At 72.5% G+C, this 55153-nt stretch carries 57 protein-coding genes and 1 riboswitch (2 of these 58 running past the window's edge); of the genes, 31 read left to right on the top strand and 26 right to left on the bottom strand.

What is annotated here, in order from left to right; translation table 11 throughout:
• Positions 1–289: the 3' portion of a DivIVA domain-containing protein gene (locus ACZ6N8_RS26690; protein ID WP_466013240.1), read on the top strand. It extends 413 nt beyond the left edge of the window; the window shows 289 of its 702 coding nt (coding positions 414–702); the start codon falls outside the window, past its left edge; its stop codon occupies positions 287–289.
• A gap of 68 nt (positions 290–357) precedes the next feature.
• Here ACZ6N8_RS26690 and ACZ6N8_RS26685 read toward each other — a convergent pair whose 3' ends face one another.
• A complete protein-coding gene (locus ACZ6N8_RS26685; protein ID WP_466013239.1) occupies positions 358–1224 on the bottom strand; it encodes a helix-turn-helix domain-containing protein in 867 nt (288 codons plus the stop codon).
• Between the two features lie 140 nt (positions 1225–1364).
• Between ACZ6N8_RS26685 and ACZ6N8_RS26680 the strand changes: the two genes are divergently transcribed.
• Positions 1365–2048 carry an SDR family NAD(P)-dependent oxidoreductase gene (locus ACZ6N8_RS26680; RefSeq protein ID WP_466013238.1) on the top strand — a complete coding sequence of 228 codons (684 nt, stop codon included), beginning with the start codon at positions 1365–1367 and terminating at the stop codon, positions 2046–2048.
• Positions 2049–2054: 6 nt separating this feature from the next.
• Here ACZ6N8_RS26680 and ACZ6N8_RS26675 read toward each other — a convergent pair whose 3' ends face one another.
• Positions 2055–2711, bottom strand: a complete 657-nt coding sequence (locus ACZ6N8_RS26675; RefSeq protein WP_466013237.1) for an NAD(P)H-binding protein — start codon at positions 2709–2711, stop codon at positions 2055–2057.
• A gap of 108 nt (positions 2712–2819) precedes the next feature.
• On the opposite strand from ACZ6N8_RS26675, the gene ACZ6N8_RS26670 reads away from it, so the two are divergent.
• The 3 genes from ACZ6N8_RS26670 to gcvP all read left to right on the top strand — a co-directional run bounded on the left by ACZ6N8_RS26670 (position 2820) and on the right by gcvP (position 7830).
• Positions 2820–3887, top strand: coding sequence for a MerR family transcriptional regulator (locus ACZ6N8_RS26670; RefSeq protein ID WP_466013236.1), 1068 nt, complete (start codon positions 2820–2822; stop codon positions 3885–3887).
• A 40-nt stretch (positions 3888–3927) separates the two neighbouring features.
• Positions 3928–4773 carry an NAD-dependent protein deacetylase gene (locus ACZ6N8_RS26665; RefSeq protein ID WP_466013235.1) on the top strand — a complete coding sequence of 282 codons (846 nt, stop codon included), beginning with the start codon at positions 3928–3930 and terminating at the stop codon, positions 4771–4773.
• Positions 4774–4836: 63 nt separating this feature from the next.
• A riboswitch (glycine riboswitch) is annotated at positions 4837–4935 on the top strand.
• Between the two features lie 72 nt (positions 4936–5007).
• Positions 5008–7830: an aminomethyl-transferring glycine dehydrogenase gene (gene gcvP, locus ACZ6N8_RS26660; RefSeq protein WP_466013234.1), complete on the top strand. Its 2823-nt coding sequence runs from the start codon at positions 5008–5010 to the stop codon at positions 7828–7830.
• Positions 7831–7935: 105 nt separating this feature from the next.
• Here gcvP and ACZ6N8_RS26655 read toward each other — a convergent pair whose 3' ends face one another.
• Complete coding sequence (locus ACZ6N8_RS26655; RefSeq protein WP_139582101.1) at positions 7936–8136, bottom strand: DUF5999 family protein; 201 nt, start codon at positions 8134–8136, stop codon at positions 7936–7938.
• Positions 8137–8259: 123 nt separating this feature from the next.
• Here ACZ6N8_RS26655 and ACZ6N8_RS26650 point away from each other — a divergent pair, with 123 nt between their 5' ends.
• Complete coding sequence (locus ACZ6N8_RS26650) at positions 8260–9447, top strand: chorismate-binding protein (protein WP_466013233.1); 1188 nt, start codon at positions 8260–8262, stop codon at positions 9445–9447.
• A 31-nt stretch (positions 9448–9478) separates the two neighbouring features.
• Positions 9479–9988: a peptide deformylase gene (gene def, locus ACZ6N8_RS26645; RefSeq protein WP_466013232.1), complete on the top strand. Its 510-nt coding sequence runs from the start codon at positions 9479–9481 to the stop codon at positions 9986–9988.
• A 4-nt stretch (positions 9989–9992) separates the two neighbouring features.
• On the opposite strand, the gene ACZ6N8_RS26640 is transcribed toward def, so the two are convergent.
• Together ACZ6N8_RS26640 and ACZ6N8_RS26635 are read right to left on the bottom strand one after the other, a co-directional pair.
• Positions 9993–10763 carry a GNAT family N-acetyltransferase gene (locus tag ACZ6N8_RS26640; protein ID WP_466013231.1) on the bottom strand — a complete coding sequence of 257 codons (771 nt, stop codon included), beginning with the start codon at positions 10761–10763 and terminating at the stop codon, positions 9993–9995.
• Complete coding sequence (locus tag ACZ6N8_RS26635) at positions 10763–11536, bottom strand: sulfite exporter TauE/SafE family protein (protein WP_466013230.1); 774 nt, start codon at positions 11534–11536, stop codon at positions 10763–10765. Before ACZ6N8_RS26635 ends, ACZ6N8_RS26640 begins: the two co-directional genes overlap by 1 nt.
• Positions 11537–11718: 182 nt before the next feature.
• Between ACZ6N8_RS26635 and ACZ6N8_RS26630 the strand changes: the two genes are divergently transcribed.
• The 3 genes from ACZ6N8_RS26630 to ACZ6N8_RS26620 all read left to right on the top strand — a co-directional run bounded on the left by ACZ6N8_RS26630 (position 11719) and on the right by ACZ6N8_RS26620 (position 15465).
• Positions 11719–12498 (top strand): endonuclease/exonuclease/phosphatase family protein, encoded by a 780-nt coding sequence (locus ACZ6N8_RS26630; protein ID WP_466013229.1) that lies wholly within the window; start codon positions 11719–11721, stop codon positions 12496–12498.
• Positions 12499–12607: 109 nt separating this feature from the next.
• The gene (locus ACZ6N8_RS26625; protein ID WP_466013228.1) at positions 12608–14716 is read left to right on the top strand and encodes a M14 family zinc carboxypeptidase; all 2109 of its coding nucleotides are present in this window, start codon (positions 12608–12610) and stop codon (positions 14714–14716) included.
• 92 nt (positions 14717–14808) lie between these two features.
• Positions 14809–15465: a fasciclin domain-containing protein gene (locus ACZ6N8_RS26620; protein ID WP_466013227.1), complete on the top strand. Its 657-nt coding sequence runs from the start codon at positions 14809–14811 to the stop codon at positions 15463–15465.
• A gap of 6 nt (positions 15466–15471) precedes the next feature.
• Here ACZ6N8_RS26620 and ACZ6N8_RS26615 read toward each other — a convergent pair whose 3' ends face one another.
• Positions 15472–16473, bottom strand: coding sequence for a tyrosine-type recombinase/integrase (locus tag ACZ6N8_RS26615; RefSeq protein ID WP_466013226.1), 1002 nt, complete (start codon positions 16471–16473; stop codon positions 15472–15474).
• A 399-nt stretch (positions 16474–16872) separates the two neighbouring features.
• On the opposite strand from ACZ6N8_RS26615, the gene ACZ6N8_RS26610 reads away from it, so the two are divergent.
• Complete coding sequence (locus ACZ6N8_RS26610) at positions 16873–17631, top strand: hypothetical protein (RefSeq protein ID WP_466013225.1); 759 nt, start codon at positions 16873–16875, stop codon at positions 17629–17631.
• A 157-nt stretch (positions 17632–17788) separates the two neighbouring features.
• Here the strand turns inward: ACZ6N8_RS26610 and ACZ6N8_RS26605 are convergent, their stop codons facing one another.
• Positions 17789–18109: a hypothetical protein gene (locus ACZ6N8_RS26605; RefSeq protein ID WP_466013224.1), complete on the bottom strand. Its 321-nt coding sequence runs from the start codon at positions 18107–18109 to the stop codon at positions 17789–17791.
• Positions 18110–18367: 258 nt separating this feature from the next.
• Between ACZ6N8_RS26605 and ACZ6N8_RS26600 the strand changes: the two genes are divergently transcribed.
• From ACZ6N8_RS26600 to ACZ6N8_RS26590, 3 genes are all read left to right on the top strand, one after another.
• A complete protein-coding gene (locus ACZ6N8_RS26600; RefSeq protein ID WP_466013223.1) occupies positions 18368–19018 on the top strand; it encodes a hypothetical protein in 651 nt (216 codons plus the stop codon).
• A 195-nt stretch (positions 19019–19213) separates the two neighbouring features.
• Positions 19214–19819 carry a response regulator transcription factor gene (locus tag ACZ6N8_RS26595; protein ID WP_364364987.1) on the top strand — a complete coding sequence of 202 codons (606 nt, stop codon included), beginning with the start codon at positions 19214–19216 and terminating at the stop codon, positions 19817–19819.
• A gap of 121 nt (positions 19820–19940) precedes the next feature.
• Positions 19941–20525 (top strand): response regulator transcription factor, encoded by a 585-nt coding sequence (locus tag ACZ6N8_RS26590; protein WP_364364989.1) that lies wholly within the window; start codon positions 19941–19943, stop codon positions 20523–20525.
• A 21-nt stretch (positions 20526–20546) separates the two neighbouring features.
• Here ACZ6N8_RS26590 and ACZ6N8_RS26585 read toward each other — a convergent pair whose 3' ends face one another.
• From ACZ6N8_RS26585 to ACZ6N8_RS26565, 5 genes are all read right to left on the bottom strand, one after another.
• Positions 20547–22298, bottom strand: a complete 1752-nt coding sequence (locus ACZ6N8_RS26585) for an ATP-binding cassette domain-containing protein (protein WP_466013222.1) — start codon at positions 22296–22298, stop codon at positions 20547–20549.
• Complete coding sequence (locus ACZ6N8_RS26580) at positions 22295–24022, bottom strand: ABC transporter ATP-binding protein (RefSeq protein WP_466013221.1); 1728 nt, start codon at positions 24020–24022, stop codon at positions 22295–22297. The genes ACZ6N8_RS26585 and ACZ6N8_RS26580 overlap by 4 nt, the downstream gene beginning before the upstream one ends.
• 73 nt (positions 24023–24095) lie before the next feature.
• Complete coding sequence (locus tag ACZ6N8_RS26575) at positions 24096–24215, bottom strand: SapB/AmfS family lanthipeptide (RefSeq protein ID WP_013734295.1); 120 nt, start codon at positions 24213–24215, stop codon at positions 24096–24098.
• A 5-nt stretch (positions 24216–24220) separates the two neighbouring features.
• Positions 24221–26818 carry a class III lanthionine synthetase LanKC gene (gene lanKC / locus ACZ6N8_RS26570; RefSeq protein ID WP_466013220.1) on the bottom strand — a complete coding sequence of 866 codons (2598 nt, stop codon included), beginning with the start codon at positions 26816–26818 and terminating at the stop codon, positions 24221–24223.
• A 136-nt stretch (positions 26819–26954) separates the two neighbouring features.
• Entirely contained in the window at positions 26955–27788 is an 834-nt protein-coding gene (locus ACZ6N8_RS26565; RefSeq protein ID WP_466013219.1) for an alpha/beta fold hydrolase, read from the bottom strand.
• A gap of 110 nt (positions 27789–27898) precedes the next feature.
• Here ACZ6N8_RS26565 and ACZ6N8_RS26560 point away from each other — a divergent pair, with 110 nt between their 5' ends.
• Positions 27899–28363 carry a hypothetical protein gene (locus tag ACZ6N8_RS26560; RefSeq protein WP_466013218.1) on the top strand — a complete coding sequence of 155 codons (465 nt, stop codon included), beginning with the start codon at positions 27899–27901 and terminating at the stop codon, positions 28361–28363.
• 48 nt (positions 28364–28411) lie between these two features.
• Here ACZ6N8_RS26560 and ACZ6N8_RS26555 read toward each other — a convergent pair whose 3' ends face one another.
• A complete protein-coding gene (locus tag ACZ6N8_RS26555) occupies positions 28412–30040 on the bottom strand; it encodes a beta-N-acetylhexosaminidase (protein ID WP_466013217.1) in 1629 nt (542 codons plus the stop codon).
• 180 nt (positions 30041–30220) lie between these two features.
• On the opposite strand from ACZ6N8_RS26555, the gene zwf reads away from it, so the two are divergent.
• From zwf to ACZ6N8_RS26535, 4 genes are all read left to right on the top strand, one after another.
• Positions 30221–31594, top strand: coding sequence for a glucose-6-phosphate dehydrogenase (gene zwf, locus ACZ6N8_RS26550; protein ID WP_466013216.1), 1374 nt, complete (start codon positions 30221–30223; stop codon positions 31592–31594).
• A gap of 66 nt (positions 31595–31660) precedes the next feature.
• Complete coding sequence (locus tag ACZ6N8_RS26545; RefSeq protein ID WP_466013215.1) at positions 31661–32500, top strand: hypothetical protein; 840 nt, start codon at positions 31661–31663, stop codon at positions 32498–32500.
• 160 nt (positions 32501–32660) lie between these two features.
• Positions 32661–34073 carry an OFA family MFS transporter gene (locus ACZ6N8_RS26540; RefSeq protein ID WP_466013214.1) on the top strand — a complete coding sequence of 471 codons (1413 nt, stop codon included), beginning with the start codon at positions 32661–32663 and terminating at the stop codon, positions 34071–34073.
• Positions 34070–34195, top strand: a complete 126-nt coding sequence (locus tag ACZ6N8_RS26535) for an MFS transporter small subunit (protein WP_466013213.1) — start codon at positions 34070–34072, stop codon at positions 34193–34195. The genes ACZ6N8_RS26540 and ACZ6N8_RS26535 overlap by 4 nt, the downstream gene beginning before the upstream one ends.
• Positions 34196–34226: 31 nt before the next feature.
• On the opposite strand, the gene ACZ6N8_RS26530 is transcribed toward ACZ6N8_RS26535, so the two are convergent.
• Entirely contained in the window at positions 34227–34955 is a 729-nt protein-coding gene (locus tag ACZ6N8_RS26530) for an SDR family NAD(P)-dependent oxidoreductase (protein ID WP_466013212.1), read from the bottom strand.
• 78 nt (positions 34956–35033) lie between these two features.
• Between ACZ6N8_RS26530 and ACZ6N8_RS26525 the strand changes: the two genes are divergently transcribed.
• From ACZ6N8_RS26525 to ACZ6N8_RS26515, 3 genes are all read left to right on the top strand, one after another.
• Complete coding sequence (locus tag ACZ6N8_RS26525) at positions 35034–35867, top strand: patatin-like phospholipase family protein (protein WP_466013211.1); 834 nt, start codon at positions 35034–35036, stop codon at positions 35865–35867.
• A 45-nt stretch (positions 35868–35912) separates the two neighbouring features.
• Positions 35913–36374 (top strand): peroxiredoxin, encoded by a 462-nt coding sequence (locus tag ACZ6N8_RS26520; RefSeq protein WP_357988882.1) that lies wholly within the window; start codon positions 35913–35915, stop codon positions 36372–36374.
• A 73-nt stretch (positions 36375–36447) separates the two neighbouring features.
• Positions 36448–37131 (top strand): hypothetical protein, encoded by a 684-nt coding sequence (locus ACZ6N8_RS26515; protein WP_466013210.1) that lies wholly within the window; start codon positions 36448–36450, stop codon positions 37129–37131.
• A gap of 6 nt (positions 37132–37137) precedes the next feature.
• Here the strand turns inward: ACZ6N8_RS26515 and ACZ6N8_RS26510 are convergent, their stop codons facing one another.
• Positions 37138–37590, bottom strand: a complete 453-nt coding sequence (locus ACZ6N8_RS26510) for a MarR family winged helix-turn-helix transcriptional regulator (protein WP_466013209.1) — start codon at positions 37588–37590, stop codon at positions 37138–37140.
• Positions 37591–37686: 96 nt separating this feature from the next.
• Between ACZ6N8_RS26510 and ACZ6N8_RS26505 the strand changes: the two genes are divergently transcribed.
• Positions 37687–38115: a hypothetical protein gene (locus ACZ6N8_RS26505; RefSeq protein ID WP_466013208.1), complete on the top strand. Its 429-nt coding sequence runs from the start codon at positions 37687–37689 to the stop codon at positions 38113–38115.
• Between the two features lie 154 nt (positions 38116–38269).
• On the opposite strand, the gene ACZ6N8_RS26500 is transcribed toward ACZ6N8_RS26505, so the two are convergent.
• The 3 genes from ACZ6N8_RS26500 to ACZ6N8_RS26490 all read right to left on the bottom strand — a co-directional run bounded on the left by ACZ6N8_RS26500 (position 38270) and on the right by ACZ6N8_RS26490 (position 41958).
• Positions 38270–39448: a GNAT family N-acetyltransferase gene (locus tag ACZ6N8_RS26500; RefSeq protein ID WP_466013207.1), complete on the bottom strand. Its 1179-nt coding sequence runs from the start codon at positions 39446–39448 to the stop codon at positions 38270–38272.
• A gap of 81 nt (positions 39449–39529) precedes the next feature.
• On the bottom strand, positions 39530–40528 hold the full coding sequence (gene cydB, locus ACZ6N8_RS26495; RefSeq protein WP_387119151.1) for a cytochrome d ubiquinol oxidase subunit II: 999 nt from the start codon (positions 40526–40528) through the stop codon (positions 39530–39532).
• A 14-nt stretch (positions 40529–40542) separates the two neighbouring features.
• Positions 40543–41958 (bottom strand): cytochrome ubiquinol oxidase subunit I, encoded by a 1416-nt coding sequence (locus tag ACZ6N8_RS26490; protein WP_466013206.1) that lies wholly within the window; start codon positions 41956–41958, stop codon positions 40543–40545.
• Between the two features lie 177 nt (positions 41959–42135).
• On the opposite strand from ACZ6N8_RS26490, the gene ACZ6N8_RS26485 reads away from it, so the two are divergent.
• The 5 genes from ACZ6N8_RS26485 (at position 42136) to ACZ6N8_RS26465 (ending at position 46613) form a co-directional block, all read left to right on the top strand.
• On the top strand, positions 42136–42909 hold the full coding sequence (locus ACZ6N8_RS26485; RefSeq protein WP_466013205.1) for a lysophospholipid acyltransferase family protein: 774 nt from the start codon (positions 42136–42138) through the stop codon (positions 42907–42909).
• 67 nt (positions 42910–42976) lie between these two features.
• A complete protein-coding gene (locus ACZ6N8_RS26480) occupies positions 42977–43561 on the top strand; it encodes a TetR/AcrR family transcriptional regulator (RefSeq protein WP_466013204.1) in 585 nt (194 codons plus the stop codon).
• Positions 43562–43663: 102 nt separating this feature from the next.
• Positions 43664–44431: a glycerophosphodiester phosphodiesterase gene (locus ACZ6N8_RS26475; RefSeq protein WP_466013203.1), complete on the top strand. Its 768-nt coding sequence runs from the start codon at positions 43664–43666 to the stop codon at positions 44429–44431.
• 17 nt (positions 44432–44448) lie between these two features.
• Positions 44449–45840: an MFS transporter gene (locus tag ACZ6N8_RS26470; RefSeq protein WP_364365068.1), complete on the top strand. Its 1392-nt coding sequence runs from the start codon at positions 44449–44451 to the stop codon at positions 45838–45840.
• A 56-nt stretch (positions 45841–45896) separates the two neighbouring features.
• Complete coding sequence (locus tag ACZ6N8_RS26465; protein ID WP_139587755.1) at positions 45897–46613, top strand: thymidine kinase; 717 nt, start codon at positions 45897–45899, stop codon at positions 46611–46613.
• On the opposite strand, the gene ACZ6N8_RS26460 is transcribed toward ACZ6N8_RS26465, so the two are convergent.
• A complete protein-coding gene (locus ACZ6N8_RS26460; protein WP_466013202.1) occupies positions 46580–47800 on the bottom strand; it encodes a low temperature requirement protein A in 1221 nt (406 codons plus the stop codon). The two genes, ACZ6N8_RS26465 and ACZ6N8_RS26460, sit on opposite strands and share 34 nt — an antisense overlap.
• Positions 47787–48245, bottom strand: a complete 459-nt coding sequence (locus ACZ6N8_RS26455; protein WP_466013201.1) for an Rv0361 family membrane protein — start codon at positions 48243–48245, stop codon at positions 47787–47789. Before ACZ6N8_RS26455 ends, ACZ6N8_RS26460 begins: the two co-directional genes overlap by 14 nt.
• 137 nt (positions 48246–48382) lie before the next feature.
• Here ACZ6N8_RS26455 and ACZ6N8_RS26450 point away from each other — a divergent pair, with 137 nt between their 5' ends.
• Both ACZ6N8_RS26450 and ACZ6N8_RS26445 read left to right on the top strand, forming a co-directional pair.
• Positions 48383–50086, top strand: a complete 1704-nt coding sequence (locus tag ACZ6N8_RS26450) for an acyl-CoA dehydrogenase family protein (RefSeq protein ID WP_466013200.1) — start codon at positions 48383–48385, stop codon at positions 50084–50086.
• A gap of 68 nt (positions 50087–50154) precedes the next feature.
• Complete coding sequence (locus tag ACZ6N8_RS26445) at positions 50155–50526, top strand: VOC family protein (RefSeq protein WP_364365077.1); 372 nt, start codon at positions 50155–50157, stop codon at positions 50524–50526.
• 17 nt (positions 50527–50543) lie between these two features.
• Here ACZ6N8_RS26445 and ACZ6N8_RS26440 read toward each other — a convergent pair whose 3' ends face one another.
• Positions 50544–51389: an LLM class flavin-dependent oxidoreductase gene (locus ACZ6N8_RS26440; protein ID WP_466013199.1), complete on the bottom strand. Its 846-nt coding sequence runs from the start codon at positions 51387–51389 to the stop codon at positions 50544–50546.
• A gap of 29 nt (positions 51390–51418) precedes the next feature.
• A complete protein-coding gene (locus ACZ6N8_RS26435; RefSeq protein ID WP_466013198.1) occupies positions 51419–52417 on the bottom strand; it encodes a tyrosine-type recombinase/integrase in 999 nt (332 codons plus the stop codon).
• A 94-nt stretch (positions 52418–52511) separates the two neighbouring features.
• Between ACZ6N8_RS26435 and ACZ6N8_RS26430 the strand changes: the two genes are divergently transcribed.
• Positions 52512–53531 carry a helix-turn-helix transcriptional regulator gene (locus ACZ6N8_RS26430; protein WP_466013197.1) on the top strand — a complete coding sequence of 340 codons (1020 nt, stop codon included), beginning with the start codon at positions 52512–52514 and terminating at the stop codon, positions 53529–53531.
• A 30-nt stretch (positions 53532–53561) separates the two neighbouring features.
• On the opposite strand, the gene ACZ6N8_RS26425 is transcribed toward ACZ6N8_RS26430, so the two are convergent.
• The 4 genes from ACZ6N8_RS26425 to ACZ6N8_RS26410 all read right to left on the bottom strand — a co-directional run.
• Entirely contained in the window at positions 53562–53987 is a 426-nt protein-coding gene (locus ACZ6N8_RS26425) for an Hsp20/alpha crystallin family protein (protein WP_139585868.1), read from the bottom strand.
• A gap of 68 nt (positions 53988–54055) precedes the next feature.
• Complete coding sequence (locus ACZ6N8_RS26420; protein WP_466013196.1) at positions 54056–54568, bottom strand: GNAT family N-acetyltransferase; 513 nt, start codon at positions 54566–54568, stop codon at positions 54056–54058.
• A gap of 44 nt (positions 54569–54612) precedes the next feature.
• Positions 54613–54741: a DUF6069 family protein gene (locus ACZ6N8_RS26415; protein ID WP_377602018.1), complete on the bottom strand. Its 129-nt coding sequence runs from the start codon at positions 54739–54741 to the stop codon at positions 54613–54615.
• A 189-nt stretch (positions 54742–54930) separates the two neighbouring features.
• Positions 54931–55153: the final stretch of a helix-turn-helix domain-containing protein gene (locus tag ACZ6N8_RS26410; protein WP_466013195.1), read on the bottom strand. Its footprint extends 728 nt past the window's final position; 223 of the gene's 951 nt are visible here — the last part of the coding sequence; its start codon lies off the right edge, out of view; the stop codon is at positions 54931–54933.

Genomic DNA, 55153 nt, shown 5'->3' with positions numbered 1-55153 from the left:
CATGCGCGCCGCGGCGGAGGAGGCGAAGCAGGAGGCCGAGCGGGCGGTGGCTGATTACCGCAGTTCGGCGGGTGCGAGCTTCGACGACACGGTGGCGACCCGGGAGGCGTTGCGGATCTTCGGGGAGATGATGGTGTCGCACATGCAGGCGGCGGCGCGGCATCTCGACGACGGCAGTGAGCAGTTGGCGCGCACGATGGATCGGATCGCGAAGGAGACGCCCGGTGCGCCGTTCGCCACGGGTGCGGCGGCGGGGCAGGCGGCGTTGCCGCGGCACCACCAGCGGTGACTGTCGGGGTGGGGTCCGCCGTCGGGCGGGTCCCACCCCGCTTCCGGTCGGCGGGAGGGTCGGCCTGGTCACCGGCGGGGCGTGCGGGCGGCCTCCTGGTCCTTGGTGTCTGAGGTGGGCAGCGCGGCGGAGGCGAGCAGGGCCAGCTTGTCCGCGTCGCTGGAGCCGGCGTCCGGGTGGTAGACGATCAGCATGAGGTCGTCGGCGCCGTTGATCGTCAGTCGCTCCCGGTTGAGGGTCATCTCGCCGACCTGCGGGTGATCGAACCGAAGTGGGGTCCCGCGCTGTCCGCGCACCTCGTGCCGGGCCCAGAGCTGTCGGAACCGCGGGCTCGCCAGCGACAACTCGCCTGTCAGTTCGATGAAGCGGGGGTCGTCGACGTCGGTTCCCACGGCCTGGCGCAGGTTCGCCACGAAGCACTCCGTCACGTTCTCCCATTCCGGGTGCAGCGCCTGCTCGGCCGGGTCCAGGAAGAGGTCACGCATCTGGTTACGGCCGACGGCGAGGCCGGGTGAGAGGGCCGTGGCCAGGCGGTTCACGGCCAGGATGTCGAAGTAGCGGTCCTCGATGAAGGCGGGCTGCGCGAGGCTGTGCAGGAGCTTCAACGCTCCTGCCGGTGGTGTCTGCCTGCGCGGTCGGCGCCTGCGCCGCCGGGGGGCCTGGGCGACGAGGGTCAGCAGGTGGGCGAAGTGGTCGTCGTCGAGGTGCAGCACGCGGGCGATCGACTCGAGCACCTGGACCGAGGGGTTGCGGTCGCGGCCGCGTTCGAGCCGCAGGTAGTAGTCGGCGCTGATGCCGGCGAGCATGGCGACCTCCTCGCGCCGCAGCCCCGGCACGCGTCGCACACCGACGTCGGGGATGCCCGCCTGCTGCGCGGTCACCAGCTCGCGGCGGGCCCGCAGGTAGGCCCCGAGGGCGTTCGTCGACTCGCTCATGCAAGCGACGGTAGCTCTGCGCGCGCCGGTTCGAGGGGGTCCTGTCGCACCCCAGGCTGAACAGGGCTCTGGGTGGGCCGGTGTGCCGCTCCTACCGTTCACGACGGCCCGTGCGGGCCACGCGTTCCGAAGGGGGAGCCATGACCGTCACACTGATCACCGGAGCCAACAAGGGCATCGGGTACGAGACCGCCCGGCAGCTGCTGCGGCTGGGGCACCAGGTCTACGTCGGCGCGCGGGACGCCGAACGCGGCAGGAAGGCCGCCGCCGAGCTCGGGGCCCGGTTCGTCCAGCTCGACGTGACCGACGACGCCTCGGTCAGCGGCGCACTGGCGACGATCGACGTCGACGAGGGTCGTCTCGACGTCCTGGTGCACAACGCCGGGGTCCTGGAGACGGCGCTGGACGGTCCCGCTGCGCTGCGGTCCTTCGACACGAACGCGGTGGGCATCGTGCGGGTCACGGAGGCGGCGCTGCCATTGCTGCGCAGGTCCGCGAACCCCACGGTCGTCACCGTCTCCAGCAGCGCCGGATCGTTCTGGGCGGTGACCAACCCCGAGCGGCCGGAGTTCCATCTGCCGCTCGCGTTGTACGCGGCGTCGAAGGCGGCGGCCACCATGTTGACGGTGCAGTACGCCAAGTCGCAGCCGGGCATCAGGTTCAACGCCGTCGAGCCGGGCCCCACCGCCACCGACATGACCGCCGCCTTCGGCATCGGCCGGCCGGTCGAGGAGAGCGCCCGGGTCGTCGTCCGTCTGGCCACCCTCGACGCGACAGGTCCGACCGGCACCCTGCAGGACGAGGCAGGACAGCTGCCCTGGTGAGAAGGGTCAGCCGGCGGCGGCGCGTACGGCGTCGGCGATCGGCGTGGGCCCGTTGACGAGTTCCAGTGTCGCGCCGGCGGTGCGTGGCTCGTCGAGCAGCGCGGCGAGGACGTGGGCGACGTCGGCGCGGGTGACCGCACCACGCCCGGCGTGGCGGGTGAGGGTGACGAGCCCGGTGGGCGCGTCGTCGGTGAGCCGCCCGGGTCGCAGGACCGTCCAGTCCAGGTCGCGGGCGCGCAGGTCGTCCTCGGCGGCCCGTTTGGCGAGCAGGTACGCCGCCCACACCTCGTCGGTGCCCGCGGCCGGCGGGTCGTCCACACCCATCGAGGAGACCAGCAGGTAGCGGCGGACACCGGCGTGGGTGGCGGCGTCGGCGAGCAGCGCGGCGGCGCCCCGGTCGACGGTGTCCTTGCGGGCGGCGCCGCTGCCGGGGCCCGCGCCGGCGGCGAAGATCACCGCGTCGGCGTCGGCGAGGTGCGCGGCGAGGTCGGTGACGTCGCTGTGTTCCAGGTCGCAGACGACTGGTGTGGCGCCGGCGGCGCGCAGCGCGTCGGCCTGGGCGGGGTTGCGGATCAGTCCGACGGCGGTGTCACCGCGCTCGGCGAGGTGGCGTTCCAGCAGCAGGGCGATCTTGCCGTGGCCTCCGGCGATGACGGTGCGCATGCGTCCCAACCTACCGGTGGTCGGGGTCGCCGGCTTGACCTTGACCTTTGGGCAACCCCCACTCTGGGTCGTGCCGGTCGCCGTAACCGGCACGAGGAGGATGCCGACATGGGGTTGTTGACCATCGGGGCGTTCGCCCGGGCGGCGGGGCTGACGCCCAAGGCGTTGCGCCTGTACGACCAGGTGGGGGTGCTGCGGCCGGCCGCTGTCGATCCGGAGTCCGGATACCGGCTCTACGACCGGGAGCAGGTGCCGCTGGCCCGTCTGGTGGCGCGGCTGCGTCGCATCGGGATGCCGCTGGCGACGGTCCGCACCGTGTGCGCGCTGGAGCCCGCGGCGGCCGCGGAGGTGATCACCGCGTACTGGCGGCAGGTCACCGTCGACACCGCGGCCCGGGCGCGGGTCGCCGCCTTCCTCGTGGATCACCTGTCCCAAGGGGGTACCACCGTGTCTGGTTCGAATCACACTCTCGTGGTGCGCTGCGCCGCCGGCTGCGACGTCGGCGTGGTGCGCGACAGCAACGAGGACGCCGCGTACGCCGGTGAGCGGTTGCTCGCCGTCGCCGACGGTGTGCGAGGGCCTGGTGGCGCTGCCGCCAGCGCCGCCGCCATCGACGCGCTGCGGGCGTTGGAGCTGACCGACGTGCCGGCGGCCGAGCTGCTGGCGATGCTGGCCGGGGCGGTGACCGACGCCGACGCCACAGTGCGCGCCCTGGCTACCGACGAGCATCAGCCGGCCACCACGCTGACCGCGCTGCTGCGCAGCGGTTCGCAGTTGGCGCTCGTGCACATCGGTGACACCCGGGCGTACCTGCTGCGCGGCGGTGAGCTGTCGCTGCTCACCCAGGACCACACCTGGGTGCAGGCCCAGGTCGATCAGGGCAGGCTCGGCCGGGACGAGGCGCAGGCGCATCCGCGGCGCGCGGTGCTGGTACGCGCTCTGGGCGGCGGCCCGCGCGTCGAGGCGGATCTCGCGCTGCGCACGGCACTGCCCGGTGACCGGTACCTGCTGTGCTCCGACGGGTTGTCCGCGGTCGTCGACCGGGCCGCCCTCGCCGGGACGCTTGGCGCGGCGACCGACCCGGCGCGCACGGTGCGGGAGCTGATCGCCCTGGCGACGCAGGCGGGGGCGCCTGACAACATCGCCTGCGTCGTCGCCGACGTCGCCGCGGTGTAGCAGTTCGCCGCCGCCGGGCGCGTTGAGGCAGCATGAAAGGGTGACGGAGAGTCTGGACGCGTTGATCTCGCTGGTGGCCGGCGGTGGAGTGGTGGTGCTCAGCGGGGCTGGCCTGTCCACCGAGTCGGGCATCCCTGACTACCGGGGGCCCAGTGGAGTGGCCCGCCGCCACACCCCCATGACGTTCCAGGCGTTCACCCGTGATCCTCTCGCCCGGCGGCGGTACTGGGCGCGCAGCCACCTGGGGTGGCGGTTGATCGCCCGGGCGGCGCCGAACGACGGGCACCGGGCGGTGGCGCGGCTGCAACAGGCCGGCCTGGTCGACGCGGTGATCACCCAGAACGTCGACGGGTTGCACGGCGCGGCCGGCAGCGGGTCGGTCGTCGAGTTGCACGGCCGCCTGGACGAGGTGACCTGCCTGGACTGCGGCAACCTGACCTCCCGCGAGGAGGTGGACCGGCGGCTGCGCGAGGCCAACCCGGACTTCGTGGCCCGCGTCGCGGCGGTCAACCCGGACGGTGACGTTGATCTCCCCGATGAACAGGTGGCGGCGTTCCGGCCGGTGGACTGCGGGATCTGCGGCACCGGCATGCTGAAACCCGACGTGGTGTTCTTCGGTGAGACGGTGCCGCCGCCGCGGGTGGCGCGGTGCTTCGCACTGGTGGAGCAGGCCCGCACGGTGCTGGTGCTCGGCTCGTCGTTGACGGTGATGTCGGGCCGCCGGTTCGTGATTCACGCGGCGAAACGCGACATTCCGGTGGCGATCGTCAACCAGGGGCCGACCCGTGGTGACGGGTACGCCACGGTATGCGTCGACGCGCCGCTGGGGTCGCTGCTGCCGGCTCTGGCCGAGCGGGTCACCGGCGGCGCGCCCGCGCCCGTGTGACAGCCACCCGGGGGTAGGACATCTGCCGGAAACACCGGCGCTGGTAGCGTTGACCATGCCGGTAGCACCCACGTGGGAGAGACCGCCCGACAGCACCCGGGGCGGCGCCGAAGGGGCAAATCCTCCCCGGAACCTCTCAGGCAAAAGGACCTCGTGGGCAGGCACTGTGGAGCACCCTGTGCGGTGCGACAGAGGGGGAGGCCGACACGTCGACCTCGCCCGGGAGTGCCGCCAATGAGCGTAGAGCAGTTCGCCACCCGTCACATCGGTCCCGGACCGGACGACGAGCGCCGCATGCTGGAGGTCGTCGGGCACGACTCGATCGACGAGCTGATGGACGCCGCGATCCCCGAGGTGATCCGCTGGCACGGCACCCTGGACCTGCCCGATCCGGCCACCGAGGCCGAGGCGATCGCCGAGCTGCGGGCCCTGGCGGCCCGCAACACCGTCGCCGTCTCCATGATCGGCCTGGGCTACCACGGCACGCACACCCCGGCGGTGATCCGCCGCAACGTGCTGGAGGACCCGGCCTGGTACACGGCGTACACGCCGTACCAGCCGGAGATCAGCCAGGGCCGCCTGGAGGCGCTGCTGAACTTCCAGACCATGGTCACCGACCTGACCGGCCTGGCCACCGCGAACGCCTCGATGCTCGACGAGGGCACCGCCGCGGCCGAGGCCATGACCCTGGCGCGGCGGGCCTCCAAGAGCAAGAGCCTGGTGTACGTCGTCGACGCCGACGCACTGCCGCAGACCATCGCGGTGATCACCAGCCGGGCCGAGCCGCTCGGCATCGACGTGCGCGTCGTCGACGTCGAGCGTGACGAGCTGCCGGCGGAGTTCTTCGGCCTGCACCTGCAGTACCCGGGGGCGTCCGGGGCGGTCCGCGACCACGCGCGCCTGGTCGAGGCGGCGCACGCCGTCGGCGCGCTGGTCACCGTCGCGGCGGACCTGCTGGCGTTGACGCTGCTGCGCGCACCGGGGGAGATCGGCGCGGACATCGCCGCCGGCACCACCCAGCGCTTCGGCGTACCCATGGGCTTCGGTGGGCCGCACGCCGGTTACCTGGCGGTGCGTTCGGGCCTGGAGCGGATGCTGCCCGGGCGCCTGGTCGGGGTGTCCCGCGACGCGGACGGCAACCCGGCGTACCGGCTGGCGTTGCAGACCCGCGAGCAGCACATCCGGCGGGAGAAGGCGACGAGCAACATCTGCACCGCGCAGGTGCTGCTCGCCGTGATGGCCGGCATGTACGCCGTCTACCACGGTCCGGACGGGCTGCGCGACATCGCGGCGCGTACCCATGACATGGCGGCGCGGCTCGCGGCCGGGTTGCGCGCCGGTGGCGTGGACGTCGCGGACGTCGCGTTCTTCGACACCGTCACCGCCCACGTGCCGGGCCGGGCCGCCGAGGTGGTCGCGGCGGCCGCGCAGCGGGGCGTGAACCTGCGGCTGGTCGACGCCGACCGGGTCGGGATGTCCTGCGACGAGACGACCACCGACGCGCACCTGCGCGAGGTGTGGGAGGCGTTCGGCGTGGACGCGTTCGACGGTGACGTCGACGCGGCCCTGCCGGTCGACCTGGCCCGGGCCTCGGACTTCCTGACCCACCCGGTGTTCCGCAGCCACCACTCGGAGACGGCGATGCTGCGCTACCTGCGGCGGCTGTCGGACTTCGACTACGCCCTGGACCGGGGCATGATCCCGCTCGGGTCGTGCACGATGAAGCTCAACGCCACCACCGAGATGGAGCCGATCAGCTGGGCGGAGTTCGCACACATCCACCCGTTCGCGCCGGACGCCCAGACCGTCGGGTACCGGGAGATGATCGGTCAGCTGGAGTCGTGGCTGGCCGAGGTGACCGGCTACGACGCGGTGAGCGTGCAGCCCAACGCCGGGTCGCAGGGCGAGCTGGCCGGGCTGCTGGCCATCCACTCGTACCACGCGTCGCGGGGTGAGTCGCACCGCGACGTGTGCCTGATCCCGTCGTCGGCGCACGGCACCAACGCGGCGTCGGCGGTGATGGCCGGCATGCGGGTCGTCGTGGTGGCCTGCGACGACGACGGCAACGTCGACCTCGTCGACCTCGACGCGAAGATCGACAAGCACCGCGACGCGCTCGCTGCGATCATGGTGACGTACCCGTCGACGCACGGCGTGTACGAGACGGGCATCGCGTCGCTGTGCGCGAAGGTCCACGACGCCGGCGGGCAGGTGTACGTCGACGGGGCGAACCTCAACGCCCTGGTCGGGTTCGCCAAGCCCGGCAAGTTCGGCGCGGACGTGTCGCACCTGAACCTGCACAAGACGTTCTGCATCCCGCACGGCGGCGGTGGCCCCGGCGTCGGGCCGGTAGCGGTCCGCGCGCACCTGGCGCCGTTCCTGCCCGGTGACCCGCTGGGCGCGCACGCCGACGCCACCCCGGCGATCTCGGCGGCGAAGTACGGGTCGGCGGGCATCCTGCCGATCCCGTGGGCGTACCTGCGGATGATGGGCGCCCAGGGGCTGACCCGGGCGACAGGGGTGGCCGTGCTCGCGGCGAACTACGTGGCGGCGCGCCTGCGGGGGCACTTCCCGGTGCTGTACGCCGGCAACAAGGGCCTGGTGGCGCACGAGTGCATCCTCGACCTGCGGCAGTTGACGAAGGCGACCGGCGTGAGTGTCGACGACGTGGCCAAGCGGCTGATCGACTACGGCTTCCACGCGCCGACGATGTCGTTCCCGGTGGCGGGGACGCTGATGGTGGAGCCGACCGAGAGTGAGGACCTGGCCGAGCTGGACCGGTTCTGCGACGCGATGATCGCCATCCGGGCGGAGATCGACAAGGTGGGAGCCGGGGAGTGGCCGGCGGGGGACAACCCCCTGGCGAACGCGCCGCACACCGCGGCGATGGTCAGCGGTGACGAGTGGCCGCACCCGTACCCGCGGTCGGTGGGCGCGTACCCGGGCGGGACCGATCGGGCGGGGAAGTACTGGCCGCCGGTGCGGCGCATCGACGGCGCGTACGGCGACCGGAACCTGATCTGCTCGTGCCCGTCGCCGGAGGCGTTCGAGGACTGAGAAGCGGCGGGCGTGCCGGGGCGGGCGGGATGGGCCGCCCCGGCAGCCGCTGCGACCTGGACGAGCCCTGTCGACGGCGGCTAGACGGTGACGCTCAGTGGTGGATCAGGCCACGAGGGCGTGACGGGCGGGACCGCGGTGCGGGGCGATGCTGCTGCCGTCGGGCAGAAGCTCACCTGTGTCCTCGAAGACGATGACACCGTTGCAGAGCAGGCTCCAGCCCTGTTCAGGAAAGCAGGCGAGGACGCGGGCGGCTTCGCGGTCGGTCGCTGCGGCGGAGGGGCAGGTCGGTTGGTGCTGGCACATCGGGTTCTCCGGACTGTGGGGGCACTGTGTCATGGTTCACATGACCAGTGACGCACAGTACCAAGCGAAAGCGTCCAGCATCGAGCAGGTGTCGGCTTGGCGTACGGGAAATCCACTGAACGGATGAGGAAGGTCGGGCCATACGGCGTGGAAACGCTCCCACAGGTGTTGGTCGATGTCCCCGCGGCACCAGCCGGTTGCCGCGACTCGCTCGTCGAGTCGGCGCGCCTGCACTGGCGCCGCGCCGACGGCGGTGACCCCGCCGCGCTCGCCGAGGAGTTCCTCGCCGCGCACGGCCTGGACCTGCACGACCTGGCCCGACCCGCGCCGCACGGCGTACGCGTCTGCGGCGCCGCCCTGTACCTCTCCGCCGCCGCCGGGGCGCACCTGGCCGGCGCACCCACCACGACGCCCGAACCCGCGCCGACCCTGCCCGACCTCGCCGTCGTCGTCTACCACCACGGCCCCACCCGCAGGACCCCGGCCCCCGTGGCGACGCCCTGGTGGCTCGGCCCGTGGACCGAGAGCTGGACCCCCGGGCAGCACGCCGCCGCCGTCGACGCCGTCCGCGCCGCCATCGGCCGTGGCGACGTCTACCAGAGCAACCTCGTCGGGCACGCCACCGCCCGCTACACCGGCGACCCGCTGCCCGCCCTGCGCCGCCTCGGCGCGCTGCCCGGCGCCCGCTACGGCGGCGTGCTCACCGGCGACGACTGGGCCATCGGCTGCGCCTCCCCGGAAACCCTCATCGAGGTCCGCGACGGCACCCTGACCACCCGCCCCATCAAGGGCACCCGCCCCGCCACCGCCGCCGGCCGCGCCGAACTGCTCGCCAGCGCCAAGGAACGCGCCGAACACATCATGATCGTCGACCTGGAACGCAACGACCTGGCCCGCATCGCCCGCACCGGCACCGTCACCGTCGACGAGCTGTTCGCCGTACGCCGCTGGTGCGACCTGTGGCAGGCCGAATCGACGGTCAGCGCCGCCGTCGCCGACGGCCTCGGCCTGGCCGACCTGCTGCGCGCCACCTGCCCCGGCGGATCCGTGACCGGCGCGCCGAAACTCGCCGCGCTGCGCCAGATCGCCGCCCTCGAACCCGTCGGCCGCGGCGCCAGCATGGGCGCGCTCGGCTGGGTCGCCCCCGACCACGTGGACCTCGGCCTGACCATCCGCACCGCCGCCGCCGACGGCGAGAAACTGCACACCTGGGCAGGCGGCGGCATCACCTGGGACAGCGACGCGCACGCCGAGGTCGCCGAAGCCGCCGCGAAAACCGCCCCCGTCCGCGCCACCCTGGCCGGACGCTGACCCCCGCGCCCCCGGCGATACGCTGACCCCCATGACCATGCGGCCCATCCGGATCATCGGCGACCCCGTCCTGCGCACCGAATGCGAGCCGGTCACCACCTTCGACGCCGAGCTGCGCGCCCTGGTCACCGACCTGATGGACACCCTGCTCGGCGAGCCCGGCCGCGCCGGCGTCGCCGCACCGCAGATCGGCGTCAGCGCCCAGGTGTTCGTCTACGACGCCGACGGGCACCGCGGCCACCTCATCAACCCCACCCTGGAGCTGTCCGACGACCTCCAGGACGACGAGGAGGGCTGCCTGTCCATCCCCGGGCTGTACTTCCCGACCACCCGCGCCCTGCACGCCACCGCCCACGGCGTCGACCAGAACGGCGAACCACTCAGCATCACCGGCAGCGGCTTCCTCGCCCGCGCCCTGCAACACGAGACCGACCACCTGCGCGGCACCCTCTACGTCGACACCCTGCACGGCGACACCCGCCGCCGGGCCCTGCGCGAGATCCGCGCCGGCCGCTTCGACTCACCCAGCCGCCGCCGCTGACCCGCTACCGCGCCGTCAACGTCCACTCGTCGTAGTCGGCGAACCTGGTGAACCCCACCCGCTCGTACAGCCGCACCGCCGCCGCGTTGTCCGCCTTCACGTTCAACGTCACGTGCGTGACGCTCTCGCGCAGACGCGCGCACAACGCCGCCACCACCCCCGCGCCCAGACCCCGACCCCGCCAGCGCGGGTGCGTCGTGACGTTGCCCAGAGCCGCCACCCGGTACGCCTGCGAGAACACGTGCACCCCGGCCACCGCAACCAGCTCACCGCCCTCGCGGACCCCCACGTACTGCCCGGTCTCCAGCATCCGCTCGTCGAACCAGTTCCCCGGGTACGCCCGCGCGTACAGGCGCCGCAGCCCCGGCAGGTCCGCCGCCCCGAGCACCACACCCTGCGGACGCACCGCCGACAACCGGGCCGGATCGGTCAACGCCATCCGGTGGTGCCGGCCACTGGACTCCAACCGGAACGACCCGCCCAGGACGTCGGACAGCCCGGGGGAGAGGTGCGCGTACAACCGGGCCGGCAGCACCGGCGCAAGGTCGGCCAGCAACGCCCCCAACGCCGCCGTGTCCGCCGGTGCCGCGAACGCAAGCAGCGTCGGCGGATCCACCCCGTGGTACAGCAACGCGACCTGCTCACCCCGACGAAACCACGAGGTGTACGGCCAGAAGAAATCGTCCAGGTCACCCAACTGGTAGGCGTGCAGCACCGGATCACGCCCCAGCAACCCCGCCAGGACCGCCCGGTCGTGCTCGGCGCGCACCGCCATCAGCGGGCCACCCACTGGTCGTGGCCGAGCTTCGCCACCAACGCCACGACCACCACCAGCAGCACCACCCGCACGAACCCCGACCCGCGCCGCAACGCCATCCGCGCCCCCAGCACCGCGCCCGCGATGTTGCACACCGCCATGCCCGCGCCCAGCAACCACCACACGTGCCCGGTCACCCCGAACACCACGAGCGCACCCAGGTTCGTGCCCGCGTTGACGACCTTCGCCATCGCCGAACCGTGCACGAAGTCCGCACCCACCAGCGCGGTGAACGCCAACACCAGGAACGTGCCGGTGCCCGGACCGATCAGCCCGTCGTACAGGGCGATACCCACCCCGGCCACCGCGACCACCGCCGCCACCCGCACCGGAGTCCGCCTCGCCGGCACCGCCACCACACCCAGCCGGGGACGCAGCAGCACGAACACCGCCACCGCCACCAGGACCACAAGCACCACCGGCCGGTACGCCGACGCCGGCACCGCCCCGGCCAGCGCCGCACCCACCCCCGCGCTGAGCACCGCCAACCCCGCCGCCGGCCCGGCCACCCGCCAGTCGACCTTCGTGCGCCGCGCGTACGTCACCGCCGCCGTCGACGTCCCGAAGATCGCCGCCAACTTGTTCGTACCCAACGCCGTGGCCACCGGCAACCCCGGCGCAGCCACCAGCAACGCCGGCAACAACAGCAGACCACCACCGCCGACCACGGCATCGACCCAACCCGCCATCGCGGCGGCGGCCAGCAGAGTACTAAGCGAAACGGCGTCCACGGGCGGCAATTCTCCCCACCCGACCCGCCCGAGCAGCCCGACAGTGGCAAGCCTCACCCCTCAGCGACCCCGCGTACGCCGCAACCACACCCCCAACGCGCCAACCGCCACGAACACCAGCACGGAACACAGCAACACTTTGACCACCCAGCAACCCTGCCACGGGGACGTAGGGTGCAGGAGTGCGCCTGGCCACCTTCAACATGCTGCACGGACGATCCCTCACCGACGGGCTCGTCAACTCCGACCGCCTCGCCGCCGCCGTCGGCGCCCTCGACGCCGACGTGCTCGCCCTTCAGGAGGTCGACCGCGACCAGCACCGCAGCGGCAAACTCGACCTCACCACCATCGCCGCTGCAGCCCTCGACGCACCCCACCACCGCTTCGCGGCCGCAGTCGTCGGCACCCCCGGCGAACAGTTCCGCCCTCTGCGCCACGACGACGACGGCCACGGCGAACCCTGCTACGGCATCGGCCTGATCAGCCGCTACCCGGTGCGCAGCTGGCAGGTCACCCGACTCAAACCGGCGCCCGTACGCTCCCCGGTCTACGTCCCCGGCCCCCGTGGCGGCCTCATCCTCCTGCACGACGAACCCCGCGTCGTCCTCGCCGCCGTCCTGGACACCCCCCACGGCCCGCTGACCGTCGCCGCGACGCACCTGTCGTTCGTCCCCGGCTGGAACGTTTGCCAACTCCGCCAGACCATCCGCGCCCTGCGCGCGCTTCCCGCACCCCGCGTCCTGCTCGGCGACCTCAACCTGCCCGCCGGCCCGGCCCGACTCATCTCCGGCTGGCACCCCCTGGGTCGCCGCCCCACCTACCCCGCCGGGCAACCCCGCGTCCAACTCGACCACGTCCTGGCCGACCGGCACGCCCTCACGCAACTCCCACCCGTACGGGCCGTCACCGCGCCGCTGTCGACCATCTCCGACCACCGCCCCCTGCTGGTCGACCTCGGCTGACCGACGCCTCCCGCGCCAAGCCGCAAGATTCCCTCAAGATCATTGCATCGACGAACTCCGACGATCATGCTGGTCGACACGCGCCACGATCGACCCCGTCGGAGGCCACATGAGACGCCAGCGAACCACCCTGCTCGCCGTGTCCACACTCCTCAGCGTCACCCTCACCGCCGCACCCACCCCCGCCAACGCCCAGAGCGCCGCAGCACCGAACCAGGTCACCAACCTCACCGTCCGCCAGGCCGACGGCTACGCCACCCTCGCCTGGACACCCGTCGACGGCGCCACCGACTACCAGATCGAACGCACAGCCGTCGACACCAACGGCACCCCCACCGGCGCACCCACAATCGTCGGCATCTGGCGCCCCAACCGCCAGATCAACCAGCAGGCCCCCACCTTCGCCGACGCAGGCTTCAACCCCGGCGACAGCTTCCAGTGGCGCGTACGCGCCCGCACCGACACCACCGAACAGCCCTACTCCGACCCCGTCACCGGCACCACCACCGCACCCTGGGGCAACCCCGACACCCCCGGCCAACAGCTGCGCACCCAGTGGGAGACCACCCACGCCGCGCAATACACGAGCGACACCGACGAGTACGCCTACACCGCCGCCATCGACGCCCTCAGCGACCGCGTACGCGTCGTCGAACTCGGCCGCACCGTCCAGAACCGACCCATCAACATGCTGGTCATCGGACACCCCACCCCGGCCACCACCCCCGAGGCCGTCGCCGCCACCGCACCCGTGGCCATCAACTGCAACGTGCACGGCAACGAACCCGGCGACCGCGAAGCCTGCCTCATCATGGCCCGCCAACTCGCCTTCAGCACCGACCCCCGCATCACCGACCTGCTCAGCCGCACCACGGTCCTGATCGTCCCCACCATCAACGGAGACGGCCGCGCCAACAACACCCGCGGCAACTCCACAGGCCAGGACCTCAACCGCGACTACTCCCTGATCCGCCAACCCGAGACCGCCGCGTACATCAAAATGGTCCGCGACTACCGACCCGTCGCCGGCTACGACGGCCACGAGTTCGGCAACTCCCGCGCCGGCGACCTGCCCATGCTGCCGCCCCGGCACCAGAACGTCGCCCAACCCATCTTCGACCAGTCCCAGGACATGATCGAAGGCCACATGTACGCCAAGGGCGCCGAAGCCGGCTGGTGGCCCTGCCCCTACGGCTGCGAAGGCGGCGGCAACGTCGGCCTCAGCGAGGAAACCATCCTGCGCAACACCCTCGGCCTCAAGAACGTCACCAACTCCCTGCTGGAACTGCGCAGCTCCGGCGGCCAGACCCGACCCGACGAGGGCAACACCGCCAACAACCGGCGCCGCAAGACCTACTCCGCCCTCTGGACCTTCCAGCAGTTCCTCGACTACCACCGCGCCGACCGCGCCGACATCCTCACCTCCCGCGCCGAAGCCATCGAGATCCAGGCCGCCAACACCGGCCACCTCGTCTTCCGCGGCTCCCGACCCATCCCCGCCCACCCCGCACCCCACCCGGGCGACAGCCCGCCGCCCCTGGACGCGCCCCCGGCCAACCTGATCCTCGACAACGCGCCGTGCGCCTACAACCTCACCGAAGCCCAGTACAACGGCCCGCGCACCGACGGACCCGCAGGCGTCGGCACCACAGTCGCCCAGCGCATCGCCGCCCACGGCTGGAAGGTCATCACGACCACGGACGGCTACTACGTCCCCCTCAACCAGCCCGAACGCGGCCTCATCCCGCTGCTGCTCGATCCGATGGGCGTGGAGAAGCTGACCGACGGCGAACGCGTCTACCCGACCCTCACCGGCCGACGCAACGGACCACTCGCCGTCACCGGCTTCACCTGCGCCGCCGACGCCACCATCAACGGCCCCGTCACCGTCCGCGCCGGCGCGGCACTCGTCACGACCGGCACCACCATCAGCGGCCCGGTCACCGCCAACGCCGCCGCCGGCGTCCTACTCGCCGACAGCACCGTCAACGGCCCCGTCCACATCGCCAACACCACCGACGCGGTCTCCCTCATCGACGTCACCATCGCCGGCCCGGTCAGCCTGACCGGCAACACCACAGGCACCGACGCACCCCTGCTGGCCGGAAACACCATCCGCGGCCCGCTCAACTGCAGGGCAAACAGCCCCGCCCCGACCAACCTGGGCGTCGCCAACACCGTGCAGGGCCCCCGCACCACCCAGTGCGCGGCACTCTGACGGCCACCTGACCGAACCGAACTGCCGGCGGCGCGGGTTCGAGACCCGCGCCGCCGGCACATCCCCACCCACCCGAAACCGTGGAGGCCGCCGTGTCGCAACCCGCCACCCCACCGCGACGCCCCCGACTGCGTACCCTCGGGCTCCTCGCGCCGACACTGCTGCTCGCCGCCTGCACCAGCAGCCCCGCGACTCCCCGCACCGACGCCGCACCACCGGCCAACGCACCCCAGGTCACCGGACCCCTCTGCGCCGCCCTTCCCACCGGCACCGACCCCGGAAACCCGACCTTCCTCGCCGGTCAGCCCGTCGACCAGGCGCTCCGGTGGATCCCCACCCTCACCACCTTCGAAGCGGCAGTGCGCACCAGCGGAGTCTTCACCGACCTGCCCACCGGCGCCGGCGTCACCATCCTCGCCCCCTCCGACGACGCCTTCGCCGCCAAGTTCTCCGAGGACAACTGGGACGACCTGATGACCCGCCACACCGACCAGCTGCGCACCCTGCTGAAGGCACACCTGATCCAGGGAACCCACCCGATCAGCCAACTGGCGGACACCGGCACCGCCACCACCCTCGACGGCACCACCGTCGCCGTCACCCGCAACGGCCCCACCGTCCGTCTGGCCGACCGCGCCGACGCCGTCTGCGCCGACTACCAGGCCACCGACACGCGCATCCACATCATCAACGCGGTCCTCGGCCCGCTGCCCACCACCGCCAACGACAGCGACCACCGGGCACACTGACCGCGCTCACTCCTGGTTCACCGGCACCAGACCCGCCAGCGCCCGGTTGGTCCGATTCGCGCGTACCGCGTCGCGCTGCTGCCCAGCCGTCACCTCGATGTACGTCTGCGACGACGCCAACGACGCGTGCCCCAACAAACGCATGATCTCCGCGGCGCTCGCCCCGTCCTCGGCCAACCGGGTCGCGAACGTGTGCCGCAACGCGTGCAACCGCGCACCCCGCGGCACCCGGTCACCGATACCCGCCCGCCGAAAACACGACTCGACGAGATACTGCAGCCCACCCCGGCGCAACGGCTCACCACGCCGATCCACCAGCAACGCCGAGTCGGGGCGCACCGACCGCGAACCGAAGCGCCGCGCCCGACTGTCCAGGTAGTCCACCAGCACCCGGTCCAGATCCGCCTCGATCGGCACCACCCGGGGCCGCCCACCCTTCCCGAGCACCTCGATCCGCCTCTCACCAGGTCGACCACCCACCGAGCCGACCCGTAGTGCCAGCAACTCCGACAGGCGCAGCCCCGCGCAGAGCGCCACCGCCAACACCGCGACGTCCCGCTCTGGCCACGGGTCGCGCTGCCGACCCTCGTCGCGCGCCGCGGACGCGAGCAGCACCTCGGGAGTGTCCGCCCCCCGCAGCGGCTTCGGCTGGGGGAGTAGCGCCCGAGGTCGCCCGACCGCCGGCATCGGGTTGCCGGCCACGATCCCGTCGGCTACCAGGAACGTGAAGAAACTGTTCCACGTGGACCAGGCCCGGTGCACCGACGCGGGCGCGCGGGGCCCGGCGAACCGGGCGAAGGCCGCACGCATCACCCTGGGGGAGAGATCGGTGATCGACAGCGCGCCCAGGGGGAGGGGAGTGGCGGCATCCTCGGCGACCAGCGCCGCCACCGCGTGCAGATCCCGACGGTACGCGGCCAAAGTGTGGGGGGAGGGCTTGCGGGTCGCTCGGGCGGTCAGGAACTCCTCGATCAACACCATGAGCGATTCGTCCCGCTTGTCATGCATAAGGGATATTATGCAGCATTTTCGCGTTGCGGGGAAGCGTGGGGAGAGGGGGAGCGGACCAGGTCCGCACGGGAGGCGCCTCTATCTCCTCAGGTGCCTGTAGAGCTGCCCCACGTGTGGGGCGGGTGATCCCCGGCGCGTGGACCAGTGATCCCCGGCGCGTGGCCCAGGTGTGATGGTTCTTCGAAGCCGACGACGTCCCGGCAAACACCATCCCGCTGTGGGTGGGTGACCAGCGGTGAGGATAGGCCGGTCCCTGCGCCGCTGCGGGCGTTTCCGGCGCCGATGGTCGGCGCACCCCACGGATGGGGCAGCTCTACAGGCACCGAGCGACACATCGGCTCGCCCCCAGCGTCGCAGGCCAGTGGCGCTGCTGGAGAAGCACGTATCGTGCCCGGCATGACGTCGCCCGTCGCCACCTGCCCCGTCTGTGGTCGACCCGGCAAGCCGCCCACTGTCTACCGGGACCCGGCCCACCCAATCGATGTGGTCTGCCCCGAGGGGCACCAGTGGCGGCCGGACGGCGAACCCGGGTGGGCTCCCTCAGCATCGCCCACCATCGTGGCTGGACGCCCCGACGCTGACCGCGCCTCGACACAACCTCTGGACGTCCACAAGGACGGACGGAACTGGCGGATCGGCACGGCCAGCGACGTCGCCTGGCTCGCCGGCCACACCACACAGGGCCTTGCGATCACCACCGCGATCCCGGAGGTGTTCGACGCGTACGCCACCTTCCACCCGCCCGAGGGCGTCGGTGTGGACGCCCACGAACAGGCCGTGGTCCGCGAGCTGGCGGCACGTACCCCGGAGCAGCCCTGGTGGCTGGGCTACCTCGACACCGGCGCGCACGACGTCGTCTTTCCTCGTGCCCCAAGGGTGTCGCTCTACTGGGGTTGGCCCTACGTCCTGGTCGAAGCGGGACCCGAGCAGGCCCTCACCTGGCGGACCGGTCACATGCGCGGTGACGGTCCGCTGCCCGACCTGTTCTTCCCGGCGGATCACTCCTGGCTCGTCTCCGCCCTGTGGGACGACACCTGGACCGACGTCGGTGGCAACGCCGCTGTCATCGCCGGCCTGCAACGCAACCCGCTGGTCAGTGCCCGCCGCGTGCGACCCGACGAGGACGCGTGTCCGCCGGGACTGACGCGCGACTGAGAGTGCCCATCGGTGGGTCGAGGGGACCGTCAGATAACGCAGCTTTACATAATGTGCATTATCGAATCAGGACTTCGCCTCGCGGAGGTGCGAGAGTGCCAGCCCACCTGACGGACGGGCACCGGATGCGTTCACGTGTCCACATCGCTACGATGAGTCAGCAAACTCGAGCGGAGGGGGTCGTGCCCGCGTGCGAAGTCCCGTCGATGGCACCGCGCCGACTCCTGTGCCGCCCCGATCCGTCCCGTTTGCGGCCGACCGGATGCGCCGGCTCGCCCGGCGGATGCTGCTGATCCTGGCCGCCGTCGGCGCCGGCTTCGTGGTGGCCGTTCTGTTCCAGGGGCCGGCTGCCGCGGACGACGGGGTCGGCGGCGCCCATCATCAACGGACCGGTGTGATCGAGCGGGTCGTCCGGCTCACTGTTGGAGAAGGCATCGACCGGCACCGCCAGCGGGACGCGAGAGCCGACGACAGTCACCGGGATGTGCCCCCCACCTCGCGGACGAGGGCTGTCCGGGTCGCCCCTGTGACGCCACCGACGTCGCCCGAGGGGTCGAGCCGAGGCTCGGCCAGGCCGGTCGCGCTCCCCCACGTCGGCGCGTCCGTGACGCATCGTCCGGTCGAGCGAAAAGCGGTCCGACCTGGAGCTCGCTCGGAGTCGGCGGTCCGGGTCGGCAGTCGTCCGCCCCGCGACGCCGGCCCGCCGCAACGGTTCGTGACTCCCCCGGCACCGATCGTGACAGAGGTGGTCGCCGCGGATCCCTCGCCCCGGGCACACCCGCGCCTCGCCGCGCCGCCGGTGCTCCGGCCCGTCCTGTCGTCCACGACAGGCCTGGTCAGCGGCGCGGTCGCGCAGGTCGTGGGCATCGTGGACCGGGTGCCGATCCGGCCGGTCGTCGTCGCCCTCGGTCGCATCACCGGTGTCGTCCTGTCGCCGGTTCTCGACGCGGTGATCGTTCCGGTGTCAGCGCGGCTGCCCGCGCCGCCGGGGCCCGGGCTCGGCCCTGTCCCGGTGACCGACGCGGCGAGCCGGCCCTCCCCGGCCCCACCGGTCGATCCGGCGCTGGCTCCGGTACGCCCGGTCGAACTGCTGACGGCGGTGGCTACGCCGTGGCCGGCGTCTGCCGTCCAGGGGCCGCGCATCACGTCTGCAACGGGGCATCGCGTCGGGCGGCCAGGTCCGACGGTCACCCCGGTTGGTCTTCCGGGGCTGCCCGTCGCACCCGCCGACCAGGACGCGGCCGGCGTCGACGAGGGGTCGACGCCCGCGCCCGGGCTGGTGTGGCCGGTCGTCCGGCAGGTGGTCGCCGCCGCCGCGCAGACCTACGATCTCGGGCTTTTCGTCCTCGGGACCCGATCCCCGTCGGTGATCGCCCGACCCGGCTGAGGCGGCCGGTCGGCCTGCGGCGGCTGCCCTGTGTTCGGCAGGTTCCGCTGCTGGGTCGACCGGTGCCCGGGCCCGTTCACGAGACGGTGCCTGGGCCGACGCCTGCCCGTCTGTCACGCGTGGACGGTCTGCTGGGCCCCGTGGGTGATCCGGGGTGGTGGCCGTCCGGCGCGTACCTGAGATCGGAGAGACGTGGTGATCCACGTTGTCATCGCCGAGGACATGGGTTTGTTGCGCGGGGCGCTCTGCGCCGCGCTGTCGCGTGAGGAGGACATGGAGGTGGTCGCCGACGTCGAGGGTGTCGGCGAGTTGTTGACGGTGGTCCGGCGGTGCCGGCCACAGGTGGTGGTGCTCGCGCTGTCGCCGGATCTGCCCGATCCGGTGGAGGTGGTCGCCGCGGTCCGGGCGGGGGCGCCGACGAGTGCCGTGCTGGCGATGAGCCCCCGGTGGAGTCCGGCGCTCGTGGAGGCGGCGCTGGCGGCCGGCGCTCGGGGCCTGGTCGGGAAGGACGGCTCGCTGGAGGAGTTGGTACGGGCGATCCGCACGCTCGCCGACGGGGAGCGTGCGATCGATCCGGTCGCGGCGGCGGCGGTGCTGTGGCCGACGGAGAGCCCGTTGACGCCTCGGGAGTTGGATGTCCTGCGGATGGCCGCCGAGGGTCTTCCGCTGAAGGAGATCGCTGTGCGGCTGCACCTGGCGCATGGGACTGTGCGCAACCATCTGTCGGCGATCCTGCGCAAGACCGGTGCCCGTAACCGGTTGGAAGCGGTGTGGCGGGCGCGGCGGGACGGCTGGTTGTAGGCGTCCGGGGGGCGGGTCCGGGGTGTGTTCGGGCCCGCTCCCCCAACGTGCGGTTGCGCGATTCGCGTGTTTGAATGCGTACGTTGCGTGATCGTCACCGGGGTGCGGGGAAGGATTCGAGGTGATCCGTACGCTGCTCGCGTTGGACGGCACCCTGGTGCTGGGTGCGTTGTCGTTCGTCCTGGCTGCCGAGGACGACATCCGTGTGGTGGGCAGGGTGGACCGCGTCGCCGCGGTTCCCGCCGCCGTGCGCGCCCACCGGCCCGATGTGGTGGTGGCCGACCTGGACTTCGTCGAGGGCGTCGAGGCGAGTCGTCTGGGTTCGTGTCCGGTCCTGGTGCTGGCTCACCCGCGTCGGGCGGGGCGGCTGCGGGGGATGTTCTGCGCGACCCGGATGGTGGGTGTGCTGCGCTGTGATGTCGCTCCGCAGCGGGTCATCGACGGGGTTCGTCGGCTCGCCCGGCGGGAGCCGGTGCTCGACGCGGATCTCGTGGTGGCGGCGCTGCACTCGGATGGTCCGTTGACCGATCGTGAGACGCAGGTGTTGTCGCTGACCGCGGCGGGGGCGCCGGTGGCGGAGGTCGCGGTGTCGCTGGGGCTGAGCTGCGGCACCGTGCGCAACCATCTCGGGCGGATCGCCCGCAAGGTCGGGGCGCGTACCCGGGTCGAGGCGGTGCGGGTCGCGCGTGAGGCGGGCTGGATCTGAGCCCCACGCCGGTGGGGTGGTTCAGGCTCGCGGCACGGGGGGTGCCATCGCGGGTTCGTCCCAGCAGCCGACGAGCAGTCGGTAGGTGGTCGAACGGCTCAGCAGTTGCTCGTGGGTCCCCGTGGCGGGTTCGTCGCCGTCGAGGACCAGTAGGCGGTGGGCGCGGATCGCGGAGCTGATGCGGTGGGCGATCACGACGAGGCTGCCGGGTCGGTGGGCGAAGGCGTCCTCGACTGTTGCTTCCAGTGCCGGGTCCAGGTGGCAGGTGGCCTCGTCGAGGATCACCAGTGGGGCGGGGGCGAGCCAGGCCCGGACGGCGGCGATGAGTTGCCGTTCGCCGCTGGAGAGCTGGGCCGGGGTGATCGGGGCGGCGAGGCCGCCCAGGCGGGTGGCCAGGGGGCGGGCGCCGAGTGCGTCGAGTGCGGTTTCCAGGGTGCTGTCGTCGGCGTCGGGTCGGAGGTAGCGGAGGTTGTCGGCGAGGCGTCCGGTGAAGATGTAGGCCTCCTGGGGTACGAGGACCCGCATCCGGGCCAGGGCGGCGGGTGTGGCGTGGGCGACGGGCTCGCCGGCGAGGTGGACGGTGCCGGCTTCGGGTGGTGTGAGGCCGGCGATCAGGGCGGCCAGTGTGGATTTGCCCGCGCCGCTCGGGCCGACGACGGCGAGGTGTTCACCGTCGGCGAGGGTGAGGGAGAAGTTCTCCAGGACGGGTCGGGAGCGTGGTCCGTAGCGGAAGGTCAGTCCTCGGGCCTCGATGGCAGGTGCGGGGCCGGTCTGGTGGGTCGGTGGGCGGGGCGTGCGAGGGGCGGGTGCGGGGGCGGTGTCCGGGTAGGTGCGCAGGATGTTCTCCAGGGTCACGACGTAGCGCAGTCCCCCGCCGCCGATGCCCTGCACGAGGGTGTGCAGGGCCGGTTGCAGGCCGGTGGAGACGTAGATCAGCGCGCCGAGCACCGCGCCGGCGGTCAGGCCGCGCTCGACCAGCCAGGGTGTGGCGGCCACCAGTACCACAAGTGGCAGCCAGCCGCCGATGCCGAGGCTGAGGCTGCGGATCGCGGCCATCCGGGCGAGGGTGCGTTCGGTGGCTGCCTGCGCGGACACCCGGCGTTGCACGTCGGCGGTGACGCGTGCCTGGGCGCCGCAGGCCAGCACGTCGCGGTGCCCTGCCAACGCGGTCGCCGTCGCCTGGCCGAGGTGTTCGCCGGCCCGGACGTACGCGCGCTGGTGGGCGACCATCGCCGGCAGGGCGGTGATGAAGACGGCCAGGCCGACGAGCATCGGCGCGGCGGCGAGCGCTGCCACCGTCGGGGTCAGGGCTAGGAGGCCGAGCAGGGCCGCGCCGGCGGAGAAGAGGAAGCCGCGGGTCACCATCAGCAGGCCGGCGAAGGTGTCGCGGACGATCTCCACCTGGTGGGTCAGCCGGGTCACGGTGGCGCTGTCGGGGTGGCCGCCGGTGCGGGTGGCGTCGTGCAGCGCGCCCCGCACGACGCGTGTCGCCAGGTCGTCGCGGAACGGCTCGACCACGGCGCCGAGGCTCCGGTACGTCCGGCCGGTGGCCGTGGCGCCGAGCAGCACGGCTACGGCGAGGGCGCCCAGCCAGGTCAGGCCGGTGAGGGGGTGTCCGGCCAGGAATCCGTCGTCGACGGCGTGGGCGATCAGGTAGCCGGAGAGCAGCGCGGGCAGTGACTCGACGAGCGACCAGCCGCAGAGCCGGGTCAGCTCGCGGCGGCGGGCCCGCGCCGCCCGCCAGGTGACTCGGCGTACGCCGGGACGGGTCATGGTTCACCGTTGGCGGGTTGGAAGACCGCCCGGTAGTCCGGGTCGGTCCAGAGGCGTTCGTGTGGTGCGAGGGCGCGCAGTCGACCGCCGTCGAGCCAGGCGACGAGGTCGGCCGCGGCGGCGGTAGCGGCCCGGTGGGTGATCACCAGGCGGGTGCGTTCGCCGGCCCGTGCGGTCACCGCCCGGGTGATGCGGTGTTCGGTGGCGGTGTCCAGGTTGGAGGTGGCGTCGTCCAGGATGAGCAGTCGTTCGGCGGCGAAGGCGCGGGCCAGGCCGAGGCGTTGGGTTTCGCCTCCGGACAGGGGTGTGCTCGCCAGCGGGGTGCGGTAGCCGTGGGGTAGCCGTTCGACGACGTCGGCGACGGCTGCCGTGCGGGCGGCGTCGAGGACCGCCGGTGTCGCCGGTGTGGGGTGGGTCGGTGGTGCCGCCGATCCGGCCGGCATGGCCATGCCGATCGCGTCGTGGATGGTCGCGCCGATCAGCACGGGCCGGTCGAAGGCGTAGCCGACGGCCCGGCGCAGCGCCGTGCGGTCGAGGTGCCGCAGGGGTACGCCGTCGAGTCGTACGTCGCCGGCGTCGGGATCGTGCAGCCGTCCCGCCACGGCGGCCAGGGTCGACTTGCCGGAGCCGGACGTCCCGACGACGGCCACTGTGGCGCCGGCCGGTACGTCGAGGTCGATCCGGTCGAGGATGGGTCGGCCGTCGTCGGTGTGCACGCTCACCCCGCGCAGTCGCAGCGCGCCGCCGCCGGGTGGCAGGGGTCGGTGGCCGGCGGGCGCGGTGGTCTGGGCCAGCAGCTCGGCGACGCGGTTCGCGCCGGCGCGGCTGCGGACCAGGTGGTTCAGTGTGGCGAGTACGCCGCCGAGTCCGGCGCCCATCGCCGCGTAGCGGACCGCGGCGATGAGTTGTCCCGGCGTCAGCCAGCCGGTGGTCAGGGCGTACCCGCCGACGGCGACGACGCTCAGGTGCAGCAGTGGCGCCACGGCGGAGGTGCGTGCGTTCGCCCGGGCCAGCAGGTCCCAACCGCGTCGGCCGTGCGCCGCGAGTTCGGGCAGGGCGGCCAGCACCCGTTCCTGTTCGCGGTGGGTGGTGGCGGCGGCGGCGATGGTCTTCGCGCCGGTCAGTGACTCCAGCAGTCGGCCGGCGATGGTGCCCAGCGCCCGCTGGTAGCTGGCGGTGACGGTCGAGGCGTCGGAGACGAAGGCCCGCATGAGGACGGCGAGCAGGGTGAGGCCCGCGAGCAGGGTGAGGCCGAGGACCGGTTCGATGATGGTGAGGGCGACGACACTGCCCAGTGGTGGGAGCACGGCGACCGTCGCCAGCACGACGGCGTTGCCGGCCTGTCCCGCGTCGGCCGTCTGGCTGACCAGCCGGCCCACGAGATCACCCACCGGGTGGCGGCGGGTGGCGCGGACGTCCAGCGCGAACAGGTGGCGCAGCAGGTGCCGGCGTAGTCCGGCGGTGGCGCGTGCGGCGCCGAATCCGGTGGCCAGGTCGGTGATGGTGTCGACGCAGATGAGGACGACGACCAGGGCGCAGGCGGACACCATCCACCAGCTGGGGCCGGTGGCGAGGGCGGCGTCGACGGCGCGGCCGAGGGCCGCGGGTAGCAGGAGTTCGGCTGTCGCTCCGAGGAGCGCGACCACGGCGAGCGTCGCGGTCCAGCCGCCGCCCGCCAGGACCGTCCGCCGGAGCAGCCGGTCCCCCGCGGCGAACGTCGGCATGGGTCCTCCCGGTGCTGCGCGGGTGGCCCTGGGCGGGTACGTCTACCCGCCCAGGGCTCCACGTGCGAATGGATCAGTTGCAGGTCGTGACGGAGAGCGAGCTGTCACCGCAGAGCAGCAGGCTCGCCCGGCTACCGCCACCCGTGCGGTCGGCCGGAGCCATCTCCAGGCCCTGGAGGTCCAGAAGCGCCATGTCGTTCACCTCCCTTCCTTTCGTTCGTGGAGTGCGTCGCCCTCGCTGTCGCGAGGGAGTCTCTGTGCGTCCGCCAGGGGCGCGAGGAACGGCAGCGTCCGTGGTTCGTCGGGCCGGGCGCAGGCCAGCGCGTACAGCACGCCGGCGGTGCCGGTGCCGAGGTCCATGGACAGGCGCAGCAGCTGCTCACCCGGGAAGGCGGTGCCGTCGCGGTAGGGCAGCGCGTGCCAGGACAGCCGTCGCAGTTGTGCGTCGAGTTCCCGGCGGTCGGCGTCGTGTGTCGAGGCGGCGAGGTAGGCGATGATGCCGGCCCGGCCGGTGAAGAGTCCGGACTGCGCGTAGAACGGTGAGCGTGCGGCGCGGCGGATCTGTGCGCTCGCCTCGGCGAACCGGTCGTCGGCGCGGTGACGCAGGTACTGGTCGAGGACCAGCCCGATGCCGGCGCTGCCGTGGGCCAGGTAGGGCATCGTCCGCCAGCCCTCGTTGACCTCCAGCGCGCCGTCGGGGCGCAGCACGCAGCGGCGCAGGTCCTGGCGCAGGGCTGTGGCGGCGTGTCCCAGCAGGTCGTCGTCGCCTGTGAGTTCGTAGAGGCGGAGCAGCATCAGCGCCGGGCCGGTCCGGCCGCGCAGCAGCCCGGCGTACGGGTGGCGTCCGCCGCTGATGTCGGGGCCGGGGTCGTCGGCCAGCCGGTCGATGACCCGTTCGGCGGCGCGCCAGGCGGCGTCGCGCAGCGATTGCTCCCCGGTGCGGGCGGCCAGCTCGGCGAGGTTCAGGGCGATTCCGGACAGTCCGCTGGCCAGGCTGTGGTCGAGGCCGTCCACCGGTTCGCGGAGGCAGATGTCGAGCACGTCCAGCGCGTCCTGTCGGCGTCCGAGGTGTTCCAGGGTGTACGCCACGCCGTGCAGTCCGTCGTAGAAGCCGCAGCGGGTGCCGGACGGTGGTGTGGTCGCCCGCCGTGCGAGCCACTGTTCGTGCTCGGGCCAGCGGCCCGCGCCGCTGGTGGCGAGGGCGTACAGCACGCCGGCGGCTCCGTGGGCGAGGTTGAGGCCGCCGCTGCGGAACTGTTCGATGTCGCCGGGGAAGAGCCGGTCGTCGCGTTCGGCTGTGGCGCTGGCGATGATCGCCCTGGTGAGGCGGTCGCGCTGGGCGGGCCAGTCGTGCGCGCCGAGGTCGGTGTGGGGGTCGGTGGCGTCCGGGGGTGCGCCGGTGATCTCCTGGACCGCCGGGTCCAGGAAGGATCGCGGGACCGGGAAGTTCGCGGCGATGATGTCGGCCAGGTCCGCCGCCTTCGTCGGGGCGAGCCGGACCAGCTGGGTCAGGGGTAGGAACAGCGCCAGCCGCAGGCACGCCAGGGCGTACCTGTCGACCGCCGGTCCGCTCCGGTCGCGGGGGGCCGCGAAGCCCTGGTTGCGCAGTCCGGGTCGGCGGTGTCCGGTGATCGGGGCGGCGACCTCGAAGTCGACGAGGGCGACCTGGTCGTCCGGGCGGATCATGATGTTGAACAGGTGCAGGTCGCCGTAGACGAGTCCGCGCTCGTGGATGGCCGCGATGAGGGACTCGACCTGCTCGTGGACGTGCAGCGCCCAGCGGGCGTACGCCGCCCGGTCGTCGGGCGTCGCGTCGGCGTCGATGAGCGGGTACCTGTCGACGAGCACCTTGTTCAGGGGTCGGCCCTGGATGAACTCGAGGGCGAGGAACCGGTGTTCGCCGAGGGTGAACTCGTCGTGCACGCGTGGCACCTGCGGCAGGTCGGCGAGTTGCCGCAGTGCGGTCGCCTCGCGGGCCAGTCGGGCGACGGCGTCGACGCCGTCGGCGTCCAGGCCGGCGTGCGGGCGCGCTTCCTTGAGGACCACCTCGGTGTCGCTTCGCAGGTCACGGCCCACGTACAGCCCGCCGCCGTTGGAGAAGTGGATCACCCGCTCGATGCGGTACGGCACCTGGTTGGTGCTGGTGTCGTTGCGGGCGGCCAGGTGTGGGCCGAGGAAGTCCGGCAGGGTGATCCAGGACGGCACGTGAAAGACCGGATCGCGGCGGTCGGGCACCAGCGCACCTGTGTCGGCCTCGATCGCGGGGACCACCTGGCCGTCCGGGGAGTGGCAGTAGCGGGCGGCGAATCCGCCGTAGCGCACGTGCACCGGGCCGGCGCCGTAGCGCAGGTCGCTGAGGATGTACGGGCCGGGCTCGCCGGCGAGCAGCTCGTCGAGTTCCTTGCAGGTCAGCTCCAGCTCGGCGTCGTCGCGGGGGTAGACGGTGATGAACTTGCCGCTGGCGGCCCGGGCGGCGTACTTGGAGTTGCGCAGCAGCAGCGTGCGGGGCCCGCGCAGGAACTTGAAGGACAGGCCTCGGGGGACGCAGTAGTCCCAGACCGCGTCGAGCACCCGCTCGGCGTTCGTCAGGCCCGCCGACACGTGGATCTTCCAGCCCTGCTGCGGCAGTGAGCCGCCGTCCGGGCCGTAGATCAACCAGTCGTCGAGCGGCTCTCGCCGCCAGCCGGTCGGGACCGGGCGGTCGGCGGCCGGGAACACGGGTTGGGCGACGGCGCTGCCGAGCGAGTCGTAGAACAGTCGATCCGCGGCGCAGTAACTGTCGTAGCGCTCGTCCACCGTCCCGCCTCCCGTCCCGAACCCGTACCGGCTGTTGTTCCGGCGTTGAATCGAGTCTCGTGGACAGGGCGGGGTGCGCCACAGTGCGCTTAGTCATCACCTTCGATGAGAGGCGCACGGGTACTCATGACAAAAGTCAGGTCCGGGCGGCCGGCGGACGCCCGGGACGCGGCCGTGCTCGCCGCCCAGGTAAGTCGCGGGTGCGGCGCAGCCAGTGGTGGGTGTGGGCGCGCAGCAGGGCGGGCTGCTCGTAGGGCAGGTAGTGGCCGGCCTCGTCGATCACGCTGAAGGTGCCGTGCGGGTAGCGGCGCATGGCGTGGAACTGGTCGGCGTAGCCGACGATGCCGTCCTGCCGGCCGGTGAGCACGCTTACCGGTCCGTCGAAGACGGTGTCGGCGTTCTCGTCGGCGAGCGCGTACCCGGTGCCGGTGCGCAGCGCCTGCTGGAAGGCCTCGTCGCCGGGGCCACCGGCAGTGAGGGCGGCGAGGACGGTAGCGACGACGGCGGGGGTGCGGTGACCCAGCGCGGTGTCGAGGTGCGCGCGCAGGTCGGTGGGGGCGGCGTCGAGCCAGCCGGCGGGCCCTGCCGGTGGGCGATGCTCGGGCAGGGTGCGGCTGGCCGGCGCGATGGTGACGCCGGGGCACACGAGGAGCAGGCCGCGGACCAGGTCGGGGCGTTGGCGTGCGATGCCGGCGGCGAGGTACGCGCCGTAGGACGCGCCGGCCAGCAGGGCCGGTGCGTCGAGGTGCCGGTCGAGCCAGGCGATGACTGTGTCGAGCACGGCCTGGGAGGTGGGTCGGCAGTGTGCTGGTGAGTCGCCGTACCCGGGCAGGTCCAGGTACGTCTCGCGCAGTCCCGCCCCGGCGAGGGCGGGGGCGAAGGCGGCCGCCGTGGCGGCGCGGGTGGTGCTGATCATGGGCAGGCAGACGATCGCCGGTCCGTTGCCTGTGGTCTCGGCTGCCAGGTCCATCCGCGGATCCTAGCGGGCGCTCGGAACGGGAGTGCGCGATCGGCGGGTGATCTCTACAGTGGTGCGTTCCGGCCCCGGTGGGGGCCGCTTGTCACAACGGGGGAAACACCATGATGGGTAGGTCTGTGCGTACCGTCCTGGCCGGTGTCGCGCTCGCGGGTCTGGTCGCGGGTTGCGACCCGGCGCCGAAGGAGGACGTGGGCAGCGCCGATGCGTCGGCGACTGCGGCGGCCAGCCCGACGGTGGACGTCGCGGCGAACAGCAAGCAGGTCTGTGAGACGACCCTTGCGGTGGTGAAGAAGCACTTCGTGGCGATGGCGGACGACGCGATCGCCGCGATCGACAAGCCGGTCAGCGCCAAGGAGCAGGGCGAGAAGGTGCGCGGCCACTACACGGCGCTGGCGCAGGACCTGCGCAAGGAGGCGCCGACGGCGGTGGATCCGCAGCTGCGTACGGCGTTGGAGAATCTCGCCACCGCTGTCGAGAAGCGGCTCACCGGCCCGAAGGCCACCGAGGTGGAGGCGCCGGATCTGGACCCGACCCTCAAGGCGCTTGACAGCACCTGCGGTCGTTGACCGCCGCCGGGGCGTCGGCCGGGTTCGACCGGCGCCCCGGGGAACGGTTCAGATCCAGGGCACCTGGGGGGACGGGTAGAAGTTGACCTGTTGCAGGCGCCAGCGGGGCGCCTGCTCCCCCAGCCGGGTCCGGAACGACTCCCAGTCGTGGCTGGTGGTGGTCGACCAGCCGAGTTCGGCGATCGCCGGCAGGCGGGGGAAGGCCATGTACTCGATGTCGTCGATGGTTCGCAGGGTCTCGGACCACAGGGGCGCCTCGACGCCGAGGACGGCGCTCTCGCCGACTCCGGTGACGCGGGTCGCCGGGTCCCAGCCGTACGCGTCGGACACCTCGATGAGGCCGGCCCAGCGCAGGCCCAGGGGTGTGTTTGCGTCGTACTTCATGTCCAGGTAGGTCTTGTTGGCCGGGGACATGACGACCTTGGTGCCGCGGGTGACGGCGTCGACGAGGTCGGCGTTGGTGGTGCCGGTTCCCCAGAACTGGGCGACGGCGTCGGCGGGCGGGTCGGCCTGCGCGATCTCGTTCCACCCGGAGGCGCGTTTGCCGTACTTGCTGACCAGCGGCAGCACCCGGTTCATGAAGGTGCGGTAGTCCTCGTCGGTGGTGGCGTGGGCTTCGTCGCCGCCAATGTGCAGGTACGGGCCGGGTGTGATGGCGGCGAGTTCGCGGATGACGTCCTCGACGAAGCGGTAGGTGAGCTCGTCGTCGATGCACAGGGAGCTGTAGCCGACGGCCATGTCGGTGCGTGGGGGCGGTGCGACGCCGTCGCAGTTGAGTTCGGGGTAGGTCGACTGGGCGGCGTTGGTGTGCCCGGGCATGTCGATCTCGGGGACGATTGTGACGTGCCGGGCGGCGGCGTACGCGACGACGGCCTTGTAGTCGGCTTTGGTGAGGTATCCGGGGCCGACGCCGTCGACTCCGGTGCCGGGCCCGCCGCCGACTGTGGTGAGTCGGGGCCAGGAGTCGATCTGGATCCGCCAGCCCTGGTCGTCGGTCAGGTGCAGGTGCAGGTAGTTGATTTTGTACTGGCTGATGAGGTCGACGTACGCGGTGATCTCGTCGACGGTGTGGAAGTGCCGGGCGAGGTCGAGCATGGCGCCCCGGTAGGCGAAGCGCGGGTAGTCGACGATCCGTCCGCCGGGGACGGTCCAGGTGGCGTGTCGCCGGTCGGGCGCCTCGATGTCGGCGGGCAGGAGTTGGCGCAGTGTCTGGGTGCCGGCGAACAGCCCGGCGGCGGTGTTGGCGCGGATTGTGACGCGCTGGCGGGTGACGTCGAGCTGGTAGCCCTCCTGGCCGATGCGGTGGTCCGCTCCCCCGAGGACGAGGGCGATCTCGGGCAGTGGGGTGGAGCGGACCGGCAGGACGGGCAGCGGGTATCCGGTGGCGGGGCGCAGGGTCTCGGCGAGGTGGTTGCCGACCTGGCGGGCGGCGGCGGAGCCGGGTGCGGTGCGGATGACGGTCCGTGGGGTGATCCGGAACGCGGCGCGGGCGTCGGGGCGGGTGTCGACGGGCGCGGGGATCACGTCGGTGAGGTGCCGGGCCGGGGTGTGCGGTGTGGCGGCGGCGGGGCCTGCGGGGAGGGTGAGGGGCAGCGCGAGCGCGGCGATGGCCAGCAGCCGCGTGGTGGTGTGTCGGCGACGCACGGGTACCTCCAGGCGTTCGTCGTGATCGGTCATCATCGATCCGATTCGCACGCTACCCGGGGCGCGCCCGCACTGTAAACACTCCTAATCGTTCCTGTCGGCACGGGAGCTGCTGTCGTCGTCCTCACCCGCGACCGGCGAAGGGGAATTCGTGAGGTGGTCGCACGGTTCACCGACTGGAAGATCAGAGTTACATGATCGGATGGAAGTGCCATGCGCTCAGACGCGGTAGTGCTGTTCGGCGTCACGGGAGACCTCGTCTCGAAGAAGCTGTTCCCGGCGCTGTACGAGTTGAGCAGGCGCGGTCGCCTCGACGTTCCGGTGATCGGCGTGGCCCGCTCCCCCTGGGACGACCAGCAACTGGTCACCACCGCCCGCAAGTCGGTCACCGAAGCCAACGACGAGGTCGACGACGAGGCGTTCGACGCCCTGGCGCGCCAGCTGTCGATGATCTCCGGCGACTACGCCGACCCGGGCACGTACCAGCGGCTCGCGCAGCGCCTGAAGGACGCGCGGCGGCCGATCTTCTACCTGGCGATCCCGCCTGCGGTGTTCGGCGCCGTCGTCGAGGGCCTGGCGGCGGCCGGCCTGGCCGACCGGGGCCGGGTGATCGTGGAGAAGCCCTTCGGACGTGACCTGGCGTCCTCCCGCGAGCTGGACCGCACGCTGCGGGCCGCGTTCGACCCGCAGCGCGTGTTCCGCATCGACCACTACCTGGGCAAGGAGGCCGTCGAGGGCCTCTACGCCTTCCGGTTCGCCAACCGGCTGTTCGAGCCGCTGTGGAACAGCGACCACATCGACAACATCCAGGTCACCCTCGCCGAGGGGTTCGGCACCCAGGGCCGCGCTGGCTTTTACGACACGGTGGGCGCCACCCGCGACGTGTTGCAGAACCACATCCTTCAGGTCGTCGCCCTCATCGCGATGGACGCGCCGAGCGCCGACGACACCGACGCCTTCCGGGAGGCGGAGGTCGCGGTCCTGCGGCAGATCGCGCCGCTGTCACCGCAGAGCACCGTACGGGGGCAGTACGTGGGGTACCGCGACGAGCCGGGTGTCGCACCGGACTCGAACACCGAGACGTTCGTGGCCACCCGGTTGACCGTCGACTCTCCCCGCTGGGCGGGTGTGCCGTTCTACCTGCGCACCGGCAAGTCCCTGCCGGGGACGGCGACCGAGGTGGTGGTCGAGTTCAAGCAGCCCCAACGCTCGCTCATCCGCGCCGAGGGCGGGGCCGGCGCGCCCGCGAACCTGCTGCGGTTCCGGCTCGGTCGCGGCGACGGCATCACCATGTCCATCCAGGCCAAGAGCCCGGGCGCCGAGGTGACCAGCCGGCCGGTGGACCTGTCGGTCGACTTCGGCGCCGCGTTCGGTCGCCGTCAGGAGGCGTACGAGCGGCTCCTCGACGACGCGATGGACGGGCAGCACCTGCGGTTCGCGCGCGAGGAGACGATCGAACAGGAGTGGCGGATCGTCGGGCCGATCCTGGACCTGGCGACCGAGGTGCAGCCGTACGACAAGGGCACCTGGGGTCCGGCGGACGCCGACGCCCTCGCCGGCGGCTGGCACACCCCGGACCTGCGGTAGTGGCGCCGCTCACGGCGCCGGCATCGCCGGCGCCGGGGCGCGCGGCGCGGTGGCAGGCTGTGCCGAGTGACAGGTGACGACACGGTACGCGCGCTCGCCGAGCTGACCGAGGCCGAGTTCATGTTCCGGTACGAGGCGGGAGCTCCGGCCCACGTCCGGGAGGCGCTGGGCATCCACACCACCCGGATGGGTGGCGGGGTGGTGCTGTCGATGCGGCACGACCCGACCGGCTACTGGAGCAAGGCGCTCGGGTTCGGCATCGCCGAACCGGTCACCGGTGAGCTGATCGCCCGCGTGTGCGACGTCTACCGCGCCGAGGGCACACCGTCCGCCGTCATCCAGATCGCCCCCGAACGGCTGCCGGCGGACTGGGACGAGATCTGCACCCGGGAGAACATCACAGGCGCGGGCACCTGGGTGAAACTGGCCGGAGAGATCAGCACGCTGACGCCCGGCCACACGGACCTGCGGGTCGGTCCGGTCCCGGACGACCTGGTGCCTGAGTGGGCGTCGCTGGTGCTGCGCTGCTACGGGATGCCCGAGGAGCACCTGGCGCCGATGCTCACCGCGAGCGTGCGCGACCCGGGATTCCGCCCGTTCGCCGCCTGGGACGGCACGCGGATGGTGGCCGCCGCCAACCTGTTCCTGAACGGCGCGGCGGCCTCGCTCAACACCGGCGCGACAGTGCCCACGCACCGGGGTCGGGGTGCGCAGTCGGGCCTGCTGGCCGCCCGGGTGCGGGCCGCTGCCGACGCCGGCTGCCGGTGGGTCACCGGTGAGACGGGACGACCCGAGCCGGGTACGTCCAACCCGTCACTGGACAACATGCGCCGGCTGGGCCTCACCCCGCTGTACGAGCGACGCAACTGGATCTGGCGGGCGGACCCGGCCGGCCAGGACGCCTGACGCGCCGTCGACCAGCCTGGATGAGCGTCCGGCGGGGTGGGCGACTGACTGACCGCTCAGCTCACGGTTTCGACCGTCCGGCGACGGCGAGGTTTGCCGCCCGCGTGCGGTGTGGGCACGTTGTGGGCACATCTCGTCCGCTTCGGAGAGGAAGCAGCCCATGCTTTCCGCACTCGACCGTCGGCACACCGTCGCGCCGCCCGGCTACAGCCGTTGGCTGATCCCTCCGGCGGCGTTGGCCATCCACCTCTGCATCGGTCAGGTCTACGCGACGAGCGTCTACAAGAATTCGCTCATCGCCCACTTCGACACCAGTCAGACAGCCATCGGGGTCATCTTCAGCATCGCGATCGTGATGCTGGGACTGTCGGCGGCGGTCGCCGGGACCTGGGTGGAGGCGAACGGGCCGCGCAAGGCCATGTTCGTCTCGGCCTGTTTCTGGGCGGTGGGCTTCCTGGTGGGGTCGCTGGGCATCGCCACGAAGCAGTTGTGGCTGCTGTACCTGGGTTACGGGCTGCTCGGCGGCATCGGCCTGGGCATCGGCTACATCTCGCCCGTCTCGACGCTGATCAAGTGGTTCCCGGACCGGCCGGGCCTGGCCACCGGGCTGGCGATCATGGGATTCGGCGGTGGGGCGATGGTGGCCTCTCCCCTGTCCCGGCAGCTGCTGTCGTTCTACGACCCGGCGTACGACCCGTCCAACGCGGGTTCCACGGCGTCGGGCAGCGCGCTTGTGTGGTTGTTCGTGACGCTCGGCCTCGGCTACTTCGTGATCATGATGTTCGGGGTGGCGAACGTGCGGGTGCCGGCCGAGGGCTGGCGTCCGGAGGGGTTCGACCCGGCGAGCGTGGCGGCCAAGCCCCTGGTCACGACGGCGAACGTGTCGGCGGCGAACGCGGTCAAGACCCGCTCGTTCTGGCTGCTGTGGGTGGTGCTGTTCTGCAACGTGACCGCGGGCATCGGCATCCTGGAACAGGCCAGCCCGATGATCCAGGACTTCTTCCGGGACAACGGCACGTCGGCGGTGTCGGTGGCGGCGGCCGGTGGATTCGTGGGACTGCTGTCGCTGTTCAACATGGCCGGCCGGTTCGTGTGGTCATCCACCTCGGACGTGATCGGACGCAAGCCGATCTACCTGGTGTACCTGGGTGTCGGCATGGTGCTGTACGCGTTGCTGGCGCTGGTCGGGCAGACCGCGACGGCGCTGTTCGTGCTGCTGGCCTGCGTGATCCTGTCGTTCTACGGCGGCGGGTTCGCCACCGTGCCGGCGTACCTGCGGGACCTGTTCGGCACGTACCAGGTGGGTGCGATCCACGGCCGGCTGCTGACCGCCTGGTCGGCGGCGGGGATCGCCGGCCCGCTGATCGTCAACGGGTTCCTCGACGCGCAGGGCCAGCCGGGCACGTTGACGGCGGCGGCGTACCGGCCGGCGCTGTTCACCATGGTGGGCGTCCTGGCCGTGGGCTTCGTGGCGAACCTGCTGGTACGACCCGTGCCGCAGCGCTACCACGAACCGTCGGAACAACAGGACGCGAACGAGGACAGGACGTCGGAGAGGAGTGGCACGCGATGAGCGACGACAGCCGGAACGGGCAGCAGGCCCGGTTGTGGATCTCCTGGTTGGTGGTGGCGGCGCTGCTGGGCTACGGGGTGGTGCAGACGCTGATCACGGCGGTGAAGCTGTTCACCCAGTGACGAGGTGAGCCGGGGCGCGCGGCGCCCCGGCTCACAGGCCACCGGAGACGCGCAGCACCGTGCCGGTGGCGTACGAGGCGTCCGGGCTGAGCAGCCAGGCGATGGCGGCGGCGATCTCCTCGGGCTCGCCGGCGCGACCCAGCGGGATGCGGCCGACCGCGGTGTCGGCGCGATCGGGTACGCCGGAGTCGGCGTGGATGTCGGTGCGCACGATGCCTGGCGCGACGGCGTTGACCCGGATGCCCCGCGGGGCGAGTTCCTTGGACAGGCCGACGGTGAGCGTGTCGGTGGCGGCCTTCACGGCGGCGTAGTGCACGTACTCCCCCGGGCTGCCGAGCGTCGCGGCGGCCGACGAGACGTTGACGATGGCTCCGCCGTGGCCGAGCCGGCGGGCGGCCTGCTGGGCGCAGAGGACGTAGCCGACGAGGTTGACGTCGACGACCCGGCGAAGGTCCTCGACACGCAACTCGGTGAAGGGCCCGATGAGGCTTGTGACGCCCGCGTTGTTGACCAGACCGGTGAGCGGGCCGAGCTGGGCGGCGGCGTCGAACAGTTCGGCGACCTGGTCGGGGTCGGTGGTGTCGGCGCGTACCGCGATGGCCTGCCGACCGGCGGCGCGCAGGTCGGCCAGGACGGCGTCGGCGGCGGCGTGGTCCCGGCGGTAGCACAGGGCGATGTGGTGACCGGCGTGGGCGAGACGGCGGGCGGTGGCCGCGCCGATGCCCCGGCCCCCGCCGGTGATGACGGTGACGGGTGCCACGGTGCCTCCAGGGCTGTCGGGTGGGATACGCCGACGCTACCGTGACCGGCGCGGACCAGTCGTCGAGAGGAGGGTCACATGCGGCGCGCGTTGGTGCTCGGCGGTGGCGGCGTGACAGGTGTGGCGTGGGAGCTGGGGTTGCTGGCGGGGCTGGCCGAGCGGGGTGTGCCGGTCACCGAGGCGGACCTGGTGGTGGGCACGTCGGCCGGTTCGGTGGTGGGCGCGCAGGTGCGCTCCGGAGTGCCGCTGGAGCGGTTGTACGAGGAGCAGCTGACCCCGCCGACAGGTGAGGTGGCGGCACGTCTGGGGTTCGTGGCGCTCGCGCGGCTGGTGTGGGCCGGTGGCCGTACCCGGGACGCGGCGCAGTCCAGGGCGCGCATCGGGGCGATGGCCGTGGCGGCGCGTACTCCGTCGGAGGCGTCGCGGCGGGCGGTGATCGAGGCCCGCCTGCCGACGCGGGAGTGGCCGCAGCGGCCGCTGCTGGTGACGGCCGTCGACGCGGCCACCGGCGAGTTCGTGGTGTTCGACGGCGCGGACGGGGTATCGCTGGTGGACGCCGTGGGGGCGAGCTGCGCGGTGCCCGGTGTGTGGCCGCCGGTGACGATCGGGTCGCGTCGCTTCGTCGACGGTGGAATGCGCTCGACGGTGAACGCGGACCTGGCGGCGGGCGCGCAGCGGGTGCTGGTCCTCGCACCGACGTCTGCGGCGTTCGGGCCGATGCCACGGCTGTCGGCGCAGGTGGACGAGCTGCGTACGGCAGGTGCGCAGGTGGTGGTGGTGACGCCGGACGCGGCGGCGCGTACCGCGATCGGCCGTAACGTGCTGGACCCGGCCCGGCGGGCCGGCGCGGCGCGGGCCGGACGGGCGCAGGCCGAGGTGGTGGCGGACGAGGTGGCCGCCCTCTGGGCGTGATCGCTTACGCTCACCGCGCGATCGGTCGGACAACGGAGGTGCGCGGTGGCGGGTGTGGGTGTCGGCGACGTGGTGGAGGACTTCGAGCTGCCGGATGAGACGGGCACGCCGCGGCGGCTGTCGGAGTTCCTGGCGACCGGGCCGGTGGTGCTGTTCTTCTACCCGGGGGCGATGACCCGGGGCTGCACGGCGGAGAGCTGCCACTTTCGGGATCTGGCCGCCGAGTTCGCGGCGCTGGGCGCGTCCCGGGTGGGCATCAGCCGCGACCCGGTGGCGAAGCAGGCGGAGTTCTCCCGGCTGCACGGCTTCGACTATCCGCTGCTGTCGGACGTGGACGGGACTGTGGCGCAGGCCTTCGGGGTGCGTCGTCGACTGCCGTTGGGGCCGTTGAGCACGAAGCGGATGACGTTCGTGATCGGCGCCGACCGGCGGATCATCGAGGTGATCCACAGCGAGGTCAGCATGAACGACCACGCGGACCGGGCGCTGCGGGCACTGGGCGGCTGAGCCCCCTGCGGCGGCTGTCGCAGCGGGCTGGTATCAAGGCAGCAATCAAACAGGTGTACGGAAGAGGGTTGTGATGGATGCCGGCCAGGGTTTGTCCACTAGCGAGGTGCAGAGCATCCGGGAGGCGTTGGCGGCCGGGCGCAAGCCACGGGTGGTGTTCACCGCGTCGGCGGGGCAGATCGCCGGTCAGGTCGGCCAGGTGGTCGAGCTGACCGACCCGGAGGTGTCCGACGAGTTCGTGGTGGTGCGGTTCGGCCGCGACGAGTTGCCGTTCTCCCCCGCCGACCTGGCGGTGGCGCCCAAGGGGGCGGTCCGCCGGGTGGTGGAGCCGAAACCGGAGCCCGAGCCGGAGCCGCCCGCGGCGGCCGCGCCGGAGTTCGTGTTGGACACGCCGCGGGTGCCCGCGCAGCGACAGGAGGAGCCGAAGGTGGAGCAGGCCGAGAAGCCGCCGGCGCGGCGGGCGGTCAAGGCCGCCAAGCCCAAGAGCCCCGCCGGCCTCACGGTGACCCTGGCGTACGCCGACGGCGAGTGGACCGTTGCCGCGCAGCAGGGCAGCAAGGCCCTGGCCAAGCCGTACGTGGTGAAGCCGGCCGAGGCGTTGAAGATGGTGGCGCTCGTGGACGTGCCGGGTGTGCAGGAGGCGGTGGAGCAGATCCTCGGCACCGAGCGGGCCGAGGCCGAGCAGCAGGCGGAGAAGCTGCGCGCCGAGCTGGCTGAGATCGAGGCGCGACTGGCGGAGCTGCGCGAGGCCCGCTGAGTCGGGTCAGCCTCGGCTGTGGTGCTCGAGTAGTCGGGTGAGCAGGCGGGTCAGCTGGTCGCGTTCGGCGCTCGACAGGGGCGCGAGCAGGTCGTCCTGCACGCGGGCGACGGTGTCGGCCATGCGGCGGGCCTCGTCGGCGCCGGCGTCGGTGAGGCTGATGACGTTGCGGCGGCGGTCGGCCGGGTCGGGGGCGCGTACCACGAGCCCCCGACCGGCCAGGTCGTTGACGGCGGCCACGACGTCGCTGCGGTCGATGCCGCAGCGACGTCCCAGGTCGGCCTGGCTCGCGGGGCCGCTCTCGGTCAACGCGGCGAGCAGCCGGTAGTGGTAGCCGCGCAGGTCGTGCGCGGCGAAGCCGGCGCTGATGAGCCGGCCGGCGTGGGCGGCGGCCTGGTTGAGCAGCCAACTCGGGGTGGTACGCAGCCCGGCGGGTGACTGCGGGGCCGCGTGATCCATGAGCGAAGCCTACCAGTAATCGTTGGCACTACCCACGATCAGGTGTTACGTTGGCTTCACCAACGTTGGTGAAGCCAACGTTTCGAAGGAGGCACCGTGTCCACTCTCAACGGTCAGGTCATCGGCCAGGCCCACTACGCCACCCGGGCTCTGCTCGAACGGGCCACCGGCCCGCTCGGGCTCAGCTTCGGCCAGGTGATCGCCCTCAACGCCCTCGCCGCCGGCCCCGTCGAACGCGCACAGCTCGTGCACCGGATCACCAGCACCCTCAAGGTCGACGAACCGGCCGTGCGCACGGTGATCGACGCCCTCGTCGACGCCGACCTCGCCCAGGTCGACGGTGTCGTGCCGCACATGCGGCTCACCGACACGGGTCACGCCACGCAGGCCCGCGTCGCCGAGGCCGTCGCCGGCATCACCGCCCGGCTGTACGGGGACATCCCGACCGCCGAGGCGGACGTCGCCGCCCGCGTCCTCACGCTCATCACCGAGCGGGCCAACGACGAACTGGCGGGCGTCGCCTGAACCGACGGCGGCTCAGTTGAGTCGGTTCATGGCAGCCTGGATCCTCGGCCAGGACGGGTCGGTCTCAGAGGTTTCCCTTACCGCGTCCAGGTCGCCCGACTGCCAGGTCCGTGTCCCGTCGGGAGGTCGAGTTGGTCCATGTCGACAAGGGCCGTCAGAAGTAGTCGAGCAGGTGCGCCGGGCCGCCGACGCCGAGCAGGTCCAGGGCGTCGGGCTCGACCCCGGTGGTGTGCAGCAGGCCCGCCTGCGCGACCGACCGGGCTCGGGCGGCACCGGCGTAGAGCAGCGCGAAGCCGCGTACGTCGAGCCGCAGGTCCGCCTCGCCGCCGACCCGGGTCAGCTCGGCGGCGCCGTCGGCCACGGCCAGCCGCCAGGTGCCGGTGTTCCACTCGGCGATCGGGTCGGTGAGGCCGAAGTCGACAACACCCCGGGCGTGGTCCGGCCACCCGCGTGCGCTCACCGCCCGGGCCACGTCGACCGGACGGTGCATCCACAGGCTCCGCTCGTGCTCGCGGGCCGCCTCCAGCGGCAACTGGACGCTCACCGCGTCCCCGTCGAGCGGGCACAGCCGCAGGGTCGGCGCGACGCTCGCCCACCGGGCGAGCACCCCGACGAGTTCCCGGGCCGCCTCGGCGGTGGTGGCCAGGGCTTCGTCGACGGTGAGCACGGAGTCGGCGCCGTAACCGCTGCCCCGCTGCCAGGTGGCGTAGCCGACCAGGTGGCCGTCCTCCTCGACGAGGGTGAGCCCGTCGCCGGGCAGGCCACCGTCGGCGGCGAAGAAGTCGAACAGTTTCCCCCGCCGCGTCAGCATGCCGTTGAGGTGCCGGGTGACCTGCTCGTAGAGGTCGGCGACGGCGGGCAGGTCGGCGGGGGTTCCGGCCCGGACGGTCAGGTGCGGGGCGGACCGGTGCCGGGGCAGCCTGGCGGTGGCCAGGTCGACGGTGCGCAGCACCCCGGCGGTCTCCCAGCCGAAGGCTCGGTAGGGGGCGGCCACCGTCGGGTACAGCGCGCTGACCGCCGCACCGCGGTCGTGGGCGCCGGCCAGCAGGGCGGTGAGCATGGCGCGGGCCACGCCCCGGCCCCGGGCCTCGGGGGCGACCGCCACCCCGCCCACGTCGGCCGCCGGCACGGTCCGTCCGGACCACCACTGCTCGTGGTGCAGGTCGACGGCTTTACCGACAAGGCGGCCGGCGTCGTCGAACGCGCCGTAGCGGGTCATGCCGGGCACGTTGACGCTCGTGCTGGCGGGGCGTTCCTGGCCGCCGCCGAACGCGAACCGGCCCAACTCCCAGGCGGCGTCGAGGTCGTCGGTGGTGAGTTCACGTACGAGCATCGGCACACCCTAGCGGGGCGGATCTTCCGGGGCCGCCCAATTACGCCCCGGGTGGGGGCCGGCGAACCGACCCCCACCCGGTCAGTGCTGCGGGATGTTGGCCACGCCGATGCGCTTGCGGAACACCCAGTACGTCCAGCCCTGGTAGGCCAGCACCACCGGCGTGAAGATCACCGCCACCCAGGTCATGATCTTCAGGGTGTACGGGGTGGAGGCGGCGTTGGTGGTGGTCAGCGTGCCGGCCGCGTCCAGGGTGGAGGGCATGACGTTTGGGAACAGCGCCGCGAACAGGGTCGCCACGGCCAGACCGATCGCCACGGCGGTACCGGTGAACGCCCAGCCCTCCCGGCGTACCCTGGCGGCGGCCAGGCCACCGAGCAGCGCAAGGGCCGCGCCGACGGCGAGCACGACGGCGGCCGCGCTGGAGCGGATGCTCAACGTCCAGGTCAGGAACCCGACCGCCAGCACGGCGGCACCGACACCCAGGCGCACCGCGAGGGCGCCGGCGCGCTCACGGATGTCACCTGTGGTCTTCAGGGCGAGGAACACCGCGCCGTGGGTGAGGAACAGCGCGAGGGTGGTCGCGCCACCGAGCAGGGCGTACGGGTTGAGCAGGTCCACGAGGCCGCCGACGTACTCGTGGTCGGCGTCCAGCGGCACACCGCGCAGGATGTTGGCGAAGGCGACGCCCCACAGGATCGCCGGCAGCAGCGAGCCCACCACGATGGCGGTGTCCCAGCGGCGCTTCCAGGACGCCTCGGGGCGCTTGTGCCGGTACTCGAAGGCGACGCCCCGGGCGATCAGGGCCAGCAGGATCAGCAGCAGCGGCAGGTAGAACCCGGAGAACAGGGTGGCGTACCACTCCGGGAAGGCGGCGAACATGGCGCCACCGGCGGTGATCAGCCACACCTCGTTGCCGTCCCACACCGGGCCGATGGTGTTGATCAGGACGCGGCGTTCACGGTCGTCGCGGCCGAGCACGGGCAGCAGCATGCCGACGCCGAAGTCGAAGCCCTCCAGGATGAAGTAGCCGGTGAACAGCACGGCGACGAGGAGAAACCAGATGGTGGTCAGGTCCACGATGGGCTCCGGGATCAGTAGGCGAAGGCGAGCGGGCGCTCGGCGTCGTCATGGGTGTCGTCGATGGGGTGCTCCTCGCTGACGTCCGGCACGCCGGCCTTGGCGTAGCGCAGCAGCAGCTTGACCTCGATCACGGCGAGGGTCGCGTAGATCAGCGTGAAGGCGGTGAACGAGGTGAGCACCTCGGTCAGCGAGACGCTGCGGGACACGCCGTTGCGGGTGAGCATCTCGCCGAAGACGATCCACGGCTGGCGACCCATCTCGGTGAAGATCCAGCCGAACGAGTTGGCAAGCAGCGGCAGCACCGGCATGGCCAGCCCGGCGCGCAGCAGCCACTTGCTGCGCGGGGTGCGGCCCTTGCGCTGGCTCCACAGGACCAGCAGGGCGATCGCGGCGGCGGCCATCCCGAAGGCGATCATGAAGCGGAAGCTCCAGTAGGTCACCGGGATGATCGGGGTGTAGCTGCCCGCGCCGTACTGGGTGGCGTACTGGGCCTGCAGGTCGTTGATGCCGTGCACGGTGCCGTTCGGGTCGCCGGTGCCCAGGTACGACAGCAGGTACGGGATCTTCAGGGCGAACACCTCGCGGCTGCCGTCGAGGCTGCCGATGGTGAGCACGGAGAACGAGGCGGGGCTCTCGGTGGTGTAGAGGCCCTCGGCGGCAGCCATCTTCATCGGCTGCACCTGAGTCATGATCTTGCCCTGGATGTCGCCGGTGAACAGCACGGCGGCCGAGGAGACCAGGACCACCCAGGAGCCGAACCTGGTGGCGAAGCGGTACGCGCCGGCGTCGGCGGAGTCGCGGTTGCGGATCACGTGGTACAGGCCGACGGCCACGACAAGCGACCCGGCGACCAGGAACGAGCCGGCCAGGGTGTGCGGGAACGTGATCAGGGCGACCTTGTTGGTGAGCACCGCCGGGAAGTCGGTCAGCTCGGCGCGTCCGCTGTCCGGGTTGATGCGGTAGCCGACGGGGTTCTGCATGAACGAGTTCGCCGCGAGGATGAAGTACGCGGACAGGTTCGTGCCGATGGCCGCGGCCCAGATGCTGGCCAGGTGGGCCCGCTTGGGCAGCCGGTCCCAGCCGAAGATCCACAGGCCGATGAAGGTGGATTCGAGGAAGAACGCGACGAGCGCCTCGATGGCCAGCGGTGCGCCGAAGATGTCGCCGACGAAGCGGGAGTAGTCGCTCCAGTTCATGCCGAACTGGAACTCCTGCACGATGCCGGTGACCACACCCATGGCAAAGTTGATCAGGAAGAGCTTGCCGTAGAACTTGGTGAGCTTGAGGTAGCGCTCGTTGCCCGTGCGGTGCCACATCGTCTGGAGGATGGCCACCAGCACGGACAGGCCGATGGTCAGCGGAACGAAGAGAAAGTGGTAGACGGTGGTGACACCGAACTGCCAACGGGCGACGTCCAACGCGTCCACCTGATAACCCCCAGCGAGTCGTACTACGAGACGTAGTAAATACTACTTCTCGTCGTAGAGGATCGGGCAGGGCCGGGCGACCCGAACCGGCCCGGGACCAATGACCCTGATCACCCCGGGCCATCCAGCACGACCCGCCCTCGCGACCCCGCCGCCGCATGCGACGATGTCGCGCTGATGGACACCGCGTACTCCACCTGGCAGCCACCGCTGATCTGGCGTGCGGCCCTGCTGCTCACCCGGGCCCTGGTCGCCCCGCTCGCCCGCCTCGAGGTCACCGGCGACGTCCCCGCGCACCTGCGCCGCGGACCGCTGGTGCTGGCCGCCAACCACATCAGCCCGTTCGACCCGCTCGTGATGGCCGCCGCCTGCCAGACCCGCGGGATCGCCCCGAGGATCATGGCGACCGCCGGCCTGTTCCGCGCCCCGATACTCGGCGCCGCGATGCGCCGGGCCGGGCACATCCGCGTCGACCGGGGCACCAGCGCCGTCCACCAGGCCCTGGAGACCGCCGCGAGCGCCGTCGCGGCGGGATCGGTGATCCTCATCTACCCCGAGGGGCGCATCGGCCTGGACCCCGGCATGTGGCCCGAACGCGGCAAGACCGGCGCCGCCCGCCTCGCGCTGGCCTGCAACGCGCCGGTCATCCCGGTCGCCCAGTGGGGCGCGCACGAGGTGCTGCCCTACCGGGCGCCGAAGGGAATGCTCGGCGGCGTCGCCCGCGCCCTGTGGCGCCGCCCGGTGATCCGGGTGCACTTCGGGGACCCCGTCGAACTGGGCGAGACCACGTCCACCAGCCCGGGTGCCGCCCGCCGCGCCACCGACCGGATCATCGACGCCCTCACCGACACCCTCGCACCGCTGCGCCCCGACGAACCCGAGGGGCCCCGGCATGTCGACCCCGGTCGCCCGAGCGACCCGAGTCGCGCCCACCGCCGCAACGCGGGATGATGCTCCCTGCCGCCGTCACGGATTGACACGTTGGGCAATTTCTGCAAGATCATCTAATCTGTCCAGCGTGAGCAACGCGCAGATGGATGTCGAAGACCCGAAGCGCGCCGCCGCCCTCGTGGCGGCGGTCGGGGTGTTCGGGCGCTACGGATTCCAGAAGACCTCCATGGAGGCCGTCGCCAGGGCGGCCGGCATATCCCGACCGGGCCTGTACCTGATGTTCCCCAACAAGGAGCAGCTGTACCGCGCCACCATGCAGGGCGTCCTGGAGCGCGCCCAGCGGGCCATGGAGGTCCGCCTCGCCGACCGCTCGCTGAGCTTCGACGAGGCAATCGTGGCGGGGCTCGACGCGCTCATGGGCCCGTACATCGACACCCCGGTGGCCCGCGACCTCAACGAGCTGCTGGAGAACAGCGAACCCCGGCTGGGCTCGATGTTCCACGACTACCAGCAGCGGGCCCGGGCAACGCTGAGCGCCCACATCGCCGCCCTCGCCCCACCCGGCCTCCTGCCCGCCGACCTGACCGCCCACGACGTGACGGACCTGCTCTTCTCCGCCGCCCTGACCTGGAAGTCGACAGCGACCTCCAGGGACGAGTTCCGCGACCGGATCCGGCGGAGCCTCCGGCTGATCCACCGCCCCGCCGACTGACCCGCCGCCGGGTGACGAAGCGGCGCCGACCTGCTCGACCGAGCGGGCGACAGACGCCCGCCGGTCACCCACCGGCCACCGACCGCGGGCATACTGCCCAGCGTGCTGACCCGACCCGGTTACCTCGACGCGCCCGCGCCGCTGGCGTTCGCCCACCGCGGCGGCGCGGCCGAGGGCGACGAGAACACCACCGAGGCGTTCGCCCGGGCCATCGCGCTGGGCTTCCGGTACGTGGAGACCGACGTGCACGCCACAGCCGACGGCGTGGCGGTGATCTTCCACGACCCGACGCTGAGACGGGTCACCAGCGAGCCGGGGCGAATCGCCGACATGACCTGGGCCGACCTCGCCTCGGTACGCGTCGGCGGCGCCGCCGTCGTACCCCGGCTCGACGAGGTCCTGGACGCCTGGCCGCGGGTCCGCTTCAACATCGACGTGAAGGCCGACGGCGGCGTCGAGCCGACGGTCGCCGCCGTGACCCGGGCGGGGGCCGCCGACCGGGTGCTGCTCGCCTCGTTCAGCGACGCCCGACTGACCCGGATGCGCGCCCTCACCGAGGGACGCGTCGCCACCAGCCTCGGCATGCGCGGGGTGGCCCGGCTGCGGCTCGCCTCCCTGCACGGACGCCCGCTGCGACTGCCCCCGTCGGTGGTCGCCGCGCAGGTGCCGCCGCGCTACGGGCGGGTGCCGGTGGTGGACCGCCGCTTCCTCGACTACTGCCACCGGCTCGGCCTGCAGGTGCACGTCTGGACGATCGACGAACCCGCCCAGATGCACGACTTACTTGATCGTGGCGTGGATGGCATCATGACCGATCACGTCGGCGTGCTGCGCGACGTCTACCGCAGCCGCGGCCACTGGGCCGCCTGAGGACCGAAGGACCCCCGATGGCCGAGACCGTGACCCCCACGGCCAACGACGCCCCGCATCCGGCGAGCACCCGCCGCGAGCGCAGCGGCTGGTACATCTACGACTGGGCCAACTCCGCCTTCCAGACCACGGTCATCACCGTGTTCCTGGGTCCGTTCCTGACCACCGTCGCCGAACTGGCCGCCGGCTGCGAACTGGGCGCGGACACCTGCGACGGCTCGGTGTACCCGTTGGGCATCAAGGTCGCCGCCGGGTCCTACTACCCGTACCTCATCTCGCTGTCGGTCTTCCTCACCGTGTTCGTCCTGCCGGTCATCGGGGCGATCGCCGACCGGTCGGCGCACAAGAAGCGCCTGCTTGGTGGCGCCGCGTTCACCGGCGCCGGAGCGACGATCGCCATGGCCTTCGTGACCGGTGACCGGTACCTGCTCGGCGGCGCGCTGTTCCTCATCGCCAACATCTCCTTCGGCGCCGCCATCGTCGTCTACAACTCGTTCCTGCCGCAGCTCGGCGGCCCCGACGAACGCGACGGCATCTCCAGCCGCGGCTGGGCACTGGGCTACCTCGGCGGCGGCCTGCTGCTCGCGCTCAACCTGGTAGCGGTCACCCTGCTCAGCGAGGACGACAACCCGCAGCGCACCCTGGACCTGGCCCGCTGGTCGATCGTGTCGGCGGGCGTGTGGTGGGCGGCGTTCACGCTGGTGCCGCTGCGGTGGCTGCGCGAACGCCCCAGCGCCGCGGCGCTGACCGGCGGCGGGAACGTGCTCACCGACGGGTTCCGGCAGTTGGGTCGCACGCTACGGGAGATCAAGGCGTACCCGCTCACGCTGTTCTTCCTGCTCGCGTTCCTGGTCTACAACGACGGCATCCAGACCGTCATCACCCTGGCCAGCCAGTACGGCACCGAGGAACTGCGGCTGGAGCAGAGCACCCTGATCGTCACCATCCTGCTGGTGCAGTTCCTCGCCTTCGGCGGCGCGTTGAGCCTCGGCGCGCTGGCCCGGCGCATCGGCGCCTGGAAGACGGTGCTGCTCAGCCTGGTGCTCTGGACGGGCGTGATCCTCGGCGCGTTCCGGCTGCCCGCCGAGGCGCCGGTGCCGTTCATGATCCTCGGCGCGGCGATCGGGCTGGTCCTGGGCGGCAGCCAGGCCCTGAGCCGGTCGCTGTTCAGCCAGCTCATCCCCGCCGGCAAGGAGGGCGAGTACTACGGCTTCTACGAGATCAGCGACAAGGGCACCAGCTGGCTGGGCCCGCTCGCCTTCGGCCTGGTGTTCCAGCTCACCGCCTCGTACCGGGTGGGCCTGGTCTCACTGTTGATCTTCTTCGTCGTCGGGTTCCTGCTGCTGGCCGCCGTGCCGATCCGCCGGGCCATCGTCGCGGCCGGCAACACACCGCCCCGGGTGCTCTGAGCACGCATCCCGCACCCGACAGATCAGGCCCCGTCGATCGGCTAGGCTGCCCGACCGTGACTGACGACGCCGCTGCCGCCCCCACCTGCCTGGCCCACCCGTTCCCCGGCCAGCCGCACGCTCCGGCGGGGTGCGCGGCGGCGCGCGGGCTCGACGGGCGTCCGGTGCACGCGGCGGCGCTGAAGTTCTTCTGGGGGCCGATGGACTGCGGCAAGTCCACGATGGCGTTGCAGATGAACTACAACCACGCCCGGCAGGGCCGCCGCGGTCTGGTCACCACCCGCATCGACAGGTCGCTGGGCCCGCAGGTCACCACCCGCATCGGCCTGGCCCACGAGGCCATCGAGGTCACCGACGACCTGGACCTGCGGGCTCTCGTACGGGGCCGGTGGGCCGACGGGGTACGCGTGGACTACCTCATCTGCGACGAGGCCTGCTTCTACACGGTGGAGCACGTCGAGCAGATGGCCGAACTGGTGGACAGCTACGACGTGGACGTGTTCGCGTTCGGCCTCGCCACCGACTTCCGGTCCTGCCTGTTCCCCGCCGCGCAACGCCTGTTCGAGTTGGCCGACGAGGTGGCCCGCATCCAGGTCGAGGTGCTCTGCTGGTGCGGCCGGGAAGGGCTGCTCAACGCCCGCGTCGTCGACGGGCGGGTGGTCCGCGAGGGGGCGCAGGTCGTCATCGGCGACACCGTCGACACCGCCGACGTGCGCTACCAGGTGCTCTGCCGGCGGCACTACCGCAGCGGCGACCTCGGCCCCCGCGACTGAGTCGCCGGCAGCCCCGACAGCCGGTCGGCCACGATCACGGCGACGGTGACCGCCACCGCCGCCGCGGCGCACGCCGCGACGGGAATCCCCGACACCACGGCGACCGGTGTCAACGCCGACAACACCACGACCGCCGCGATCCGGCTGGACGGCAGGGTCCGCCACAGCACCGCCCGGTAGGCGGCGTGCCCGGCGAGGAACAGCGCCGGACCGCCGAGCGTGAACAGCGCGCTGGCCACGGTGGCGGAGGCGCCGGGCTCGCGCAGGAGCTGCTCGTCGCCCGCCGAGGTGACGATGATCCCGGCGACCATCACCGGGTGCAGGTAGTTGAACGCCAGCCGGCCCAACGCCCCGGTGCGCTCGCCGGCCCCGGCGGCGACCTGCGCCGCCGCCGGGGCCGAGCGGGTGAAGTACACCCACCACAGCGCCACCGAACCGGCGAACGCCAGCACGAACGCGCCGACCATCGGCAGGTCCAGGTGCTGCGCGAGTGTGCTCCCGGTGACCAGGATCGACTCGCCGAGGGCGATGAGGATGAACGCCTGGCACCGCTCCGCCAGGTGCCCGCCCTCCACCATCCACCGCTCGGCCGGGGTACGGCCCAGGCCGGGCACCGGGAACCCGGTCGACAGGCCGATCACCTCGACCCCGATCGCCGCCGCCCACAGCGCCTCCTGGAAGGCTCCGCCGACGACCGCGCCGAGCACCACGAGCACCGACGTCCCGGCGAACCACGGCAGCGTCTTCTGAAACCCGTCGACAAGCCACGGCTGGCCCTGCACCGCCCACAACGCGAACCCGGTGCGGCCCAACTGCAGGGTCACGTAGACCAGCGCGAAGAGCAGCCCGGCGCCGTCGAACGCCTCGGGGATCGCCGCCGAGAGCAGCAGGCTGCCCAGCATCAGCGCGATCAGCAGCGCCCGTACCGGTCCCTGGTCGGGCCGCAACCAGTTCGTCCCCCAGGCGGTGTAGATCCACACGAACCAGACCAGCGCCAGCACGATGGCGGTACGCGCGGCGCCACGCCAGTCCGGGTGCGCGATCAGGTAGTGCGCCAACTGTGTGATGGTGAAGATGAAGACCAGGTCGAAGAAGAGTTCCATCGACGTGGTCTGCTCCACGCCGCGACGCTCGCGCAGCAACCACTGCCGCTTCGGCTGGACGACCGGCGGCTCAGAAGGGGTCACCGCACACCCGCCAGTCCCCGCCCTCGCGGACCACTGGCAGGCGGCGCTCCTCGGTGATGCCCCCGTCACGTGTCACCTTCACGGTCACCGTGCCGTGCGCCCGCCCACTCTTGGTGACCACCGACACGTCGGTGATCTCGTAGTCGGTGACCATCGGCGGCGTACGCACCCAACTGGTGAAGCCGATCGCGCTCCACCTGCTGCGCGCGTCCTTGCACAGCCTGTCGTACGCCCCGGTGGTGTCCCCGACCGTCACCTCGTTGAGGAAGCCGTCGGCGGTCTCCCGGATCGGCCCGGCGGCCCCACGGACCGTCTGCAGGTTCCAGGCGGCCAGGCCGGCCACCCCGACGCAGCACAGCGCCACGCCGAACCCGGCGAACGCCAGCCCGGTGCGCATCGGACGGCTCCGCCGGGCCGGTCGGCTCCACGTCTGACCGGCCCCCACGACTACCGACCGTAGAGAACACCGTCGCGGTGAGGCAGGACAAGCGGGAAATCGGGTGCGCCCAAGGCCCTGTCCGCGGTGGCCAGGAATCGTCTACCGTCGGCGCACACGCCCGAGCAGTGCCAGGGAGCCGATCGATGAACCGCTTCGTGCAGCCGGTACCACCCCCCGCCGACCCGTACGCCGACGACGCCCTGCTGCGGTCCTGGCTGGAGCGCCACCTCGGCCCGGCCGGGCACGCCGCCGCGAAGGGCCGGCTGGCCGACCTGGCGGCCGATGTCACAGGGCCGCTGCGTGCGGCGCACGCCGACGCCGAGGCGCACCCGCCGACCCTGGTCCGCTACGACCCGTGGGGCGCCCGGATCGACCGCATCGAGACGTCCGCCGGCTGGCAGGCGCAGCGGGCCGCCGCGGCCCGGCACGCCGTGGTCGCGCTTCCCTACCTGCCGGACGCGCGCGGCACCTGGGGCGCCGCCGCGCGGGTCGTGCAGCACGCCCTGCTGCACCTGTACGGGCCGGAGTCGGCGACGTTCTCCTGCCCGGTGGCGATGGCCGACGGCGCGGCGGCGCTGCTCAGCCTGCCCGACGTCGACGCGTCGGTCCGTGACGCGTGGCTGCCCCGGCTGGTCTCCACCGACCCGGCGACCGCGATCACCAGCGGCCAGTGGATGACCGAGTCGCAGGGCGGCTCGGACCTGGGCCGCTCCAGCACCATCGGCCGGCCCGCCGCCGACGGATCGTGGCGGCTGACCGGGCAGAAGTGGTTCTGCTCGGCGGCCGACGCGGCGATGGCGGTGGCGCTGGCCCGACCCGAGGGCGCCGGGCGGGGCAGCCGGATGCTCGCCCCGTTCCTGGTGCCCCGCTACGCGGCCGACTCACCCCTGGCCGACGGGGCCGCCGCCGACGCGCCTGCGCAGGGCGTCACCGTGCACCGCCTGAAGGACAAGCTGGGCACCCGAGCGCTGCCCACCGCCGAGATCGGCCTGCACGACGCGTACGCCGTGCCGCTGGGCGACCCGGGCGTGCCCGGGCTGGTCCGGGCGATGACCCTGGTGGTGGTGACCCGCGTGCACAACGCCGCCGCGGCAGCCGGCGGGATGCGACGCGGCCTGGCCTACGCCCGGGCGTACGCCGACGTGCGGCACGTCGCGGGCGGCCCACTGGCGTCGTCGCCGCTGCACCGGGCCACCCTGGGCACCCTCGCGGTCGACGCGGCGGGCGCGTTCGCCCTCGCCGGGCACGCGTTCGCGCTGCTCGGGCGGGTCGAGGTCGGCGCCGACCCGGAGGCAGCCGCAGAGCTGCGCATCGTGGCGCCACTGGCCAAGCTCGCCACCGGCCGGCTCGCCGTCAGCTCCGCCAGCGAGTACGTGGAGAGCTTCGGCGGGGCCGGCTACGTGGAGGACACCGGTGTGCCCCGCCTGCTGCGCGACGCGCAGGTGCTGCCGATCTGGGAGGGCACCACGAACGTGCTGGCCCTGGACGTGCTGCGCGCGCTGACCCGCGAGGACGCCGGGGCGCCGCTGCTGAGCCGGCTCGCCGCCGCCGTGGACCTGGCCCGGCCGCTCTCGCCGGCGCTGGCCGACACGCTGGCCACCACCGCCGCGCAGCTCGGCGACACCATCACCGCCGTGACGGCCGACCCGACCGCCGACGCGGTGACCGCCGGTGCGCGCGGCCTGGCGCTGCGCCTGGCGTACGCACTGACCGCCGCCCTACTCGTCGAGCACGCCGCGTGGGGTGACGAGCAGGCGGAGCTGGCCGCCCGGCTGTGGGCGCGGCGCTGGCTGCGGCACGAGGAGATCGCCGAGGACGCCCACCACCACCTGGACCTGCTCTGCTGAGGAGGTCGGGCGAGAAACGCCGACGTACCTGACAGTGGATGACAGGTAGGGCGGGTGAGACTGCGGACATGACGACAACCGCCGACCTCGCGATGGTCAACCTGGACAGCTCCGACCCCGCCGCGCACGCCGCCTTCTACCACCGACTGCTGGGCTGGGAGATCACCCACAGCGAAGCCGAGTACGCGATGATCAGCGGCGGTGGGACGTCCATCGGCTTCGGCCTGGTCCAGGGGTACCAGCCGCCGTCCTGGCCGGACCCGGCCGGGCAGCAGCGATACCACCTGGACCTCTACGTCGACGACCTGGCAGTGGCCGAGAAGGAGTTCGTGGCCGCCGGGGCGTCGAAGCCGGAGTTCCAGCCCGGCGGGGAGCGCTGGGTGGTGCTCGTCGACCCGATCGGCCAGCCGTTCTGCATCTGCCCCCGCCCTCAGGGCTGAACCGGCGGGCCCGGCGGTCAGCGCAGCGGCCCCCGGGCCACCGCGGCGCGCATCGCCGCCGGGTCACCGACCGGCACGTACTCCAGCCACCAGGTGGCCCCGGCGTCGGCCACCTGGCGCAGGTACGCCCGTTCGGCGCGCTCGTCCGGGTTGCGCCGCCGCCCACCGATCGCCACGTCGAACGGTTGGCCGTCGGCGCGGGTCGGTGGCAGGGTGCGCACCAGGTCGTGGACCTCGTCGGCTGTGAAGTCGGACCACCCGTCGGTGTCGGTGAGCTTGTACGGGACGATGCCGTCGGCGCGGGCCGCACGGCGTCGGACCGCGCCGGCCTGGGTGCTGCCGCCGACCCACACCGGCACCCGGGGCGACTGCACCGGCGGCGGCCGCAGCGCGACGCCGTCGGCGCGGTAGTGCACGCCCCGGTGGTGGACCGGCTCGCCGCCGAGCAGGCCGGTCAGCAGGTCGAGGCCCTCGTCGAGCATCGCGGCGCGCACGGCCAGCTCGGTCGGCTCGCCGAACGCGGCCAGACCCCTGTCGCCCGGGTCGCCGACGCCGACCGCGACGGTGGCCCGGCCGGCGCTGAGGTGGTCGAGGGTGAGCACCTCGCGCGCCAACTTCGCCGGACGGCGCCGGGGCAGCGCGGTGACCGTGGTGCCCAGGCGCACCCGGTCGGTCCGGGAGGCGATGACGGCGAGCACCAGCCACGGGTCGTAGGTGGACGGGTCGTCACCCTGGTAGTGGACGACGTAGTCCTCCAGGAACACCCCGTCCCATCCGGCGCGCTCGGCCAGCTCACCCAACTCGACAAGGGTGGACACCGCGACAGCGCCGCCACCACAGGGGATCTCCAGACCGTGTCTCATGGGCCGAACGTACGGCGGGGGTGCGACGGTCAGCCGCGTCGGCGGGACCGCGCCGCCCACACCGCGTACGCCGGATCGCGGTCGAGGTTGTGCCGGTCCCGGTCGTAGCGGCGGGTGGTCCGCGGGTCGGCGTGGCCCATCGCGTCCTGCACGTCCTCGAGGGGGACGCCCTCGGACCGGGCGGTGGTGGCGAAGGCGTGCCGCAGCGAGTGCGGGGACAGCCTCGCCCAGGCCGGGATGCCTGCGGCGCGGGCGAGCCGCCTGACCATCCGGAACACCGAGTGCCGGTCCAGCCGGGCACCGCTGGCGGTGACCAGCAGAGGCCCGGTCAGCTGCGTCACAGGTACGCCGGCGGTGGCGGCCCGCTGCGCCAGGTACGCGTCCACCGCGTACCCGGTGCCGGGGGTGAGGGCGCGGCGGCGTTGCTTGCCGCCCTTGCCGACGAAGCGCACGCTGCGGTGCCCGCGTTCGGTGCCGAGGTCGGTCAGGTCCAGCGAGATCAGCTCCCCGACCCGCAGGCCCAGGTCGGCAAGGAGCGCGAGGGCCGCCCGGTTGCGCACGGCCGTCGGGCCGGTGTCCGCGTCGGCGGCGCTGAGCAGGGCGTCGACCTCCTCGGGGGTCAGGCCGACGGTGGCCGAGTGGTCCCGGTCGACGCGGGGCCGGTCCGCGCCGGAGACCGGGTTGGCCGGAACCCCGCCGAGCTTGACCAGGAAGTCGTACCAGCTGGACAGCGCGGAGAGCCGACGCGCCACGGTGGCCGGGGTCAGCGGCCGGCCGCTGTGCGCGGCGACTGTGGACTCCAGCGCGCGGGCGTACTCGTTGACGTGCAGGAAGGTGGCCCGCAACGGGTCGAGGTCCCGGTCGGCACACCAGTGCAGCCAGCCGGTGACGTCCCGCCGGTAGGCATCGCGGGTGTGCTCGGACAGCCGGCGGTTGCGTAGCCACGCCTCGGTGACGTCGACCGGCCCGTCGGGCAGGGCCGGCCGGCCGGTGGGGCGGGCGAGCACCGGAGCGTCGGAGGACACCATGTGAAAAAGGTTCTCAGCACCGGGTGGGTTTGCCGCGCAGGCGCGCCGACACCCGCCGGGTGGGGGCGCCGGGCGCGGCGGTTACCGTCGGGCGGTGCGAGCCAGCCGGTTGGTGTCCCTGCTGCTGCTCCTGCAGACGCGGGGGCGGATGACCGCCGCCGAGCTGGCCGAGGCCCTCGAGGTGTCGGTGCGCACGGTGTACCGCGACGTGGAGTCGCTGGGCGCCAGCGGGGTGCCGGTGTACGCCGAGCGCGGCCCCGCCGGCGGGTACCGGCTGCTGGACGGTTACCGGACCAGGCTGACCGGGCTGACGGCAGGTGAGGCCGAGGCGTTGTTCCTGTCCGGCGTACCCGGGCCGGCCGCCGAGCTGGGGCTGGGTTCGGTGCTGGCCACGGCGGAGCTGAAGTTGCGCGCGGCGCTGCCGTCGGATCTCGCCGACCGGGGCGCGCGGATCCGGCAGCGGTTCCACCTGGACGCGCCGACCTGGTTCCGTGAGCCCGAGCCCACACCGCACCTGGCCGCGCTTGCCTCGGCCGTGTGGGAGGACCGCCGGATCCGGGTGCGGTACCAGCGGTGGCGGGCGCCCCGGGAGGTGACCCGGGTCCTCGACCCGTTGGGTGTGGTGCTCAAGGCCGGCCGCTGGTATCTGGTAGCCGCCGCCGGCGGGCAGGTCCGCACCTACCGGGTGGGCGCGATCCTGGAGCTGGCCGTGCTGGACGAGCCCGCGGACCGGCCCGCCGAATTCGACCTGGCGGACTGCTGGCGGGAGCACGCCGCGCGGTACGAGCGCGGCGTGTACCGCGCCGAGGCCCGGGTGCGGATAACCGCCTCGGCGCTGGCGCAGACGGTGTACCTGTTCCCGCCGGCGATGAGCCGCGCGGCGCACGAGCACGCCGGCACGCCGGACGCGGACGGCTGGGTCACCACGACCGTCCCGATCGAGTCCGTCCGGCACGGTTGCGTCGAGATGCTCAAGCTCGGCGCGCAGATCGAGGTGCTCGCTCCGGCCGAGCTGCGCGACCGGGTCGCCGACACCGCCCACGCGCTCGCCGCGCTCTACCCACGCTCCGAGGGGGTACGCCCGCAGCAGCCGGCGGCCGGTACCTCCGGGTAGAGGCGCCGGCCGCCGCGGCCCGTGCTGTGGTCAGGCGTTGATCTGCCGGCGGGCGTCGCCGTTGGCGGTGATGGTCACGCGGCGGGGCTTGGCGCGCTCGGCCACCGGGATGCGCAGCGTCAGCACCCCGTGCTCGTAGCCCGCCTCCAGCTTGTCGGTGTCCAGGGTGTCGCCCAGGAACAGTTGCCGGGTGAAGGTGCCCATCGGACGCTCGGCGGCGACCAGTTCGACGCCGTCGCCGGAGGGGCGGCGTCGCTCGGCGCGGACGGTGAGCACGTTGCGCTCGACGGTGCAGTCGATGGTGTCCGGGTCGACGCCGGGCAGGTCGAACGCGGCGTAGAAGTAGTCACCGTCGCGGTAGGCGTCCAGGTGCATCATCGCGGGACGAGCTGCCGTACCGAAGAACTGCTCGGCGAGCCGGTCGATCTCGCGGAACGGGTCGGTACGCATCAACATGGTCATGCCTCCTCGGTTCTCCTGGCCGAAGGTGTTGAGTTGAGTCGGGGTGACTCAACTTCCTCTTCTTATTTAGCGCCTTCCCGGACGTACGTCAACTGCTTCTCGTACCAGTGCTCGGCGTACGGGCCGTGCGAGTACGCGGGGATCTCGACGTAGCCGTGCCGGACGTACAGGGCGCGGGCCTCGACCAGGTCGTGGCGGGTGTCGAGCCGGATCCGGTGCACCCCGGCCGCCCGTGCCCGCTGCTCGACAGCGGCCAGCAGCGCGGCGCCCCCACCGGCGCCCCGGTGCGCGGGTCGGACGAACACCCGCGTCAGCTCGGCCCAGCCGGACTGCCAGCGCAGCCCGGCACAGCCGGCCAGGTCGGTCCCGTGGTGGGCGACCACCAGCAGCCCGCCCGGCGGGGTCAGGTCGTCGCTCGGCATCTCGGCCAGCGCATCGTCGACCTCGCCGGGACGGGCCGGGCGCCGGTGGTACCGCACCACCATCTCGGTCATGTACTCGCGCAGCAGCAGCGCCGCGTCGGGATGGTCGGGTCGGACGGTCGCGGTCACCCAGGTGGGCCGAACGGTGGTCACCTGATGATCATCACTGCCCGGTCAACCGTTTTCCCCGGTCGCGGTCACCGGCGGCGGGGCAGCAGGGCGATCAGCGCGACCGCCACGGCGAGGTGCGTCGCGCCGAGGGCTACCTTGGCGCCACCGTCGGCCTCGACGCCCGCCAGGGGGAAGAAGGACAGCACCGTCACCACGACGGCGAGCGAGATCCCGAGTGGACGGACGATCCGTGGGTGGCAGCGCTCATGACGGCTCCTCGTTCAGGCCCGCCCGTAGTTTCCAGACCAAAAACAACGCTAAGAACTGAGGGTTGATCAAGCGGCGCCTCGGAACATCCGGACCAGCCTTGTCCCGATCCGACCTGGATCCGAACCCGGCCTCGGTTACGACGCGGCCTCGATGAGGAAGACCTGTCCGCCCCTTCCCACGCAGCGTTCCATGACCGCCTCGGCACCCTCAGAGGCGTCCGAGTCCCTGATGCCCACACAGCCCTGGCCGTCCACCCGCAGCACGTACCGGTTGCTTCCGTACGGTGCGGATGGTTCGAGGTGGAATCGACTGCCCTGGAGGCAGTCGTCCATTGGCTCCAGCAGACCGATGCCGGGT

This window comes from Micromonospora sp. NPDC047521, assembly GCF_055587305.1.
Note: the sequence above shows the minus strand (reverse complement) of the source record. Positions and strands in the feature narration are given on the sequence as shown.

What these genes read in the sequence shown, in the direction of transcription:
- ACZ6N8_RS26685 (WP_466013239.1), bottom strand. Translation starts at nt 1,224, where the DNA reads ATGAGCGAGTCGACGAACGCCCTCGGGGCCTACCTGCGGGCCCGCCGC.
- ACZ6N8_RS26680 (WP_466013238.1), top strand. Translation starts at nt 1,365, where the DNA reads ATGACCGTCACACTGATCACCGGAGCCAACAAGGGCATCGGGTACGAG.
- ACZ6N8_RS26675 (WP_466013237.1), bottom strand. Translation starts at nt 2,711, where the DNA reads ATGCGCACCGTCATCGCCGGAGGCCACGGCAAGATCGCCCTGCTGCTG.
- ACZ6N8_RS26670 (WP_466013236.1), top strand. Translation starts at nt 2,820, where the DNA reads ATGGGGTTGTTGACCATCGGGGCGTTCGCCCGGGCGGCGGGGCTGACG.
- gcvP (WP_466013234.1), top strand. Translation starts at nt 5,008, where the DNA reads ATGAGCGTAGAGCAGTTCGCCACCCGTCACATCGGTCCCGGACCGGAC.
- ACZ6N8_RS26655 (WP_139582101.1), bottom strand. Translation starts at nt 8,136, where the DNA reads ATGTGCCAGCACCAACCGACCTGCCCCTCCGCCGCAGCGACCGACCGC.
- ACZ6N8_RS26650 (WP_466013233.1), top strand. Translation starts at nt 8,260, where the DNA reads ATGAGGAAGGTCGGGCCATACGGCGTGGAAACGCTCCCACAGGTGTTG.
- def (WP_466013232.1), top strand. Translation starts at nt 9,479, where the DNA reads ATGACCATGCGGCCCATCCGGATCATCGGCGACCCCGTCCTGCGCACC.
- ACZ6N8_RS26640 (WP_466013231.1), bottom strand. Translation starts at nt 10,763, where the DNA reads ATGGCGGTGCGCGCCGAGCACGACCGGGCGGTCCTGGCGGGGTTGCTG.
- ACZ6N8_RS26625 (WP_466013228.1), top strand. Translation starts at nt 12,608, where the DNA reads ATGAGACGCCAGCGAACCACCCTGCTCGCCGTGTCCACACTCCTCAGC.
- ACZ6N8_RS26615 (WP_466013226.1), bottom strand. Translation starts at nt 16,473, where the DNA reads ATGCATGACAAGCGGGACGAATCGCTCATGGTGTTGATCGAGGAGTTC.
- ACZ6N8_RS26610 (WP_466013225.1), top strand. Translation starts at nt 16,873, where the DNA reads ATGACGTCGCCCGTCGCCACCTGCCCCGTCTGTGGTCGACCCGGCAAG.
- ACZ6N8_RS26585 (WP_466013222.1), bottom strand. Translation starts at nt 22,298, where the DNA reads ATGACCCGTCCCGGCGTACGCCGAGTCACCTGGCGGGCGGCGCGGGCC.
- ACZ6N8_RS26580 (WP_466013221.1), bottom strand. Translation starts at nt 24,022, where the DNA reads ATGCCGACGTTCGCCGCGGGGGACCGGCTGCTCCGGCGGACGGTCCTG.
- ACZ6N8_RS26575 (WP_013734295.1), bottom strand. Translation starts at nt 24,215, where the DNA reads ATGGCGCTTCTGGACCTCCAGGGCCTGGAGATGGCTCCGGCCGACCGC.
- ACZ6N8_RS26565 (WP_466013219.1), bottom strand. Translation starts at nt 27,788, where the DNA reads ATGGACCTGGCAGCCGAGACCACAGGCAACGGACCGGCGATCGTCTGC.
- ACZ6N8_RS26560 (WP_466013218.1), top strand. Translation starts at nt 27,899, where the DNA reads ATGATGGGTAGGTCTGTGCGTACCGTCCTGGCCGGTGTCGCGCTCGCG.
- ACZ6N8_RS26555 (WP_466013217.1), bottom strand. Translation starts at nt 30,040, where the DNA reads ATGACCGATCACGACGAACGCCTGGAGGTACCCGTGCGTCGCCGACAC.
- zwf (WP_466013216.1), top strand. Translation starts at nt 30,221, where the DNA reads ATGCGCTCAGACGCGGTAGTGCTGTTCGGCGTCACGGGAGACCTCGTC.
- ACZ6N8_RS26540 (WP_466013214.1), top strand. Translation starts at nt 32,661, where the DNA reads ATGCTTTCCGCACTCGACCGTCGGCACACCGTCGCGCCGCCCGGCTAC.
- ACZ6N8_RS26535 (WP_466013213.1), top strand. Translation starts at nt 34,070, where the DNA reads ATGAGCGACGACAGCCGGAACGGGCAGCAGGCCCGGTTGTGGATCTCC.
- ACZ6N8_RS26525 (WP_466013211.1), top strand. Translation starts at nt 35,034, where the DNA reads ATGCGGCGCGCGTTGGTGCTCGGCGGTGGCGGCGTGACAGGTGTGGCG.
- ACZ6N8_RS26515 (WP_466013210.1), top strand. Translation starts at nt 36,448, where the DNA reads ATGGATGCCGGCCAGGGTTTGTCCACTAGCGAGGTGCAGAGCATCCGG.
- ACZ6N8_RS26510 (WP_466013209.1), bottom strand. Translation starts at nt 37,590, where the DNA reads ATGGATCACGCGGCCCCGCAGTCACCCGCCGGGCTGCGTACCACCCCG.
- ACZ6N8_RS26500 (WP_466013207.1), bottom strand. Translation starts at nt 39,448, where the DNA reads ATGCTCGTACGTGAACTCACCACCGACGACCTCGACGCCGCCTGGGAG.
- ACZ6N8_RS26485 (WP_466013205.1), top strand. Translation starts at nt 42,136, where the DNA reads ATGGACACCGCGTACTCCACCTGGCAGCCACCGCTGATCTGGCGTGCG.
- ACZ6N8_RS26470 (WP_364365068.1), top strand. Translation starts at nt 44,449, where the DNA reads ATGGCCGAGACCGTGACCCCCACGGCCAACGACGCCCCGCATCCGGCG.
- ACZ6N8_RS26450 (WP_466013200.1), top strand. Translation starts at nt 48,383, where the DNA reads ATGAACCGCTTCGTGCAGCCGGTACCACCCCCCGCCGACCCGTACGCC.
- ACZ6N8_RS26445 (WP_364365077.1), top strand. Translation starts at nt 50,155, where the DNA reads ATGACGACAACCGCCGACCTCGCGATGGTCAACCTGGACAGCTCCGAC.
- ACZ6N8_RS26440 (WP_466013199.1), bottom strand. Translation starts at nt 51,389, where the DNA reads ATGAGACACGGTCTGGAGATCCCCTGTGGTGGCGGCGCTGTCGCGGTG.
- ACZ6N8_RS26435 (WP_466013198.1), bottom strand. Translation starts at nt 52,417, where the DNA reads ATGGTGTCCTCCGACGCTCCGGTGCTCGCCCGCCCCACCGGCCGGCCG.
- ACZ6N8_RS26425 (WP_139585868.1), bottom strand. Translation starts at nt 53,987, where the DNA reads ATGTTGATGCGTACCGACCCGTTCCGCGAGATCGACCGGCTCGCCGAG.